This window comes from Streptomyces sp. RLA012, assembly GCF_056270325.1.
This window is the reverse complement of record NZ_JBWDPA010000002.1, coordinates 10022874-10080544: the sequence shown is the minus strand read 5'-3', so window position 1 is coordinate 10080544 and position 57671 is coordinate 10022874. Positions and strand designations below refer to the sequence as shown.

Below are 57671 nucleotides of genomic sequence, written 5' to 3'. Positions count from 1 at the left end.
GCGTGTGGGCACCGCCGTCGGTGAGCAGGTCCACGGCCCGCCGGAACAAGTGCGCCGCGGCCGCGACGCGTTCGCCGTCGAACTGTCCCTCGGCGTACTCCCACAGGCAGTCGAAGCCGTCCTCGCGCTCCACCACGGACAGGGTGAGCGCGCACTTCGCCTCGGCGGCCTCGTACCAGAGGGGCCGCACTCGGCAGCCCGGCAGGGACAGGGCGTCGAAGTCCGTGTTCTCCAGGACGAACATGAAGTCGAAGGGCGGACCGTCGGCATGGAAACGATGGTCGGTCAGTACGTCGGACAGCGCCACGTCCTGCCGGTGGAGGATCTCCTGGACACCGGCGGCCTGCCGGCGGAGCTGCTCGCGCAGTTCCTGGCCCGGATCGAGTTCCATGGGCAGCAGGACCGTGTTGGCGAACATGCCCACCGTGGAGTCGAATTCGGCCGCGGGCCGGCCCGCCACCGGTCCGGCGACCAGCGGCCGGGTCCGGCCGGTCACCCCGTACAGGCTCCAGGCGTAGGCCGCCAGCAGGAGCTGGAAGCGGGTGAGCCCGAGTTCGGCGCCCAGGCGGTCGAGGCGGGAGCGGCGGACGAGGTCGAGCGAGGTGTGCAGCAGCCGGCCGCGGGTCCCGCCCGTGCCGGTCGGCGGCAGCGGCGTGGCGCCCTCTTCCAGTCCGGCGTAGTGGTCGCGCAGCGCGGCACGCCGGTGGCGGTAGGCGGGGCTGAGGTGCCACTCCCGCTGCCACAGGGCGAAGTCGACCGGGGTGGCTCCCGGCGCACCGTCCGGCTGCGCGTTGCGCTCCGCGCAGAGCGCGGAAAGGTCACGGAACAGCGTGCTGAGGGACCAGCCGTCCACGGCGATGTGGTGCAGGTGCAGGAGGAGTACGGGGCCGTCGGCGCGGTGGAGGAGACCGGCCCGGAGCATGCGGCCTGCGGCGAGGTCGAAAAGCGGGGCGAAGAAGCGCTGGGCGGCTTCCTCCCAGTCGGTCTGCCTCCCGGTCTGTCGCTCGGTCTGCCGGTCGGTCTGCCGCTCGGTCTGCCGCTCGGTCTGCCGCTCGACGCCGTCGGGGGTATGGGTGGCCTCGATGACCTCTACGGCCTCTACGGCCTCTACGGCCTCTACGGCCTCGGTCGGCTGCCAGGGGTCGTAGGGCTCCCCGATCACCTGGAGCAGACCGTCCGGAGTGGCGCGGAAGGAGGTCCGCAGCGCGGGGTGCCGCTGTACGAGTCGGCGTAAGGCCTCGCGCAGTACGTCCTCCTCGACGGTACCCTCCAGCCGGAAGACGAGCGGAACGTCGTACGCCCGGCTGTCCGGGACACGTCGGTGCAGCAGCCACAGGCGCTGCTGTTCCACGGTGGCCGACGCGGTGCGCAGCCCGGTCGGGCCGGGCACCGGCGGCGGCAGGAGGTCCGGCTGTTCGCCACCGGCGGCGATCGCGGCGCTCAGGGTGGCGAAGTCGGCCCGCAGGACGAGGGCTTGGGGCAGATCGACGTGCCAGCGGCGGCGGACCTCGAAGCTCAGCCGCAGTGCCTTGAGCGAGTCGCCCCCGTTCGGGATCCACCGGTCGTCGGGCCGCAGGCCCGGTATGTCGAGGAGCCGTCCCGCCAGCTCCAGCAACTCCCGCTCGGCCTCGGTCACTTCGCCTTCGGTGGTGCGGGCGCGCCGCCAGGGCTCGGCCGGGGAGCCCAGCAGCGCGGCCTCGTCGATCTTGCCGTTGGGGTTGCGGGGCAGGGCGTCCAGGAGGTGGGTGCGGTGCGGGCGCATGTACGGCGGCAGGACGGCGGTCAGATGGCGGTCGTACGCCTCGAAGTCCAGCTCCGCGCCGAGGACCAGGTACGCCAGCAGTTCATGGGCGCCGTCGGGGTCACGGCGGGTGCAGACGTGGGCCTGCCGTACGGCGGGGTGGGCGGCGAGCTGCCGTTCCACCTCGCCCGGCTCGATGCGGAAACCGCGCACCTTGACCTGGCGGTCCGTCCGTCCGACGTAGGTGATCAGGTCGGAGTCGTCGCGGCGGGCGAGGTCGCCGGTGCGGTACCAGCGCTCCCGGCCTTCGTCGTGCCAGGGCAGCCGTACGAAGCGGTGTGCGGTCTCCTCGGGCAGGTTGCGGTAGCCGGCCGCCAGTCCCTCACCCGACAGGTACAGTTCGCCGATCTCGCCGGGCTCGGCGGCGCGGGAGCCGTCGGCGACCAGCAGGGCCCCGGTGGCGGGCAGGGGGCGGCCGATCGGGACGACATCGCCGTCGAAGTCGCGTGGGATCGGATGGCAGAGCGCGAAGGTGGCGGACTCGGTGGGACCGTAGACGTTGACGAGTCCGGTCGTGCCACGTGGGTTGTCCCGGTACCAGCGGCGGATACGGTCGGCGTTGAGCTGTTCGCCGCCGACGAGCACCTGACCGACGGAGTCGAAACAGTCGGGCACTTCGTCGACGACGGCGTTGAACAGGGCGGTCGTCACGAAGAGGGCGTCGATACGGGCCTGCCGCAGGGTGTCCGCGAACAGGCGGGGGCTCTGGGTCTGCGCGTCGCTCAGGACGACACAGGTCCCGCCGCTCAGCAACGGCACCCAGACCTCGTAACTGAGCGCGTCGAAGGCGGGGTTGGACACGCTCGCACAGCGCGCCCCCTCCGCCGGGCGGATCGGGCCGGGCCGGGCGAGACGCAGCACGCCGGCGTCCCGTACCTGCACGCCCTTGGGCCGGCCCGTGGTGCCGGAGGTGTAGAAGAGGAACGCCACGGGCGCGTCGGAGCCGGGCGCCATGTCGTCGGCGGGCCCCTCGGTGGACGTGGCGAGAAGGTCCGCGGCGTGCAGGAGGAGGACCGACGCGGGGCCCCGGGCGCCGTCCGCATCCGCGTCGGCAATGACATCGGCATCGGCATCGACATCGACATCAAGGTTGGCATCGACGTCGACATCGGCGTGGGCGCGGCCGTCGTGGACGAGGGCGACCGCGGCCGAGTCGTCGAGGATGTGGCGGCGCCGCCCGGCCGGGCTCTGCGCGTCGAGCGGCACCACGGTGGCGCCGGCCCGGCGGATGCCGAGCATGACGCACACCAGCTGCCAGGACCGGGGCAGGCACACCGCGACGGCGTCGCCCGCGCGGACACCGTGTGCCCGCAGGCCCCGGGCGACGGCCTCGCCGGCGCGCACCAGTTCCGCGTAGTCGAGGACACGGTCACCGTCCACCACGGCGGGAGCCGCGGGGCGGCGACGCGCCTGGGCGAGCACGGCGTCGGCGAGGGTGGCCGGAGGCACGGCGTCACGCGCACTGCTGGACGCCCGGCACTCCTCGTACTCCGTGTCGTACTCCGTGCGCTGCTCGTACTCCGTGTCGTACTCCGTGCGCTGCTCGTACTCCGTGTTCTGCTCCGGCCGGCCCTGCTGCTCCTGGTTCATCACGCCTCCTCGGCCTGGGCCGTGGACACCGGTGCGAGCACGGCGAGTTCCGCCTCGATCCGGCGCGCCACCTGCGAGGCCCCGGCGCTCTCCAGCACCTCCCAGTGGTCGCAGTCCAGCGGCTCGACACGGAAGTCGCCCTCGGCGCGCCGCCGCCAGAAGGCGCGCACGTCGGACACGAACGACGGGTCGGGGTCTCCTCCGACGGCCTGGACCAGGACCAGCCGGGCCGGGGACGCGGCCGGGAGGTGGTCGCGGGCGGTCATCCGGTTGTGGTTGTAGATGCGGAAGTACTGGTCGATCTGCTCGTCGTCGATGCCCGGGTACATGCCGTTGAACTTGACGAGTTTGTCCCTGAACTCGGCGAGGTCCACCGGCGCGACCGCCGCGCGCTCCGCGGGATCGTCGGTGGCCAGGGTGTCGAGCAGCACCACGCTCACGTCCTTACGGCCGGCCCGTGCGAGGCGGCGGCCCATCTCGTGCGCGACGAGGCCGCCGTACGAGAGCCCGGTGAGGACGAGGGGGCCGTCGCCGAGCGGTTCGACGAGCCGGAGATAGGCCTCGGCCATGGCCTCGACACTGGGCAGGAAGTCCTCGCCGGGGTTCACGCCCGGTGACTGGATGCCGTACAGACCGACGTTCTCCGGCAGTGTCTTGGCGAGGGAGAGGTAGCAGAACGCGGTGCCGCCGGCGGGATGGACGCACACGACGCGTGCGTCGCCGGTACCGGACCGGAACGCGATGAGATTGCTCGGCGGCGGGCCCGATCTGCCCTGCCGGACGAGACCGCCGAGGGCCTCGATGGTGGGGTGGAGCATGAGGTCGCGGACGGGGATCGCGGTGCCGAGCCGGTCGCGTACGCGGTGGGCCATCTTGATGGCCGAGAGGCTGGTGCCTCCGATGTCGAAGAAGTTGTCGCTGATGCCGATGTCGGGGTACAGCAGGATCTCGCGCCATATCTGATACAGGGTCAGTTCTATGTGGTCGCGGGGACTTGCCGTATTGACCTGGCCGAGGGCGGTCTCGCCCGCCGTCCGCAGCAGGGCCTCCCGGTCGAGCTTGCCGTTCCGGCTGAGCGGAAGGGCGGGCAGGTCGACGAAAACCGCCGGAATCATGTAGTCCGGCAGCCGGTCCGCCAGCGCCGCGCGCCACTCCTGCGGTGTGCGGGCCGGTGCCTCGCCCCGTCCGACGCCCACCACGAGACGCGGCTCGTCGCCCGCCCGGTCCAGCACCACCGCCGCCTCACGTACCCCGGGCAAGGCCAGCAGCGCGGCTTCGACCTCGGCCGGTTCGATCCGGAAGCCGCGCAGTTTCACCTGGTCGTCGGCGCGCCCCAGGTACACCGCGTTGCCGTCGGGCAGCCGCCGGGCGAGGTCGCCCGTCCGGTAGATGCGTGCCCCGGGGACGAAGGGATCGGGCAGGAAGCGTTCCTCGGTCAGATCGGGCCGGTGCAGATAGCCCGCCGCGAGGCTCGCGCCGCCGATGTACACCTCACCGGCGACTCCGACCGGTACCGGCTGCATCCGGCCGTCGAGAAGGTACAGCCGGGTGCCCGCGAGCGGCCGGCCGATGGGGCACTGCCGGTCGAGCGGCTGCGGGTCGTAGTACGCCGTGCTGTACAGCGTCGCCTCGGTCGGCCCGTAGCCGAAGCAGATCCGCAGGCCCGGAAGATGCTGCCGCATGCGGTACAGCGCCGCCTCGGGCAGGGACTCCACCCCGGTCAGCACCTGCCGCAGTGCGAGTCCATGGAGCCGTTTTCCGGGGTCCTCGTCGATCCACTTGATGTAGGACGGGGGCAGGAAGGCCTGCACGACGCGGTGCTCGCGCATCCAGTGCAGCAGCGCCTCGGGGTCGCCGCGCAGGTCGTCCGGGACGATGTGCAGCTCACCGCCCGTGGTGAGCGGCATCAGCACTTCGTGCACCGAGGCGTCGAAGCCGATGCTCGACCAGGCGGAGGCGGCCTCGCCCGGCGCGGCGCCCATCCGTGCCAGCCAGTTGTCGAACAGGTTGATGACACTGCCGTGGGTCACGGCGACGCCCTTGGGGCGGCCGGTCGAGCCGGAGGTGTAGATCACGTACGCCAACCGTGCGGGGTCCGGCTCCACTCGGGGCGGCGCCGCGTGGTCGTCGCCCTCGGCCTCGACCGCCGCGAGGTCGCACCAGGCGACGGCCCGGCCCGCTGCCGGGGCGGCGCCCCGCTGTGCGGGCAGGTCGGCCGACGGGGAGTCGCCCCGCGCCGCGGGCCTGTCGGCTGCCGGGATGTCGCTGAGGACCAGGGCGGGAGCCGCGTCCTCCACCATCGCGGCGAGCCGTCTGCTCGGCTGCGCCGGGTCGAGCGGCAGATAGGCGGCGCCCGCCTTCAGGATGCCCAGCACTCCTACGACGTAGCAGGCGGAGCGTCCGGTGTGCAGGCCGACGACCTGTCCGGGGCGCACCCCACGGGCGGCCAGCGCCCGGGCGAGGCGGCCCGCCCGGCGGTCCAGGGCCGCGTAGTCGAGGCGCTCGCCCTCGCACACCAGCGCGGTCCGTGCGGGACGCAGGCGGACCTGCTCGTCGAACCGTGCGAGGAGCCCGGCCGACGAAGGCGCCGGCAAAGGCGCCGACGAGGACGACTGCTCTGACGCCGACCGCGACACCGACGGGGACTCTGACCGCGACACCGGCTGGGACACGGACCGGGACGCCGATCGCGACACCGCCTGAGACACCGACAGCGGATCCTCGGTGGCGTCCCAGTCGGCGAGCAGCCGCTGTCGCTCCTGGGCGTCCATCAGCTCCAGTGTGTCGACCGGTGCGTCCGGACGCACCGCCATGTCGGCCAGGAGATGCCGCAACTGACGTACGTACCGCTCCGCGGTCCCCTGGTCGAACAGGGCCCGCGCGTAGTCGAGGTGGCCCACGGTGCGCCCCGCCGACTCGGTCAGCGACAGGGCGAGGTCGAACTTCGCGGGCGCGTGCGGGATGTCGAGCGGTGTCACGTCGATGCCGGGCAGGCTCAGCAGGCCCGTGCGCTCCGGCTGCCAGGCGCACATGGTCTGGAACAGCGGTGTGTGCGCGACGCTGCGCGGCGGGTTGACCAGCTCCACGATGCGTTCGAGGGGCAGGTCCTGGTGGTCCAGGGCGGCGCGGAGGACGCCGCGGACCCGCTTGAGGGCGTCGGCGGTGGTGGGGGTGTCGGTGAGATCGACCCGGAGCGGAAGGGAGTTGACGAAGAAGCCGATGAGTCCCGCCGCGTCCCCGCGCGGGCGGTTCGCCGTGGGTGTGCCCACGACGACGTCGCCGCGACCGCTCAGCCGCGCCATCAGAAGGGTCCAGCCGGTCAGCACGGCGACGAACAGCGTGCCTCCGTGGCGTCGTGCCAGTGCCCGGAGGGCGGCGGTGAGGTCGGCGTCGAGGGTGAACTCGACGCGGCCGCCCCGCAGATCCTGCTCGGCGGGGCGCGGACGGTCCGTGGGCGGACCGGTCAGCGGTGGCGCGCCGCGCAGGCTCTCCCGCCAGTGGTCCGCCTGCGCGGCGAGTTCGCCCCCGAGGACGCGGGCCCGCTGGGCACGGGCGTGATCCGCGTACTGGAGCGTGAGCGCGGGGAGCGGATCGGTCCCGCCGTCGAGTAACGCCGCGTAGACCGTGCCGAGTTCGCGCATCATCACGTTCATGGACTGGCCGTCGAAGATCGTGTGATGCATCGTCAGCAGAAGCACGTGGTGCTCGGGCGCGAGGATGATGAGGCGGCCGCGGCCGAGTGGTCCGCGGGCGAGGTCGAAGGGCGTCGAGGCCTCTTCCAGCCGGAGGGCGTCGAGCCGGGCCCCGGCGTCGGGCGCCCCGGCGAGGCCGTCCGCGGTGAAGTCCTCCGAGGCTAAGTCCTCCGGGCTTGAGTCCTCCCGGGTCAAGTCCCGCGCGGTGAAGTCGTCCACGGCGAGGGCGAATCCCGCGTCGGGCGGGTCGATCCACTGGCGGACCTCGCCGTCGACGGCCAGCAGGCGGGTGCGCAACACCTGGTGGCGGGCGACCAGCGCGTCGAGGGCACGGCCGAGGAGCGTACGGTCCAGCGGTCCGCGCAGGGTGAAGGCGATCGGCTCGTTGTACGCCTCGTTCGCGCCCGGCAGCTGGGAGAGGAACCACAGCCGCTGCTGGGCGAAGGACGCCGGGGCGAGTTCGGGGGTGTATGGAACGTGGGGGCTGTGTTGCACCGACAAAGCTGGCTCTTCCCGTCTGCAGGAGTACTGGTTTCGAGAGTCACGGATGCTGTTCGGTCGATACGCTCGGCGGGGAGGCGTCAAAGCCCGTCAAAGCCGCCCTGCGTACCCGTTCAGGAGACAGCGCCACTCCGGCGCGACAACGTTGCCAGGGCAGGCCGGACCCCCGCGTACACCGCCACCATCAGGCATGCTCCGCACCAGCCTTCTCGCTCACGGCGCCGCGCGAACGCGGACACGCCATCCGACCGTGGTGCCGGGACGGGCCACCTGGACGCACGGCGATAATTGATGACCGGACGAGAGCCTGTCAATGGCTTCGATTCCGAGGCCACCGATTTCCAGAACAGCCACTTATACAACCGAATTGTGGATACGCCAGCCGTGCACCAAATAAGAATTCCCAAGAGCGTGCAACGGTTCGACGCAGCGGCCATCTCCCTGCACAGACACCCGAATTAACAGGTGTGATTCCTCGACGCCACCCCTCTCCGGCGCACCGGCACCACCCGCACCCCGACAGGGTTGCGAATGCGACTCGAAATTCTCCCGGCGTCGCCGCACCTCGAACCGGATCACTCATTATGGACGTCCGAAACCGCACAAAGATTTATGGTTTGAGGGCCATCAGAAAAGGGGAAAGATAGAATTTTCTTCAACTTTCCGATGCACCGCACATAGCGGGAGAAAAGCGGATGTCCGTGATCCGGGCGGACCTCGCCTCCGGGCCCGCGACCTGCACCGACCATACTGGGAGCGCACGCCGCCCCCCAGCCGCAAAGTGACTCATGCCCAAGTCCTCCACCGCCCGTGCCACCGTTCCGGAAACCGTCTGGCTGACCCGCGGACGCCACGCCGGGCCGGCCCCGGAGGAGATCCTCAGAGAGAACCTGCGGACCCTGAAGGCCGACGAGACGATCCAGGACTTCCTGGAGGCCGAGCACCCCTCGGCACCCGACGGCCGTGTCTTCGAGGCCCGCTGGCTCGTCGCCGACGCCGTCACGGTTCGGGCACGGCTCACGACCGACGGCCGCGGGCGGGCCGACGAGGAGCCGAGCTGGACACTGGCGGCCGAGGCGGAGCGGCCCTGGGACCTCGCGTGGCCCTCCCCCGCGACCATGTTCTGGCCCGACGAGGGCGCGATCCCCTGGGACCACGACCTCGTGGCGGGACTCCGGCTGCGGGACATCAACCCGTTGCCGCAGGAGGACAAGACACTGCGCCGCCTGCTCAAGGAGGCCGCGCAGCACAGCTGGAGCATCAACGTCGTCGTCCACGAGGCGATGACCACCGACCACCGCGGCCGCCTCCCGCTGGCCCGCCTGCTCCCGCCCGGGCTGCGGCACCGTGTCGTGGAACACCGAGCGGCGCCCGAGCAGTTCCAGGCGGTCAACTGGGCGCTGTACGACCTGGGCGTGCGGGTGCCGCGCGGCGGCGCGGTGATTCTGCCCGGCTCCTCCGCCCGGCCCGGATACGACGAGCAGGACTTCTCCGTACGCAGTGTGTTCCTCGACGGTTCGGAGCCGACGGAGCTCCTGGAGAAGGTCGTACGGTATGCCGCGCTGCCCTGGCCGCTGCCGGATGAGGCGGAGGCCTTCCTCACCGGTCTGCGGGAGGACTGGCGTCTGCTGACGCTGGAGGAGGCACGCGCGCTGGTGGCCGTCTACGCCGAGGCGCTCGACGCCATGACGAAGTCGCGCGACCAGTACCGTGAGGCGACCGAACTGGCGCATGCGGCGCTGGCCGAGATCAAAGCCCTCCACGGTACGACGGCCGGCTCACAAGAGACGCCCGACAGCCAGGACGGGCGTCGGCTGCCCCAGCTGACGAGGACGTTTCAACGCGTCGCGGACTCCCTGCGCGTACGGCGCCCGGCGTCGCACGACGACGGCTCCGGCCGGGATGCGGACGCACCCGAGAACGGGCCCGGCACGCCCGGGTGACGGCTGCCGGTCACGGCCGACGGCCCGAGGCCGAGCCGCCCGCCCCGACCTCGTCGGCCGGGTCCGCCGGGTCGACCTCGTCGGCCGGGTACGGACTCGTCACGCGCCTCGCCAGAGGTTGGCGAACGCGGAGTTCTCGATGGCCCGCCGCTGGCGTACGGCTTCCAGCTCCATGACCGCCTCGTGCACGGCGGCCAGTACCGTCGTCACCGCGTCGTCGGTCACCGCCAGTGCGTCCGGCGTCTGCTCGGCGTGCATCCCGACGGCCGCCGCGAGGGCGGCGAGGACGGGCTCGTCGGACGCCCAGCGGTTCCTGGCCCGGCTGCGGGCGGGTGAATCGACCACCACCACCCGGGCGGCCCCGAAGGACATCCGGCGAGGGCGCTGCCGCGTCAGCTGGCCGTGCCCCTCGAGGTCGGTCAGATAAGCCGTGTACAGACCGCGGCCCCTGCGCCACAGCCAGTCCTCCACCGACTCGTACGGCACTTGCGGCGCGAGCGAGGCCGCGGCCTCGGCCAGCAGGGGATCTTCCGCGGTCGGCTGCGGGGCCGGCACGATGCGGTCGCCGTCCAGCACGAGGGCCTCGGAACGCAGGAGGTCGATCAGCTCGGCCCCGGCCAGCGCGAGCGACAGGTCGCCCTGTCCCACGGGTCGGCTCGGGTCCAGGTCAAGGGCGATGATCAAGAGGTCCTTGGCCGTGGTCATGAAGAGCTCCCCACAGAGGCGTCGCCGACGACATGTCGCTGAACAGGTGTCCTGCTCGGGACTCTAGCGCCCCTCCGCCGCCGCGAGCCTGCGGCATGGTCGTTCGGCCACCGGTGGCCGCCACCGTGGTCGGGTGAGAGCACGAAGAGAGGGGCCCGTCGCGTGGGCGACGGGCCCCTCTGTCGTTGCTGTCCACCCCTGCTTTCCGCCCCGCGGGCCGCAAGGCGTCAGTGGCGGAAGGTGTCCTTGGCCTTCTCCTTGGCCTCGCGCACGTCACCCTTGGCCTTTTCCGCACGCCCCTCGACGGTCATCCCCTCATTGCCGACGGCACGGCCCGTGGTTTCCTTGATCTTGCCCTTGGCCTGCTCCGCCTTCGCCTTGGCTTTCTGCTCGCGAGCCATGGAACTCACCTCTCAGCGATCTCTCCTGTCACGTGCTCGCCCGTTCTTCGCGTCACGTGCTCTCTGACCGTGTGACCCCCCACAGATCTTGCAAACCTGCCGGACTCGCCAGATATGCCACATATGCCAGATTTACCGGGCCTACCGACCTGCCGACCTGCCGACCTGCCGAGGCTTCCGCGCCCGGGCAGCGGCGGACGGGCAGCGGTGGACGGCGATCAGTGGTGTCCGCCACCCTTGGACAGCCGCTTGAGGACCGCCTGGGCCATGGCCGCCTCACCCTTGGCGTTGGGATGTGCGGGGGCGGCGGGCGAGGCGGGCCGCAGCGGCTCGATCCACCGATCGGCGGGCGCCTTGCACATGTCGTGTCCGATCGTGGGCTTGTACGTGTCCACGTATTCGGCGCGGTTGAACCGGGCCACCGTACGCATCATCAGGTTGAGCCGCTTGCCGACGTCACGCAGGTAGGCGAAGTCCTGTGCGGCGAACGGGACGGACGGATAGCAGCCGCTGCCGTCGTCGGGCAGCAGGTCCGGGTAGCCGACCACGAGGACGCGTGCGTGCGGGGCCCGGTCGTGCACGGCGCGCAGCACACGCGCCAGCTTGGGAGCCGTGTCGAGGATGTTCAGCGTCAGCCGGTCCACACCCGAGGCGTTGTAGTACTGCCGGCACGGGCTTCCCGAGAGATCCTGGGAACTCAGTGCGACGCAGGTGCCGATGATGGAGCTGAAGCCGATGTCGTTACCGCCCATCTGAACGGTCACCAGATCCGTGGAGCGCCCCAGGGCGTCCAGTTGGGGGCCGTTGGTTCCCTGCGGCTTCCACATCTCCTCGGTCGTGGCACCGCCGCAGCTCACGTCCTTGAAGGTGTCGACCGACCGCCGCGCGGCGACGAGCGACGGGTAGTTCTGGTCGGACCGGGCGCAGTTCGCGTCGACCTGACGGGGAATCAGCGGCCCGGAGGTGTACGAGTCACCGAGCGCCACATACTCCGTTCCGCGGTGCGAGTGCGATCCGTTCGCGGCGGCGGGAGACGCGGAGACGGCTCCGAGGAACAGGACGCCGCAGCCGAGGGCGGCTCCCAGTGCGGGAGCGTGTCGCCGTCTCCGGGGGGTGTCGCCCGGGACCACGTGATGGTTCGTCATCGTCTCTCCTCCGTCGCCACTGACGCGGCAAGCGCGACCGCAACCGTCCCCGCACCCGGCCGTGTTCGAGCGCCGCCGCCAGGAGGAGCGCCGCTCTTGCAGGCTCAACATCGCTTGTATACCGGCCGGTAGGTCGCGCGAACAGAGGTCGGTCACGACTGCTTCGTACGTCCTGCCGACCGGCGGCGCGGGAGGAGACCCGAGAGAAGACCCGAGTGGCTGCCTACGAGGACACGGACCCCATGTCCTGCGGGAACTGGTGCTTCAGGAACGAGCCGGACCAGGACATCAGGTCGGAGGGCACGTAGTAGCCGGTCTCGTCGTTGATCGCGTCCCAGTTCTCGGCGACGTCCTCGACCGAGGCCGGGCCGTCCTCGTGCGCGTAGCCCTCGGTCGAGGCGATGAACAGCCGCGCGAAGCGACCGGCTCCGGCCGTGTAGATCTCCCCGTTGACCGGGCAGCTCTCATGGGCGAGGAAGGCGACCATGGGCGCCACCGCCGCCGACGGCATGTACGGCATGCCGGCGGCGCCCTGCGCGTTGTCGTCGTCGGCCGGATCGCCCCCGCCCATCCGCGTCAGGGCCGCCGGCGCGATCAGGTTGACCTTGATCCCGTGCGGCTCGCCGGCCAGTTTCGCGCTGCGGGCCAGCCCGACCACACCCGCCTTCGCCGCCGCGTACGACAGGTTGTTGTCGAGGCCGAACAGTCCGCTCGACGTCGTCAGCACGACGCGGCCGTAGCTCTGCTCGACGAAGTGCGGCCAGGCGGCTCGCATCGTGTTGAACGAACCGACGAGGTGAACGGCGAGGTGGCGCTGGAGGTTCTCCAGATCGACCTCCGGCAGGCCGCCCCACCTGATGATCCCGGCGTTGTTGACGAGGACGTCGACGCGGCCGAAGCGTTCGAGCGCGGAGTCGATGATCGCCTGGCCGCCCGCCGGTGTGGACACGTCGTTGGTATCGGCCACCGCGTCGCCTCCGGCGGCGACGATCTCGTCGGCGACCGACTTCGCGGGCCCGACGTCGACGCCCTCGCCCTCCATCGATCCACCGAGGTCGTTGACGACCACTTTCGCTCCGCGCTCCGCCAGGAGGCGGGCATGGGCGCGGCCGATGCCGCGGCCCGCGCCGGTGACGACCGCGACGCGCCCTTCGAAGCTGAACTCGTTCATGGGTGACTCCTGTCGTACTGCGTTGTCGCTGCGGACCTCAGCCCGCATTACTTTAAACCGACCGGTCGTTACACACAATGGATCGGCCGTGCACTCCCTCAGTGGGCTCAGCACGCTCAGCGGACCCAGCGGGCTCAGCGGGCTCAGCGGGCTCAGCGGGCGGTCCAGCCGCCGTCCACGGTGAGCGTGGTTCCCGTGACGAAACGGGAGGCCTCCGAGGCGAGGAACACCGCGGCGCCGCCGAGCTCCTCGGTGGCGCCCACCCGGCCCATGGGGGTGCTGTCCACGATCCGCTCGCCCCAGCGACTGGCCAGCAGCCCGGAGCTGAGGTCGGTGTGGAAGTAGCCCGGCGCGAGGGCGTTGACGCGCACTCCGCGGTCGGCCCATTCGACGGCGAGCGCCTTGGTGAGCGCTTCGACGCCGCCCTTGCTCGCCGCATAGGCGGCGATCCGCTCGAAGCCGGTCCTCGCGTGCACCGACGAGACATTGACGATCGAGCCGGAGCGCTGCTCCAGCATCACCTTGCCGGCTTCGCGGCAGCAGTAGAACGTGCCCTGCAGGTTGACGTCCAGCACCTGCCGCCAGTCCTCGTCGGTGACCCGCTCGCTGCGGGTGAAGTGGGGGCTGGTGCCCGCGCAGTTGACGACCGCGTCCAGCCGGCCGGTCCACTCGGTGATCCGCCCGACCATGGTCCGGACGGCGGCGGAGTCGGTGACGGATCCGGGCAGTACCAGCACCTTGCCGCCGTGCTCGGCGAGTTCGGATTCGAGCCGTTCGAGGTCCGACGCCGTTCGCGCCGTCACCGCCACGGTCGCGCCGGCCTGGGACAGGGCGACGGCGATCGCCCGGCCGAGGCCCTTTCCGGCGCCCGTCACCCAGGCGGTCCTGCGGTCCAGCCGCAGCTCGCTGTTCACATCGGTCGCCGCGGCGGTCATGGCCGGCCTTCCGTGGGGAGGTCGCGCAGGGTCCGCTTGAGGACCTTGCCCGAGGGTGTACGGGGCAGTTCGTCGACGATCTCGAAGCGGGCCGGCACCTTGAACCTGGCCAGCCGTGCCCGGCAGAAGTCCCGCAGTTCCTCCGCTCCGGCGCTCGCCCCCGGCCGGAACACCACGAACGCCCTCGGGACCTCGCCCCAGCGGGGATGCGCCAGGCCGACGACGGCGGCCTCAAGGACGGCGGGGTGCTCGTACAGGACCCGTTCGACCTCGGGTGTGGCGATGTTCTCGCCGCCCGAGACGATCATGTCCTTCTTGCGGTCGTCGATGAACAGGAAGCCGTCCTCGTCGAGGTGCCCGATGTCGCCGGTGTGGAACCAGCCGTCCTTCAGCGCGGCGGCCGTGGCCTTCTCGTCGCGCCAGTACCCCGCGAAGACCTTCGGGCCGCGCAACGTGATCTCACCGAGCTCGCCCGCGGGAGCCTCCTTGCCCGTGTCGTCGACGATCCTGACCCGGGTGTGCGGAACGGGGCGCCCGACCGAACCCAGTTTGGACAGCGCGTGCTCGCGGTCGAGGAAGGTGTCGCCCGAGACCGTCTCGGTCAGCCCGTACGCGTCGGCGAACCAGGCGTTCGGGAACGCGGTCATGATCCGTCGCAGCACCGGCTCCGGGGTCTTCTCCCCGCCGCCCAGGACGAAACGGACCGACGCGGTGTCGTACGTCTCGCGGTCCGGGACCTCCAGGACCGCGTTGACCATGGCGGGCGCCAGCCACACATTGGTGACGCGGTGCTCCTGGATGGCGCGCAGAGCGTCCGCCGCGTCGAACTTGCGTTGCAGGACCAGCCTTCCGCCCGCGTACAGGACCCCGAGGGCGGGCATGTCGAGGCCGCCGACGTGGTACAGGGGGCCGCAGACCAGGGTGGTGTCCGCGGCGGTCAGACCGAAGTGGACGATGTGGGCCAGGTTCTTGGCCTGCAGGTTTCCATAGGTGATGCACACACCCTTGGGCCGTGAGGTGGTGCCGGAGGTGTACATCAGCCGCTGCAGGTCGTCCGGCGCGACGTCCACGGGCTCCACCAGGGCGCCCGGGTGCCGGGCCAGCAGGTCCTCGTAGCCGGTCCACGGCCGCGCGGGAGTGTCGTCGCCGACGAGGATCCGGTGCTCCAGGTCGGTCAGACAGCCGGCGCTGCGCTCCACCGCGGGGACGAACTCCGGCTCGGTGATGATCGCCCTGGCCTGGGCGTGACCCAGGATGTACTGCCACTCCTCCTCCGACAGCCGGTAGTTCAGCGGCAGGAAGACGGCTCCGAGGCGGTTGATCGCGTAGACCAGTTCCAGGAACTCGGGCCGGTTGTACAGCAGCAGCGCGACGATGTCGCCCCGCCCGATGCCCCGTTCGGCCAGACCGGCGGCCAGCCGATTGACCCGGGCATGGAATTGACGCACCGTCAGCTGCTGCTCGCCCTGCACGACGACGACGGCGTCGGGCCGCTGGGCCAGGTGGTAATCGAGGATGCTCGCGAAGTTGTGCACGGGACTCTCTCGCTGGGTCGTGTTCGACGTCGAACGCTGCCTGCCGCGGCTCACGCGGTCACTGTGCGATATCCGGGATTCATTGTTCCGCCCGGTCGAAAGCAATGGTCGGCCGGAATCCGACCGGTCGGTTGCCCACCCCCAAAATTTAGTGTACCCATTGGTCTATAAAACCTGTGTGCCGCACTTTACGACGCCGTGACCGCATCGACAACCGTCCGCGCGTTCGCGATGTCGCTTCCGCAGACGAGGAGGGCCTCTGTGCCACGCGTCCGGCTCGATCTCGACGGCCCTGTCGTCACGGTCCGTCTCGACAGCCCGCCGTTGAACGCCTTCGACTCCGCCCTGCGGGCGGAGCTCTCCGCCTGTGTGCGCGAGCTGGCCGACGCCCGGGACGTACGGGCCGTGGTGCTCTACGGCGGTGAGCGGCTCTTCGCCGCCGGGGCGGACATCAAGGCCCTGGCCGGGATGGGCCCCGAGGAGGTGCGGGGCTGGAACCGCGCGTTGCAACGGACGTTCGACGAGGTGGCGCGGCTGCCGATGCCGGTCGTCGCCGCGATCACCGGGTACGCGCTCGGCGGCGGTATGGAGCTGGCCCTCGCCGCGGACTACCGGGTGGCGGCCGACGACGCCGTCCTCGGCCAGCCGGAGGTGCAGCTCGGCATCATGCCGGGTTCGGGCGGCACCCAGCGGCTCACCCGGCTGATCGGACCGTCACGGGCCAAGAACCTGCTGATGACCGGCCGCCGGATCGCCGCCGACGAGGCGCTGCGCCTCGGGCTCGTCGACGAGGTCGTCCCCGCGGGGTCGGCGTTCGACGCCGCCCTGAGCTACGCCCGGCGGCTCGCCGAGGGGCCGGCGGCGGCCCTGGAGGCGATCAAGGAGTCGGTGGACCACGGCGCCGACATGGGCATCTCCGCCGGACTCGCCCTGGAACGGTCCCTGTTCACCGGCGTCTTCGGCACGGCGGACGCCACGACCGGCATCCGCTCCTTCCTCGAACACGGCCCCGGACACGCACGCTTCGAGGGCCCCGACCGGGCCCCGTAAGGGGTGCGGGGCTGTGACATACGCGGCTCCGCCGCGTGGGCGCGCCCAGCCACGACGGCACGGCACCCGAGAACGGCGACCACGGCAGACACGGCGAACGGCAAAGGGCGCACGGCGCACGGCGCACGGCGCACGGCGAACAAGAATGGGGTGGAGAACATGGAGGCACTGCGCTGGCACGGCGCACGGGACCTACGCCTGGAGGAGGTCCCCGAGCCGCCCGAGCCAGGTCCCCACGAGGCGGTCGTGGACGTGTCCTGGTGCGGCATCTGCGGCACCGACCTGCACGAGTTCCTCGAAGGCCCGCACATGATCCGCGAGGGCCCGCATCCCCTCACCGGCGCCCGGCCACCACTGGCCCTCGGCCATGAGCTGAGCGGCACGGTGGTCGCGTTGGGCGCGGAGGTGCCCGGGATCGGGATCGGCGACCGGGTCACCGCCGACCCCTGCTGGCGCTGCGGCGTCTGCTACTGGTGCACCCGCGGCGAGTACCACCTGTGCCCGAAGGGCGGCTCGGTGGGCCTTGCCTCACCGGGCGCCTTCGCCGAGCGCGTCACCGTGCCGCTCGCGGGGCTGACGCGCCTTCCGGACAACGTGAGCGACGAGCTGGCGGCCGTGGCCGAGCCCCTGGCCGTCGGTCTGCACGCCGTCACCCGGGCCGGGGTGCGGCCGGGCGACAACGTCCTGGTCGTGGGCGGCGGACCGATCGGCTTCGCCGTGGTCCTCGCGGCCCGTATGGCCGGCGCGGCCGGGCTCTATGTCAGCGAGCCGCTCAAGGAACGCCGGGAGAAGCTCCTCGAACTCGGCGTCACCGAGGCCTTCGACCCGCGCGAGACCGACGTACGCCGTGCGGTGTTCCTGCGGACCCGTCGCATCGGCCCGGACGCCGTCATCGACGCGACCGGCGTGCCACAGCTCGCGGCGCAGGCCGTCTCCACCGTCCGCCGTGGCGGCCGGGTCGTGCTCGCGGGTGTCGGCCACGGCAGCGTCGAGTTCGACATGGGGCAGCTCGTCTTCTACGAGCGCTCGGTGCTCGGCACGCTCGGCTACACCTTCGACATCCCCCGTGTGATCGATCTGATGAGTACCGGGCGCCTGGACGCCTCGGCCCTGATCACCGGGCGTCTTCCGCTCTCGGGAGGAGCCGAGGTCTTCGCGGACCTGGCCGCCGACCGCGCCCGGCACCTCAAGGTGCTGCTGACCCCGAAGGAACTGTGAGATGGATTTCGACCTGCCTGAGGAGACTCGGGCCCTGCAGGACATGGTCCGCGAGTTCGCAGCCAAGGAGATCACCCCGCACGCGGCCGAGTGGTCGGAGAACGAGCACTTCCCGACCCAGGTCTTCACCAAGCTGGGTGAACTCGGCCTGATGGGGATGCTCGTTCCCGAGGAGTACGGGGGCGCCGGCTCCGACACGGTCTCCTACGTCGCGGTGATGGAGGAACTCGGCGCCGCCGACCAGTCGGTCGCCTCCTCCTGGAACGCGCACTCCACCATCGCCTCGCTGCCGTTGCTGGCCTACGGCACCGAGGAACAGAAGCAGCGCTGGCTGGCGCCGTTGGCCCGGGGCGAGGCGATAGGGGCCTTCGGCCTGACCGAGCCGGACGCCGGTTCCGACGCGGCCGGTATCGCCACCACCGCGCGGCGGGCGGACGGCGGCTGGGTGCTCAACGGCACCAAGATGTTCATCACCAACGCGGGCACCGGCATCAGCCAGGGCGTCACCCTGCTGGCCGTGACCGGCCGGAACGAGGACGGGCACAAACGGTACGCGACCTTCTACGTGCCGACCGGCACCCCGGGCTACGCCTGCGGCCACAAGCTCAAGAAGCTCGGCTGGCACGCCATGGACACCCGGGAACTGGTCTTCACCGACTGCTGGATCCCCGACGACCATCTGATCGGCGAGGAGGGCGGCGGACTGCGCCAGTTCCTGTCCGTGCTGGACAAGGGCCGTATCAGCGTCGCCGCCCTCGGCCTCTCCCTCACCAAGGCGGCACTGGCACTGGCCGTCAAACACGCCACGGAACGGCACCAGTTCGGCCGCCCGCTCTCGGACTTCCAGGCCGTCGCGCACAAGCTCGCCGACATCGGCACCGAGTTCGAGGCCGCCCGTTGGATGGTCTACCGCGCCGCCTGGCTCGCCGACCAGGGCCGCCCGCACAGCACGGCGGCCGCCATGGCCAAGCTGTACGCCTCCGAGGTCGCCAACCGCGCGGCCTCTCAGGCGGTACAGATCCACGGCGGCTACGGCTACGTGCGGGAGTCGGAGATCTCCCGTTTCTACGCCGACGCGAAGATCCTCGAAATCGGCGAGGGTACGAACGAGATCCAGCGCAATGTCATCGCCAGAGCGCTGGTGAAGCGGGCATGAGGCGGCATCCCGCGGTACGCCGTGGCGCACCGCGGGTCCGGTCAGCCACCGACAGCCGCCGGCTGCCACTCCGCTTCGGGGTCGAGCGGCAGGTCGGGACGGTCGCGCTTGAACGCCGCGGCCCGTTCCTCGACGTCCGGCAGGGCGTGGTCGGACGCGCCGAAGCCGCGGAACAGGGTCGCGCAGTACTCGCGCGACAGGAACGCGGCGTCCCACTGCCCCTCCGGGCGCACCCATTGGTACGTGTGGTTGTGCAGGTTGAGGAACTGCAGGGTCGCCAGGCGCGGCTGGAACGCACGGAAGACGCCCTGCTCGACGGCCTCCGCGAGCAGGCCGGAGACCAGGTGCTCGAAGTCGGCACGCTGGCCCAGCAGGGTCTGCAGCTCGTCGCCGCTGAGACTGCGGTAGTCGTGCTCGTAGACCCAGATGTGGTCCAGCCTGCGGAAGATGATCGTCAACAGCGACTCGGAGAGCAGGCGCAGCCGCAGCAGGGGGTCCTCGTCGAGCTCCGTGATCTGCCGCGCGCGGGACAGCAGCGGGCGCATCACCCGCGACTGGATCTCTATGAGCAGGTTCTCCTTGGAGCCGATGTAGTAGTACAGGGCTCCCTTGGCGAGCCCGACCGCGCGGCCCAGGTCGTTGATGGAGGTCGCCGCGTAGCCCTGTTCGGCGAACAGGGAGGCCGCGATGTCGATGATCTTCTGGCGTCTGACTTCGAAGCCCGGCCCATGACCCGGTGGTCGTGGCATTGATTCACTCCCCGCCTGATGTGACGACGTGTCTCGGCCGAGACCAAGCCGACGCCCGCTCCGGACGGCCTTCGGCGCATCCGGGGGGAGGCGGACTCCAGGACGCCGCTCCAGTTTACTAGACCAAACGGTACATTAAAGATGGACTCGGGCGGCGCGCAAGCGCGTCGTCTGCGCGAGCATTGCGAGGACGCGCATGACTGAGGCACCGCAGCACATCGGCACCACTCCCGCGCACGCGGAGCAGCTCCTGGAAATGTACCGTCGGATGCGCCGGATCCGACGCTTCGAGGAGCGGGCCTCCGACCTGTACAGGGCGACGGAGATTCCCGGCTTTCTGCATCTGTCGATCGGGCAGGAGGCCAGCGCGGTCGGCGCCTGCTGGCCGCTCGGCGAACGGGACGGCATCACCTCCACCCACCGCGGCCACGGCCACGTGCTGGCCAAGGGGCTGGACTCCGCCTCGATGATGGCCGAGCTGATGGGCAAGGACGCCGGGACCTGCCGCGGCCGGGGCGGTTCGATGCACATCGCCGACCCGGGCCTGGGCATCTACGGCGCCAACGGCATCGTCGGCGCCGGACTGCCGATCGCCACCGGAGTGGCGACCGCGGCCAAGCTGCGCGGCGCGGGCGACGTGGTGGTGGCGTTCTTCGGGGACGGCGCGGTCGCCCAGGGCATGTTCCACGAGGCGGTCAACCTGGCGGCGGTGTGGGACCTTCCGGTCGTCTTCCTCTGCGAGAACAACCACTACTCCGAGTTCTCGCCCGCCGCCGAGCAGCACCGCGCCCCGCTCTCCGCCCGCGCCGCCGGGTACGGCATCGGGTACGAGCACGTCGACGGCAACGACGTCGTCGCGGTGGCGCGGACCGTGGCAGAGGTCGTGGAACGGCTGCGGGCGGGCGACGGCGGACCGGTTCTGGTGGAGGCCGAGACCTACCGTTGGCACGGCCACTACGAGGGCGATCCCGAGCGCTACCGCTCCCCCGAGGAGGTCGCCGCCGCCAAGGAACGCGACCCGCTGCTGGTGGCCCGCCGTCATCTGGCGGCGGCCGGGGTCGCGGCCTCGCTGGCCGACGCCGTGGACGAGGAGATCGACAAGGAGATCGAGTCGGCCGTCGAATGGGCCAGGAGCCTGCCGGAGCCCGCCCCGGAGACCCTGTACGACTTCGTGTCGGCCCCCCGCCCCGCCCTGCCCGAGCCCGCTCCGCTCCCGGCCGAGGCCGAGATCTTCCGGTCCATGGACGCCGTACGCCTCGCGCTGGAGCACGAACTCGCCGCGGATCCCGCCGTGTTCGTCGCCGGGATCGACGTCGGCGCGGGCGGCAACGTCTTCGGCCTCACCCGGGGCCTGGCGGGGGCCTTCCCCGGCCGCGTCCGCGACACCCCCATCAGTGAGAGCGCCATCCTGGGTACGGCGGTGGGTGCGGCCATGGCCGGCATGAAGCCCGTCGTGGAGATCATGTACATGGACTTCATCGGCGTCTGCCTCGACATGCTCCTCAACCAGGCCGCCAAACTGCGCTTCATGACCGGCGGCCGGGCCTCCATGCCCCTCGTCGTACGCACCCAGTTCGGCGCCGGACGCTCCTCCGGCAGCCAGCACTCGCAGAGCCTGGAGGCACTGCTCGCCCACATCCCCGGCCTGACCGTGGTGATGCCCTCCAACCCCGCCGACACCTACGGCCTGTTGCGGGCCGCCATCCAGGACCCCAACCCGGTGGTCTTCGTCGAGAACCGCCTCCAGTACGGCCTCAAGGGCCCCCGCCCGGCGAGCGACCACCTCGTCCCCCTGGGCAGGGCCAAGGTGGTCCGGGAGGGCACCGACATCACCCTGGTCTCCTGGTCGCGGATGGTCCAGGACTGCCTGGCCGCCGCGGAGCTCCTCGCCACCGAGGGCATCAGCGTCGAGGTCGTCGACCTGCGGACGATCGCCCCACTGGACCGGGAGACCGTCCTCGCCTCCCTCGCCAAGACCAACCGTCTGGTCATCGCGCACGAGGCGGTACGGGACTTCGGTGTGGGCGCCGAGCTGTCCGCCCTCGCCGTCGACGAAGGTTTCTGGCACCTCGACGCGCCGGTCACCCGGGTGGCGCCGCCCTCGGTACCGGCCCCGTACGCGCCCTCGCTGGAGCGGGTCTGGCTTCCCTCGCGGGACACGATCGCGGACACCCTGCGCCGGATCGCGGCGGTCTGAGCCCCGCCGACGGACGAAGGCGTCCACGGTCGGCCGAATGCGGCCGGCGTCGACTCATGGGAATGCCCCGGGACTTGGAGTCCCGGGGCATTCCCATGAGGAGTCGGTCGTCAGACGGTCGCGACCGGGGTGAGCGGACTGCCCTGCGTTCCCGGCAGGTTCAGCGGCGGCGCCGTGAGCAGGAACCGGCTGCGGTTGTGCTCCCGCAACCAGGCCGCCAGCTCGTGCAGGTACCACAGCTCACCGAGCGGGACGCCGAGCTTGAAGAGGCAGAGGTGATGGATCGGCAGCAGCGTGTGCGGGCCCTGGGCCTGCGTGACGCCCACGCCTTCGACCGCATAGTTGTCCGCCACCAGCGCCGAGATCCGCGACTCGGCGATCCAGTCGAGCAGCGCCGGGTCGTCCGCGTCGAGGTAGGCGGCCGTCTGGTGGATCGCCACGGGGTCCGGGTTCTTCTCCCAGGCGAGGATCTGGGTGGCGAAGCCGGTGTGCAGGAGGAGCATGTCGCCGGGTTCCACGACCACGTCGTCCGCGGCCATGATCTCCTGAAGCTGCTTGAAGTTGACCGGCTGATAGCCGGTGCCCAGGTGGTGGGCGATGTCGATAAGGACACCGCGCCCCTGGACGCCGTGCTCCGCCATGTGCTCCAGACCGAGGTGGCGGGCGAAGCTGAGGCTCCCGCTGCCGTCCCCCTTGGCGTCCTCCTGCGGTCCGACCAGGTCGGTGCCGGCCCGGTAGCCGTTGTAGTACACCGGCTCGGCGACCCCGTCACCGTCCACGTCGAACTCGGCGCCCTGGTGAGCGAGGGAGTCCCACTGGGTCGAGTACTGCAGCCAGAGGGTCACCACGTCGTCGGACCACACGTCGATCAGCGAAGGGTCGATCTGCTCACGCGCGACGACGTTGTAGAAGACGTCCTGCTTGTGCTCAAGGTCCTCGGTCGGCCGGAGGATCGGCGGGTAGCGCCGCTGGTTCAGGGCCGAACCGCCCGGATGGTCGAGCGGAAGGCTCAGGCTGAAGCTGATCCCGTGCTCGACCTCACGCACCCCTTGCAGAACCTTCTCGGGGGTGAGCAGGTTGATGCGCCCCAGCTCGTCGTCGTCACCGAAGTCGCCCCACGTCGAGCCGGGCGGACGCTGCTTCCAACGCTTGGTCACGATGTTGCCTCCTCGTGCGACGGTCACCATTGACGGCCGTCAGTATGCTATTCAGATTGTACCGATCGGTCAACGAATCTTTGGCGCACCCTTCCGCTTATCTTCGAGGCATCAATAGACCGGGTGGTCGAAACACGCTGCGCACGGCAACCGGGGCGCCGCACCCTTCGACCTCGGAGAAAAAAATGAGCGAATCCACAGCGGCATGGGTCATGGCGTGGGTCGCGGCGGGTGCGCGTGCGGCAATGGGCGCGCACGCCCGGGCCTCGTCGAGACGACAGTTCGTCTCGACGAGGCCCGGGCCGGGCGGGGCCGGGCCGGGCCGTCGGTGCCTAGGCTTCCGCGGTGGCCTTGGAGAAGACGAACGTCGCGTACTCGTTCTGCCGGATGGCGGCGATCATCTCCTGGAGCGCCCACCGCCCCGTCGGGTTCAGCAGCTGCCGCACCGGCTTGCCGGGGATGTTGGCCCCGTAGAAGTAACTGCTCTTCAGGAACGAGGACAGGTCCCCGCTGCTGTTCATCTTGTCCGTCCACTCGTCCTCGGCCGCGGCGGTCACCTCGATGACGTCATGACCGCGGTCACGCGTGTGGACGAGCGCGTCGACGACGAAGTCCACCTGGTCGCCCGAGTAGCGCGGGTTGTTGCCGAGCGCGCCGTGCGGCCCGCCGGGGAAGAAGAAGTTCGGGAAGCCGGCAGTCGCGACCCCGAGGTAGGTGCGCGGGCCGTCCTCCCAGTACTCCTCCAGCGCGAGCCCCCCTCGGCCGCGCACCCCCAGCCGGTTGAGCGCGCCGGTCCCGAAGTCGTAACCGGTCGCCCAGATGATGATGTCGACCTCGTGGACACCTTCGGCCGTCTCGACCCCCGCTTCGGTGATACGGGTGATCGGCGTCTCGTTGAGGTCGACCAGGGCGACGTTCGGCTTGTTGTACGTCTCGTAGTAGCCGGTCCCGAAGGGGGGCCGCCGCCCGCCGTAGCCGTGCCCCTTGGGTATCAGCTTCTCCGCCGTCTCGGGGTCCTTGACGATGCTGCGGATCTTCCCGACGAGGAACTCGCACCACTCCGCGTTCACCGTGGGGTTCGTCGTCATGTCCATGTAGTGCTCGGACAGCTTGGTGAAGCCGGGGCCGTTCCACCTCTGCTCGTAGAACTCCTGCCGCTGCTCCGGGGTGTCGTCGAGTCCGGAGCGCATGGTGATGGTGTGCAGGAACCCGCTCGGCGAGGTGTTCAGCGTCTCGCGGATCGACTCGAAGTTCGCCTTGAGTTCCGCCTGCTCGTCGGGCGTGATCGGCGCGTTGTTGAGCGGGGTGAGCCAGTCGGCGACCTTCTGGTAGACCGTCAGCGAGGCCACCTCGTCCGCGATCGCGGGGACGATCTGCACCCCACTGGATCCGGTGCCGATGAGGGCCACACGCTTGCCCGCGAAATCGACGGGCGTCTTCGGCCAGAGACCGGTGTGGTGCTGCTCGCCACGGAAGTCCCCGCGCCCCGGAATGTCCGGGATGAACGGCACGGAGAGGATGCCGGTCGCCGCGACGACGAAGCGCGCGCGGATCTCGGCGCCGTCGGCGGTCCGCACGGTCCACGTCCCGGACGGCTCGTCGTAGACGGTCGCGGTCACCTTGGCATCGAAGAGGATGTCGCGCCGCAGGTCGAACCGGTCGACCACATGGTTGAAGTAGCGTTCGATCTCCGGCTGGCCGGCGAACCGCTCCGACCACTCCCACTCCTCCCACAGCTCCTTCGAGAACAGATAGCCGTAGGTGTAGCTCTCGGAGTCGAAGCGCGCCTCGGGGTAGCGGTTCCAGAACCAGGTGCCGCCCACACCGGAGCCCGCCTCGACCAGCTTCGCCGTGAAACCGGCCTCGCGGGCCCGATACAGCTGATAGATGCCCGTGACGCCCGCTCCCACAACCAGCACGTCGACTCGGTCCTGGTCAGCCGCACCCGACGCCTTCGTCGATTCGCTCATCTGCCCTCCAACGTGACAGGGGCCGCGACCCCCGCGCGGACCTCATTGATGTTTCGACCGGTCGATCGAATATTCAGCCAGAGCGTAGATGAGGGGAAGGGTCCGACTCAATGGCAAGGGCGCGAGAAGAGTGCCGGTACTCGAAATGACGGGACGCGCCGCAGCCTGCGGGGGTTGCCGGCAGCCATCTTGTGCCGGACCATTGATTGTACCGACCGTTTGATCTAACTTTCGCTGCAACGAACGCGAGCACATGCACCGGGAGTCGCACATGAGGGCCATGGACGCCAAGGGACCCACCGCCGCCGAGTCCGAGGGCGCGGAGTCCGCCCCGACTCCCGTCGGGTCCGAGGCGCTGACCGATCGGTCCGGGACCGGAGCCGGAGCCGGAGCCGGAGCCGGAGCCGGGACCACCGATCTACGGGCCGCGGGTCTCCAGGCCATGCGGGAGGCATTGCCCGGCGTGTTCCCCGAGGGTGACATCGACCTGCGTGACGGTCTGCTCGGAGAGGAGCTGGTCGAGATCGGGCTGACCAGCGTCTGGGGTGCGCTGTGGGCCCGCGAGGGGCTCAGCCGCCGGGACCGCAGCCTGGTGACTCTGGGCATCCTGATCGCACTCGGAGCCGAGACCGAGCTGCGTACCCATGTCCGGATCGCGCGCACCAACGGGCTGACCGAGGACGAGATCGCCGAAGTCATCTACCACGCAACCGGTTACGCCGGTTTCCCCGCCGCGACGGCGGCCCGTAACGCGGCGCGCGAGGCGCTGGCCGACTAGCGGACTCCGGACCGGCCGTCGCCGCCACCGCGAGGACAGCCGTCCCTGCGGACGCTCACCCCGGGGACGGAGCTCCGCTCCGACTCCTGGGTGACCGGGCGCGAGGGCGTTCTTCCGGCCCCGGGTCTGGGGGCGAGGGCACCTTTCGGCCTCCGAGTCTGAGGTCGAGGGCGCTCTTCGGCCTCCGAGTCTGAGGTCGAGGGCGCTCCTCGGCCTCCGAGTCTGAGGTCGAGGGCGCTCCTCGGCCCCCGGGCCTGAGGTCGAGGGGACTCTGCGGCCCCCGGGCCTGAGGTCGAGGGGACTCTTCGGCCCCCGGGCCTAGGGGCGAGGAGCTTCATCCGCCTCCGAGCCTGGGGGCGAGAACCTTCTACCGCCCCCGAACCTGAGGGCAAGAACCGTCAACCGCCCCAGACTCGGGGGACGCAGCTCTCCTCCCACCGCCAGACCCAGGAGACGCAGCCCTCCTCCCACCGCCAGACCCGGGAGACGAGGGGTCTTCTCCACCCCTAAACCCGGGGACGAAGCACCCCTCCCACCCCAGCCCCGGAGGACCAGAGTCTTCCCCCGCCCCCCAAACCCGGGAGCCAGGGTTCCCCTCCCACCCCCTGACCCGAAGGACCAGAGGCTTCCTCCACCCCCAAACCAGGGGAGGAAGCCTCCCCCCTCCCACCTCTAGCCCCGGCCCCCGGCCCCCGGCCCCCGAGAACGAAGTTCGCCTCCGCCCCAAGCCCCCGGAGGCGCCCCCGCCCCCGGAACCCCGGGAACGGAACGCATCCCCGCCCCCGGATCCCACGTATCTGAGACCACGCACAACAAGGAGCACCCCATGTCACTGGACGGAAAGGTCGCCGTCGTCACCGGCGGCGCCCGCGGGATAGGACAGGCGATCGCGACCGTGCTCGCGGCGCAGGGCGCCGCGGTCGCGGTGTGGGACCTGAAACTGGAGGAGGCCGAGAAGACCGTCGCCGCGATCCACGAGGCGGGCGGCACGGCGATCGCGGTGGGCGGCGACGCCGCTGATTCCGACGCCGTGGCCGCGGCGGCCGCCCGGACCCGCGCCGAGCTCGGACCCGTCACCGTCCTCGTCAACAACGCCGGAATCAGCGTCTACGAGTCCTTCACGGACATCACCGAGCAGTCCTGGGACCGCATGATCAGGATCAACCTCAAGGGACCGTTCCTGGTCACGAGGGAGCTGGTCCCCGACATGCTCGCGGCGGGCTGGGGCCGGATCATCAACATCTCCTCGTCGGCGGCCCAGACCGGAGCGCCCGCCGTGGGCCACTACGCGGCGTCCAAGGGCGGCGTCATCGGCCTCACCAGGGCGCTGGCGTTCGAGTACATCGACAAGGGCATCACCGTGAACCACGTCCCGCCCGGTTTCATCGACACCCCCCTGGTGCGGGAGTCCGCCGTCGACGTCGAGGCGGTCGCGGCCTCGATGCCGATGAAGCGGGCCGGCCGGCCGGAGGACGTGGCCTACGCGGTCGCCTACCTCGCCTCCGAGGAGGCCGGCTACGTGACCGGCCAGACGCTCAGCACCAACGGCGGTCGCTACATGGCGTAAGCCCTCCCCCGTATTCCTCCCCATGTATTCCTCCCCCGCATTTTCCTGAGCCATTGATTGTACCGACCGTTAGATCTATTTTTTCCCCTGACGGACACCGCACCCACGCCGCAACGGAGCCACGCATGAAGACCGAGGACGACACGAGGGAGACCGGCGCCGGCGGGGTGTCCGTATGACGCCCCCGGCCCGGGTCCTGGTGGTGGGCGCGTCCGCCTCCGGGCTCTCCACGGTCGAGGCGCTCCGGCGCAAGGGATACGGCGGCGGGATCACCGTGCTCGGTGCCGAGCCGCACGCGCCGTACGACCGGCCCCCGCTGTCCAAGCAGGTGCTCTCCGGTGCGTGGGAACCGGCCCGGTCCGCGCTGCGGACGCAGGAGGTGCTGTCGGCGTTGGACGCCGAGTTCGTCCTCGGGGACGCGGCGGTCGCACTGGACACGGCGACGCGGACCGTGCGTGCGCAGTCCGGGCGTGACCTGCGGGCGGACGCGATCGTGATCGCCACGGGGGTACGGCCACGGGCGCTCCCCGGCCAAGAGGGCCTGACCGGCGTGCATGTACTGCGCACGCTCGACGACGCGCTGACCCTGCGGAAGGACCTGCTGGGCTGCGCACGGCTGGTGGTCGTCGGCGAAGGTGTCCTCGGCTCCGAGATAGCCGCCACCGCGCGGACGTTGGGGCTGGAGGTGACCCTGGTCGGCCCGCTGCGGGCACCGATGGCGCTCCAGGTCGGCCCGCTGGTGTCGGGGCTGCTGGCCGAGCTGCACGGCGAACGCGGGGTGCGGCTGCGGCTGGGCACCGGCGTCGCGGGGTTCGACGGCGAGGACGGGCGGGTCCGCGGTGTGCGCCTGAGCACGGGCGAGGTACTGCCCGCCGACGCGGTGGTGGTCGCCATCGGCGCGTCCCCGGCGACGGAGTGGCTGGCGGACAGCGAACTCCACCTCGACAACGGGGTGGTGTGCGATTCCCGGTGCCGGGCCGCCGAGGGGATCTACGCGGTCGGCGACGTGGCCCGGTGGCATCACGAACGACTCGGCCGTCTGATCCGCCTGGAGAACCGGACGAACGCCACGGAGCAGGCCGCCGCGGTCGCCGGAGTGATCCTCGGGGAGGACCGCCCGTACCTGCCGGTGCCGTACTTCTGGACCGACCAGTTCGACGCGAAGATCCAGGTGCACGGTCTGCTGCCCGTCGAATCCGAGGTGGACGTCGTCGAGGGTGACGTGTCGGCCCGGCGCTTCGTCGCCCGCTTTCGCAGCGACGGTGTGGTCACCGGCGTCCTCGGCTGGAACATGCCCAAACAGGTCCGCCTGCGCCGCCAGGAGATCGTCGACGCTCTCGACGCCCCCGCTTCCCTGCACTGAGCGAACGCCCCACCGGGCAACCGGTCAACCGGTCAACCCGGCGACTGGCCCACCGAGCCATCAGTCCACCGAAGGATCAAAGGATCAGGAGAGATCCCATGAAGGTTGTCGTCGACGAGGAGAAATGCGTCGCTGCCGGACAGTGCGTGGCCGCCGCCATGGACGTGTTCGACCAGCGCGACGAGGACGGCGTCGTCGTACTGCTGAACGAGAACCCGTCGCCGGAACTGGCCGACGACGTGCGCAACGCGGCGGCCGTGTGCCCCGCGCTGGCGATCCACATCGAGGAATGACGGCGTTCTCCCCCACCCGCACCCGCAGGTAGGACCACGGCCGAGACAGAGGCCGAGCTGACGCCGTACGACCACCGCTCCACGAGGGCCCGGCCGAAGTGGACCGGGCCCAAGTGATGGAGCCGAAGCCGTGCGACGACGTCAGTCGCCCCGGACCGCCGCGTAGACACCCCCGTCGACCAGGATGTCGATACCGTTCAGGAACCCGGCTTCGTCCGACAGCATGAAGGCGACGACATTGGCGACGTCCTCGGACCGGCCGGTCCGGCCGAGCGGAGTCCGCTCGATGAGCTGCTGCATGGACGCGTGCCGGGCCGCCTCCTGCTGCCCCTGTGGCGTGTCGATGATGCCCGGCGACAGGGAACAGGCGCGGGCCCCCACCGGTCCGAGCCGCACCGCCTCCTTCCGTGCGAAGCGGTGCACACCGTACTTGGCCCACGGATAGGCCATGCGGGGGTCCTCGACGACCGGTCCGAGGGCGCCCTGGATCCTGTCGAGGAAGTCCTCGGCCAACGGGTCGTCCAGGATCGCGGCGACGTCCGCTTCGGGGGCGACCTTCGCCAGCAGCGGGGACATCGAGGCGAAGTACACCATCGCCGTCCCCTCGGTGGCGAGCGGGCGCAGCGCCTCGGCGAGCAGCGCGGTCCCGATGAGGTCGACCTCGAAGATGCGGCGCCAGTCGGCCATCGTGGGCGAGATCCCGGCGGCGTGGGCGACGGCCCGGAGCGTACCGAGCTCCGCGACCCGGCCGGCGAGCCTGGCCAGGCCCTCCCGGTCGGTGACGTCGAGGCCGAACGGCTCCACGACGGCCCTCCGGCCGGAGTCGGCGAAGTCCTTCGCGACCGCGGCCACGGCCGCCGCGTCCCGGTCGACGAGCAGCAGCACGTCCACCATGTCGGCGAGCCATCGTGCGCACGCCTCTCCCATTCCGCGTCCGGCGCCGGTGGCGATACCTACGGTCGTCATGCACTACTCCTTGGTGGAAAGGTGACCCGCGGACTCGGGCCGGTGGGCCCAGACGCCTTCGAGGGAGGGCTGGGCGTTCCTGGTGACCAGTTCGACCCGGAAGCCGGCCTCGCTGCGGAGGAACGCGAAGAAGGGGGCGCCGTCAGGACCTGTGCGCGTCGCCTCGGTCACGTAGCCGTGGCGTTCGAGCTCGGCGGTGTCCGCCGCGACATCGTCGGACCAGTAGCCGAAGTGATGGATGCCGGAGCCGGGCGTAGGTTCCCAGAGGGTCCCGGGAACGCGCCGGACGATCTCCACCCGGGGTGATGTCGTCGAGTACGTGCATCCGAAGCCGATGACGGTGCCACCGGTCGGCAGCTCCACCTCGATGGAACCGCTCATGTCCTCGCACCACTCATACCCGAACAGCGAGGAGAGCTGTTTCTTCGTCACCTCGAAGTCCTCGGCGACGATCATCCCCACGTGGAACTGGTCCTCGGGCCTCAGCATGCGGCCACCGCTTCCGGGCCGTTCCGGGCGTCCGTCATCATGTTCACTCCTCGCTGGTGGCGGTGTCCGACGGAGCGGAGTCCGCGCACGGGGTCGGGGGGGGGCTGACTGCACGGATGAAAACGGAGCGGGCCGACGTCCTTCGGACACTTTTCAGACAAAAGGCAGACGTGACGCGGGTCACGGGTGGCGGAGCGTCCGTGACGCGGGTCACGGGTGGCGGAGCGGTCGGCGCCGATGCCGGGCGCCCGGGGCCGGGTTCCGCGGGAAACGGGTCAACGACTGGGGCAGCCGAGCCAGTAGCCGAAGCCGCGGCGGGTGTGGATCAGCCTGGTTTCTTCCTGGTCCACCTTGTTGCGGAGGCGGGCGACGAGTTTCTCGATCGCGTGATGGGTTCGGAAGTCGCCCCATACATACCGGCTGATCTGCTCCTTCGACAGCACGCACTCCGCGTTCGCCAGCAGGTGGCGCAAAAGCCGGTACTCGGCGGGGGTGAGGTCGAGCGGTCGCGGGCCGCGCCGGGCCTGGCAGGCGGCGTCGTCCAGCACCAGATCGCCGTAGCGGGGCGTCCTGCCGTACGACTGCGGGCGCCGCTCCCGCAGCAGGGCCTGGGCCCTGGCCAGGACCTCGGCGATCCGGACGGGCTTGATGACGTAGTCCTCGGCCCCGACGCCGAGTTCGGGGGCGAGGGTGGGCAGCCGGTCGCAGGTGGTCAGGAAGAGCAGCGGGGGCCGGTCCGTCGGCGCCATACGACGCCCCCGGGCGAAGCGGGCCAGGTCCGGCAGCGTGGCGTCCCAGACGACCAGGTCGAACCGGTGCTGCGTGAGCCGCGCCATCCCTTCGGTGCCGGTGACCGCCGTTCCGACCTGGTAGCCCGCCAACTTCAGTGTGGTGGTGAGGAGTTCGGCGACACCCGGCTCACCGACGACCAGCAGGACATGCGGTCCGTCACCACGGGGCGGCGACGGCTTCTCGCTGAGACTCGCATACATGACAAGACCATTCGCGGAGGGCGTACGTGCCGCGCCCGAACGACGGGCCGAAGGCTCCGACACCCCCGGCGATCCAGGTCCCGTACGCGACCACCCGGATCACCGAACCGCACCGCACGGCGGCCGCTCTTCTCGGTCACGCTCGTCGGGACGGTTGCCGCTGCGGGTGGCGCGGTGGGCAGGCGACCACCGTAACAGATACTTGCGTAAGTCAAGCAAAATCGCGGTTCGGCCGCACCACCCACCCCTCCCCTCGACCCCCGTCGCGCCGTTACGCAGTTGATGGCCATGGCGCCGATCTCCGCCGCCATCACCAAGTCGAAGGGCCCGAAGATCACCCTCATGCTGGGTGCGGTCATCGTCGCCGGCGGCTACGGGCTGAACATCCTGCTGATGTCCGAGGTCTGGCACCTCATCCCGGTCTCCTGCGTCATCGGCGGTGGCGTCGGCTTCGCCTACGGCGCCATGCCCGCGCTCATCATGGGCGCCGTGCCCACGTCCGAGACGGCCGCCGCGAACAGCCTCAACACCCTGATGCGGTCCATCGGTACGTCGTTCGCCGGCGCGATCGCGGGCGTCGTCCTGGCGCAGATGACCACCGACTTCGGCTCGTCCGCGCTGCCTTCGGAGAACGGCTTCAAGGTGGTCATGGCCATCGGCGCCGGTGCGGCTCTCCTGGCCTTCGCCCTCGCCGCGTGCCTTCCGCGCCGACGCTCCGCCGCCGCGGCGGGCCTCTTGCGGGAGCGCCGGCCGAGCCCGCCGAGGCTTCCGCGGTCTCCGGAGCGGCGTCGTGACGCCGTGACGCCGTGACGCCGTGACGATCCGCGCGTGATGTGAGCCCGGAGCGGGGCCGTACCCGCGACACGAACTTGTATTGCACGAACACGTTCGTTATCGTTATGAATCATGACATCAGAGAAACCGGCCCCGATCAGCCGCCGGGAACGTCCGGCGAAACCCGCCCTGACCAGGCAGGGAATCATCGATGCCGCGCTGACGATCCTTCGCGACGAGGGCCTGGGCAAGGTGACGATGCGTCGCATCGCCGCGGCCCTCGACACCGGGCCCGCGTCGCTCTACGTCTACGTCCGCAACGCCGAGGACCTGCACGCGCAGATCCTCGACTCCCTGCTGGGTCCGGTCGCGGTGCCCGGTCCGGGGACCGGGAGCTGGCGGGACCGGCTGAAGACCCTGCTGACCGGCTACCGGAACGTCCTGTTCCAGCATCCGGAGATGGCCCGGATGGCGCTCTCCACCCACCCGAGCGGCCCGAACTACATGGCGCTGGCCGAAGCGATCCTCGCCCTCCTCGACGAGGGCGGCGTCTCGGGCCGCGCGGCCGCCTGGGGCCTGGACCTCCTGCTGCTGCACCCGACCGCCGTGGCCGTCGAGCACAGCGGCCCCCGATCCCCCACGCGGGAGGCCGAGGAGATGTCCGCCCTCGCCACCAAGATCTCCTCTGCGGACCCGGCCCGCTACCCCCACATCGCCCGGCACGGCGACCAGCTCACGTCCGGAGACGGCCCGGCCCGCTCGGACTGGGCCCTGGACGTCCTCCTCGACGGAATTCTCGCCGCGGGCTCTCGCGCAGCGGCCGAATAGGCGCCGACCGGTCGGCCGACGCCCGGTTCGCACGTCACCAGGGCAGGGTGCCTTCGGCGTCGAAGTAGCCGCCGGTGGGACCGTCGGGGCCGACCTGCGCCATTCGTACGATGATCTCGGCGCCCTGCTCGACGGTCTGGACGCCCGTGTTCCCGTTCAGGTCGGTCCTGGTGAAGCCCGGCTCCACCGCGTTGATCCGCATGTTCGGGAGCGCCTTCGCGTACTGAACGGTGATCATGTTGACCGCGGTCTTCGACGCCGGGTAGGCGACGCCCGGGTAGGCGTACGCCGGGGTGCCCGCGTCGCTGACCCCTGCCAGTGAGGCCAGTCCGCTGCTGAGGTTGACCACCACCGGGGCGGTCGAGCGCTGCAGCAGCGGAAGGAAGGCGTGGGTGACACGCACCATGCCGAAGACGTTCGTCTCGAACGTCTCCCGCATCAGGTCGGCGGTCAGGTCCGCGGCGCCGACCACGGTGTTGCCGGCGCCCCTTGCCTCGATGCCCGCGTTGTTGACCAGTACGTCGAGCCCTCCGTCAGCCTCGATGGTCTTGGCGGCCGCCTGCACCGACGCGTCGTCGGTGACATCGAGCTGGACGGCCCGCGCGCCCAGTTGTTCGGCGGCCCGGCGTCCTCGTTCGGCGTCCCGGCTGCCGACGTAGACGGTGTGGCCCGCGGCGATGAGGCGGCGGGCGGTCTCGAAGCCGAGACCCTTGTTCGCTCCGGTGATCAGTGTCGTCGTCATGCCACCACCCTCCGCCCGAACGGCACGAACAGCCAGGGACCCCGCCTTCCTGGGACTGCCGGTACCAGGCTGCTACTGCCGCCGGGATCCGGACGCGGCACTCGCCGGGGCGAGGAACGGCTCCAGGAGGCCGAGCAGTGTGTCGGGGCGGTGCAGCGGGATGATGTGACCGCAGTCTTCGAGGACATGTCCGTCCAACTGGTCCGCCACCGGCCGTAGTTGCCGTTCGAGCGCCCTGCCCACGGGGTGGGCGCCGATGGCCATGGTGGGCATGGTCAGCCGGCCCGTACGGGCGGCTTCCTGGATCTGCCGGGCGCTCGACGGCAGTGCGCGGTAGTACGAGAAGGCGCAGCGCAGGGCCTCGGTGCCGGTGTACGCGTGGACGAAGGCGTCGCGGACCGCGGGATCCACGCCCTGCCCGAGGGTCCCCGCGTCGAGGAACCAGTCGATGTACTGGGCTTCGTGCCCGGTCAGTACGGACTCCGCGAGGCCGGGTTCCGCGTGGAAGCCGAACCACCACGGTGCCCCATGGGCGAGGAACTCCTCGGCGCCCGGCAGCCCGCCCAGCAGTGACTCCATGACGACGAGTCGCCGGACGAGGCCGGGACGGCGCAGGGCGAGCAGGAAGGCCGGCGGGGTGCCCGCGTCGATGCCGATCACGGCCGCGGAACTCTCTCCGAGGGCGTCGAGGAGGGCTTCGGCGTCGGCCGCGAGCGTGCCGGCGTCGTAGCCACCCGCCGTCCGCTCGCTCGCGCCGCAGCCTCGCAGGTCCGGTGCGATCACTCGGTGTCGCCCGGCGAGCCCGTCCAGGACGTGGGTCCACACCTGCCAGGTGTGCGGGAAGCCGTGCAGCAGCAGGACGGCCGGGCCCTCGCCGGCCAGGGCCACATTGAGTTCGACGCCGCCCGCCGTGACCCGCCGGAGTTCGACGCCGGACCGGTGACGGCCGTGTGTGCGGTGCGGTGCGACGGGCACGGAGATCTCCAGGGAGGCAGGGAGACGGGGATGTGGTTACCAATGGTGACAACAGAACGGTAGGTAACTACGGTGGGGGTGCCAAGACCGCACTTCCGCGACAGGTGGTGAGCTTCAGGTGACCTCGTCACCACGGCGGTCCCCCCAGGGGGAGCGCGGAGATCTCTTCGATCCGCAGTGCCCGACCCGCCGTCTGCTCGACCGGATCGGTACGAAGTGGATGTCGATGGCCGTGAAGGTGCTGGCGGAGGCGGCCCCGGAGGAGGTGCGCTTCGCGGAACTGCAGCGCAGGATGGCCGGGGTCTCGCAGAAGATGCTGTCGGTCACCCTGCAGGGGATGACCCGTGACGGCCTGGTCAGCCGCCGGGTGGAGCCGTCGGTGCCGCCGCGCGTGTACTACCGGCTCACCCCGCTCGGCCTGTCACTGGAAGGACCGCTGGCCATGGTCCGCGCATGGGCCGAGGAACACATGGCCGAGGTCGACCGCGCCAACGAGCGCAGCCGAGAGGAAGGCGAGCGCGGCCGGGAGGAAACCGCCGTCGACTGAGACGTCCGGATGCCGGCGCACCGCCGGACACAACAAGCGAGCCCCGTCCCCGGAACACCGGAGACGGGGCTGTGTGGAGCGCCGGGCAGGCCTTGCACCTGCATCTCCCCGCAGGAAGCGGGGCGTCTTTCCTTGGACGACCAACGCCAGTCGTACCGCCGAGAGTTCCGGCAGAACGCTTGAGATCATCATACCGCAGCGACCAGGGCGGCCGAACCGGCCGGTGCCGCCCCGGCGACACCGGCACTCACGGTGCCGTTGGACAGGCATTTGCCTGACGTATGTTTGCCGTCGACGTCAGCGGTCGAAGGGGTGGGGAATGGCCGGATTCCAGGGCGAGTTGGTGCGTGCGCTGCCCGAGACCTTGAGGGAGCACTCGGCTCGGCTGGGCGGCAAGACCGCCTATCTGGACGGCGGTCGGGCGGTCACCTACGGGGAGTTGGAGGAGCGTACCGGCCGGCTGGCGGGGCACCTGGCACGGCTCGGGGTTCGCCACGGGGACCGGGTCGCGATCCATCTGGGCAACCGGGTGGAAGTGGTGGAGAGCTGTCTCGGCGTGCTGCGCGCCGGGGCGATCGGCGTGCTGCTGAACCCCGGCGCGTCGGAGGAGGAGTTGGCGTACTTCCTCGACGACAGCGGCGCGGTCCTGGTGATCACCGAGGAGCCGCTGGTGCAGCGGGTGTCCCGGGCCTGCCGACCTGAGGCCGGGCGGCCCGGGTTACGGGTGGTGGTGGTCGCCGCCGAGCCGGACGGCCCGCGGGCCGACGCGCTCGTCCACGCCCCGGCCGACGCGCTCGCCTTCGAGGACCTGGCCGGAACGGAGCCGGGGGTACCGCCCCGGGACGACCTGGGTCTCGACGATCCGGCCTGGATCCTCTACACCTCGGGCACGACCGGGGAGAGCAAGGGCGTGGTCTCCACCCAGCGTTCGGCCCTGTGGTCGGTCGCGGCGGCCTACGTACCGGCGTTCGGGCTGTCGGAGCCGGACCGGCTGTTGTGGCCGCTGCCGATGTTCCACTGCTACGCCCACTCGCTGTGCCTGCTGGGAGTGGTCTCGGTCGGTGCGAGCGCGCGCCTCCTCGCCCCGGGCGCGAACCTCGCTCAGGCACTCTCCGCCGAACCGTTCACCGTCCTGGCCGGCGTGCCCGCCACCTACCGTCTCCTGCTGGACTCGCTGCGGGAGACCCGGGAACCGGCCGGCCCCGCTCCCGCTTCGCTGCGGGTGTGCGTCAGCGGGGGCGCGCCCTGTCCTCCCGAACTGCGGGCGGAGGTCGGCCGGGTGCTGGCCGCTCCCCTGCTCGACGGCTACGGCTCCACGGAGACCTGCGGAAAGATCGCGGTCAACCGGCTCGACGGACCACGCGACAACCTCTCCAGCGGCCTTCCGCTGCCGGGACTCTCGGTGCGCGTGGCCGATCCGTCCACCGGGGACGAGCTCGCCGACGGGGACGAGGGAGAGATCTGGGTGCGCGGCCCCGGCCTGATGACCGGCTATCACCGCCGTCCGGAGGCGACCGCGGCGGCGTTCACCGACGGCTGGTACCGCACCGGGGACCTCGGTCGGCGCGCGGCGGACGGCCGTCTCCACGTGAGCGGCCGGGTCAAGGAACTGATCATCCGGGGCGGGGAGAACATCAACCCGACCGAGGTGGAGCAGGTGCTGCTCGCCCGTCCCGACATCTCCGACGCCGCCGTCGTCGGCCGGCCGCACGACGTGCTGGGCGAGGTGCCGGTCGCCTTCGTCGTCCCGGGACCCGACGGGGTCGACACGGCACGGGCGCTCGCCGACTGCCGCGAGCGGCTGTCCGGGTTCAAGGTGCCGGACGAGATCTACGCGACCACGTCCGTCCCCCGTACCCCGTCCGGCAAGATCGTCCGCAGGGCGCTCGCCGAGCAGCTGGTGGAGCGGCTCGCCACGGAACGGAGGGCCGCCTCGGCCGCACTGCGCGAGAGGCTCGCGAAGGTGACCGACGCCGTACTGGACCTGGTGCTGGAAGAGACCGCGCGGACGACCGGGGTCCCCGCGCACACGCTCGACCCCGACCTGCCCTTCACCGCGCACGGGCTCACCTCGCTCGGCGCGGTGCTGCTCCGTGACCGGGTGGGCGCGGCCACCGGTCTCGACCTGCCCGCGACGCTGATGTTCGACCACCCCACACCCGCGGCCGTGGCGGCGCTGGTGCGCGAGGCGCTGCACGGCGACAGCCGATCCGAGCCCGGAGCCGCGCTCCCGGTGACGTCCGGGGGCGGCGGCGGGCCGCGTACGGAGCCCGGGGAGCCGATCGCCGTCGTGGCCATGGCCTGCCGCTACCCGGGCGGCGTGGAGTCCCCGGAGGACTTGTGGCGACTCCTCGCGGACGGCACCGACGCGACCTCGGACTTCCCCGTCGACCGTGGCTGGGACACGGCCGGGCTGTACGACCCCGACCCCGACCGGCTGGGCACCGTCGTCACCCGCAGGGGCGGCTTCCTGCACCGGGCGGCCGACTTCGACGCGGCCTTCTTCGGTATGTCGCCCCGTGAGGCGCTGGCCACCGATCCCCAGCAGCGGCTGCTGCTGGAGACCGGCTGGGAGCTGCTGGAGCGGGCGGGCCTCGACGCGTCGGGACTGCGCGGCAGCGACACCGGTGTCTTCGTCGGTGTGATGCACGCCGACTACGCGGGCCGTCTGATGCACGGCGCCGGGCACGAGCTGGAGGCCCATCTCGCCCTCGGTTCGGCGGGCAGCGTGGCCTCCGGCCGGATCGCCTACACCCTGGGCCTGCGCGGGCCGGCCGTGACGGTGGACACCGCGTGTTCGTCCTCGCTGGTGGCCATGCACACGGCCGCACGGTCCCTGCGCGACGGCGAGTGCTCGCTGGCCGTCGCCGGCGGGGTGACCGTCATGGCATCACTCGCCCCGTTCGTCGCGTTCAGCAGGCTGCGCGGGCTGGCTCCGGACGGCCGGTGCAAACCCTTCTCCGCGGCGGCCGACGGCACCGCCTGGGGCGAGGGCGTCGGCCTGGTCCTGCTGGAGCGGCTCTCCGACGCGCGGCGCCACGGGCATCCGGTGCTGGCCGTGCTGCGCGGTTCGGCCGTCAACTCCGACGGCGCGTCCAACGGGCTGACCGCGCCCAACGGACCGGCCCAGCAGCGGGTGATCCGCTCGGCGCTCGCCGACGCGGGGCTGGCACCGGCCGATGTCGACGTGGTGGAGGCGCACGGCACGGGAACCGCGCTCGGCGACCCGATCGAGGCCCAGGCACTGCTGGCCACGTACGGGCAGGGCCGGCCGGACGGACGCCCGCTGCGGCTGGGCTCGTTGAAGTCCAACCTCGGGCACACCCAGGCCGCGGCCGGGGTCGGCGGCGTCATCAAGGCCGTACTGGCCATGCGGCACGAGCGACTTCCGCGCACCCTGCACTCCGACGAGCCGTCGCCCCGGGTGGACTGGTCGTCGGGCGCCGTGCGGCTGCTGTCCCAGGAGGAGGAGTGGCGGCCCGTGGCCGGGCGTCCACGGCGGGCGGCCGTGTCGGCGTTCGGGATCGGCGGCACCAACGCGCACGTGATCCTTGAGGAAGCGGGCCCGGAGGTGGCGGCGGAGACGAGCACGGTCGTCGAACCGTCCGCCTCCCGTCGTCACGCGGCGGCACCCCCGCTGCTGCTCTCCGGCGCGAGCCCGGCCGCCCTGCGGGCCCAGGCCGCACGGACCGCGGCCGTGGTGCGTGCGCGGCCCGAACTCGACCTGCTGGACGTGGCGTTCACCCATGCCACCGGCCGGGCCGCGCTCCCCCACCGGGCCGCGGTCGCCGCCCACGACCGGGCGGCGACGCTGAGCGCCCTGGACACCCTGGCGGCGTCCGTGCCCACCGCGGCGCAGCACTCACCTACGGCGCGGTCCTCCGCCCGGCAGGCCCTGCTGTTCACCGGTCAGGGTGCCCAACGACCCGGCATGGGGCTGGAGTTGTGCGAAGCCTTCCCGGTCTTCGCGGCCACCTTCGACGCCTTGTGCGAGCGTTTCGACGCGTACTTGGAGCGTCCGTTGCGCTCGGTGCTGCGCGGCGCCGAGGAAAGTTCCGGCGAAGGCTCCGGCGCGGGCGCGCTGCTGAACCGTACGGACTTCGCCCAGGCGGCCCTGTTCGTCTTCGAGGTGTCGGCCTTCCGGCTGCTGGAGTCCTGGGGTGTGCGGCCGGACTTCCTGGCCGGGCACTCCGTCGGCGAGCTGGCGGCGGCCCATGCCGCGGGCATCCTGTCCGAACAGGACGCCGTCGAACTGGTCGCGGCCCGGGGGCGGTTGATGCGGGAGCTGCCGGAGGGCGGTGCCATGGTGGCGCTGGACGCCACCGAGGCGGAGGTGACGCGCGAGCTGGCCGAGGTCACGCCGCCCGACGGAGTGCCGACCGGCGGGCCGCTGACCGACGGGATCTCGATCGCGGCCGTGAACGGCCCGCGGGCGGTCGTCGTCTCCGGGGCGGAGGGCCCCGTCCTCGCGCTCGCGGAGCGATTCGCCGTACGGGGACGCCGTACCGTACGGCTGCGGGTCAGCCACGCCTTCCACTCCCCGCTGATGGAGCCGATGCTCGCCGAATTCGGCCGCGTCGCGGACGGGTTGACGTACGAGGTGCCGCGCGTTCCCGTGGTGTCGGGCCTGACCGGACGCCCGGCCACGGGGGACGAGCTGCGGTCGGCCGCGTACTGGGTACGGCACGCCCGTGAGACCGTGCGGTTCGGGGACGTCGTGCATCGGCTGGCGCACGAGGAGCGGGTGACGGCGTTCACCGAGATCGGTCCGGACGCGCAGCTCACGGCCCAGGCCGTGGCGGCTCTGGCCGGGACCGGCGGCGAGCAACCGCTGTTCACGGCGGTCGCCCGGCGGGGAGCCGCCGAGCCCGAGCCGCGGACACTGCTCGAAGCGCTCGGCCGACTCCATGTCCACGGCGTGCCGGTGGACTGGCGCCGGGTGTACGCGGACAGCGGTGCCCGGCACGTGGACCTGCCGACCTATCCCTTCCAGCGGCAGCGCTACTGGCTGCCCGGCACCACCGCCGAGGCAGGGGCCGGTGCCGGGACCGGGGCCGCTTCCGGCCATCCGCTGGTGACGCAGACGCTCACCGTGCCGGGTACGGAGCGCGTGCTGTGCGGAGGCGTGCTGTCCGGCGCGGCTCAGCCGTGGCTGCGCGACCATGTCGTGGGCGGACACGTGCTGGTGCCCGGCGCCGCGTTCGCCGACCTGGTGCTGCACGCGGGCGACATGTGCTCGCTCGCCGTGCTGGAGGATCTCGCCCTGCTGTCGCCGCTGCTCCTGCCCGCCACCGACGAGGAGCGGATCCAGGTCCAGGTGGTGCTGGGTGAGCCGGACGACACCGGGCGCCGCACCGCGGACGTGTACTCCCGGCCGGAGGAGTCCGGCGCGCTCGGCGCCTGGACCCACCACGCGACCGGGCGGCTCGGCCCGGCCGCTCCGGCCGACCCGCGTGTCGGGGACCGTACGACCCCGTTCACGGCGTGGCCGCCGCCGGACGCGACCCCCGTGGACCTCACCGATGCCTACGAGCGACTGGCCGCCGCCGGTCACGGCTACGGACCGGCGTTCCGGGGCGTGACGGCCCTGTGGCGGCGGGGCGAGGACCTGTTCGCCGAGGTCGGCCCCCTGCCGGTCGCGGACGCCGGGCGCCACACCCTCCACCCGGCGCTGCTCGACGCCGCCCTGCACGCGGGGCTGCTCGCCGAACCGTCCGTCGGCCCGGCCCGGCTCCCGTTCGCGTGGCGGGGCATGACGCTGTACACCGCCGGGGCCACGGCACTGCGCGTCCGCATCAGGACGATCGGCCCTGACTCCGTGGCCCTCGACCTCGCCACCCCCGCGGGTGTGCCCGTGGCCCGGCTGGACTCGCTGACCACGCGTCCGGCCCCGGATGCGGGGGTCGCCCCTGCCGGAGACCTGTACCGGCTGCGCTGGACCGCCGTTCCGGCCGCCGCCGCCGAAGGCCCCGCCGTGGCGGTGGCGGATCCCGACGACCTGCACCTGACTGCGGCCCTGCGGCCCGCCGACGCGCCGGAGGTGGTCTCCGCGTTCCGGTCGGGGGACACGCCGGAGGTGGTCATGGTGTCCCTGGCCGCTCCGTCCACCGAGGGCGACGACCCGGTCGCCGCGGCCCACGCGTTGACCGTACGGGCCCTGGATCTGCTGCGGACGCGGCTCGCCGGTTCCGGACGGCTGGTCGTGGTCACCCGCGGTGCCACCGACGTGGCGCCGGACCTGCCCGCCGCGACGGTCTGGGGGCTGTTGCGGGCCGCGCAGGCCGAGTACCCCGGACGGCTCACGCTCGTGGACGTGGACGGCCGGCCCGAGTCGCTACGGCTGCTGCCCGCCGCCCTCGCCACCGGTGAGCCCCAACTGGCCATCCACGAAGGCCGGCCGGCGGTCCCCCGGCTGGTGCCCACTCCCAGGTCGACGACCGACGGCTCCCTCGGCCGGGGCTCCGTCCTGATCACCGGCGGTACCGGTTCCCTGGGCGCGCTGCTGGCCCGGCATCTGGTCGACCGGCACGGGATCCGGCGTCTGGTGCTCGTCGGCCGGCGCGGCGGGCGGGCACCGGGAGCGCGGGAGCTGCGGGCCGAGCTGGAGCGAGCGGGGGCGCAGGTGGACCTGGTGGCCTGCGACACCGCCGACCGGGACCGACTGGCCGCCGTCCTGAAGGAGTTCGGGCCCGATCTCAGCGCCGTGGTGCACGCGGCCGGGGTACTGGACGACGGCGTGCTGGAGACGATGACGGCGGAGCGGCTGACGGCCGTCCTGCGGCCGAAGGCCGACGCGGCCTGGCATCTGCACGAGCTGACGAGGGATCTGCCGCTCTCGCACTTCGTGCTGTTCTCCTCCGCCGCCGGACTGCTGGGCAACCCCGGGCAGGCCAACTACGCGGCGGCGAACTCCTTCCTGGACGCCCTCGCCCGCCATCGCGCCGCACTCGGCCTGCCCGCGCTGTCCCTGGTCTGGGGGCCGTGGGCCGACGACGCCGGGATGGCGGCACGCACCGGCCGGGTCCACGGCGGCGCGCTGCGCGCGGTCTCTCCGGAGCGGGGACTGGCCCTGTTCGACGCCGCTCTGGGCAGCGACGAGCCGGTCCTGGCACCGCTGCCACTGGACCGCTCGCCCGGGGCCCTGCCCGCCGGGGCACCCGTCCCCCCGCCGTTGCGCGGGCTGCTGCGCCCTACCCGGCCGACGGCCCCGCCCGGAGCCGCTGCCCGGGGCGAGGAACCGGACGGCGCCGCCGGGGCCTGGCGGGAACGGCTCGCGGCACTGCCGCCGCCCGAGCGGGTGCCCGCCCTGGTACGGCTGATCCGCGCCGAGGTCGCCGCGGTGCTCGGGCACACCCAAGTCGACGCCGTCGACCGGGACTTCCCGGAACTGGGCCTGGACTCGCTGATGAGCGTGCTGCTGCGCAACCGGCTGAGCCACCTGACGGGGATACCGCTGGCGGCGAGCGTCGCGTACGACTGCCCGAACGCGGAGCGCCTCGCGGATCACGTGCATGCCGGGCTGAGCGACCTGCTGCCCGGCGAGGCCGCTGCCGCGCCGGACGAGGGCGAGCGGCATCGTGCGGTCGCGCGGCCCGCCCCGACCCGTTCACCGCGGATCGCTGATCCCACGTCACCGGCGGCCGTTGCGCCGGCTCCCTCGCCCGCCACCGCTCCCGGGGCGTCCCCCTCCAGTGGGCGCGGCCGCGGAACCGGCCGAACGCTGCCTGCCCTCTACCGGGGGATCTGCGCCACGGGCGACGTCGTCTCGGCGATGCACTTGCTGGTGGCCGCGTCCGTCGCCGCGCCCGCCTTCGGCCACGAGGACAGCGCCCGGCACACGGTAGCGCCGCTGCGGCTGGCCTCGGGTGCGGGCGGTCCGGCGCTCGTCTGCGTTCCCGGTTTCGCCGGCAACCTCGGGCGGCCCTGGTACGCGGGGCTCGCCTCCTGGTTCGACGGCGAGCAGGACGTCCTCGAGCTGCGCCACCCCGGCGTCGACCAAGGCGACGCCGTGGCACGGGACCTGCGGACGCTGGCCGAACTGCATGCCACGACCGTACGAGACCACGTCGGCGACCGGCCCTATGTCGTCGTGGGCTACTCCATGGGCGGTTCCGCCGCCCAAGCGGTCGCCTCCCTCCTGGCCGCCGACGGCACTCCCCCGGCCGGACTCGTGCTGGTGGACTCGTACCACATCACCCCGGACCGGGAGGCCGAACCATGGCTGCTGGCCCTTCCGGCAATGATCCCGCTGGCCCTCGGCGAGCGGTTCGACACCGCGGTGGACGACCTGACGCTGCTGTCGCTGGGCGCGTACACCCGGATGTTCCGCGGCTGGCAACCGGAACCACCGCATGTCCCCACGCTGTTGGTGCGCGCCACCGAGCCACTGCCGAACATGCCGCAGCGGTGGCGGTCGTCCTGGCCGCACGCCCACGACACGGCGGACGTCCCCGGCAGCCATCTCACCCTGCTCGAAGAAGACGCCCCGACGTCGGCCCGAGCCATCCGCGACTGGATCGAGGCCCTCGACGCGCGGAACCGCTGACATCGACAGCCCGCCCCCGGCAGCCCCGCACTCGACAACGACGGGCGGGGCCAGACCGCTTCAGGGGTTCGGCCCCGCCCCGCGGACCGGGGCCCGGTAGGGCTCCAGCTCCTTGAGCTGCGCACGGGTGAGCCGGGTTCGTCGGAGGCGCTCGGTCAACGGCGTACGGGTGTCGGGCAGTATGCGCTGGGCACGGAACACGGCTTTGAGGAAGAGGCGGACGACGCGCTCGCGGCGGGGGCCGATCCAGCCGATCCGGTGCAGTCGGCAGACCCGCTCTCCGGCGAGGTAGCGGGTCAGATCACGGCCGAAGGCCTGAAGGGGAGTGGGGAACCATCGCTCGGCGAAGAAGTCCATCATCGCGGTCGCGACGCGGTGGCCGGACTCGGTCGGCTCGTAGGGCCGGGCGTCGAATTTCCGGGCGAACTCCGTCATCGCGTCCCAGTCCTCGGGAAAGCACTCTCCGGCCAGGGAGCCGGATTCGCGTTCCAGAAGACGGAAGACGGCCTGCGCCCAGCGGTGCCAGGCGGTCTTCATGTGCTCGGTCGTTCCGGGCAGGCCCAGTGAGGTCTGAAGACGGTGGGCGAACGTGGCCAGCAGGACCAGCGGGTAGACGAAGTCGTCGACGTCGTCGAAATTGCCGGGTAAGTGCGGGGTTCTTCTGGCGACGGACATATGGATGCGGTTCAGCCCGGATCCACCGGCTTGATTCCCGGTTGATCGTTTCGGGGTCGCGCAGGCCGTGTCGGGGCTGAGTTGCGGATTCGGGCATGGGGTGGCCGCTGGTCTACCCAGCTCTTCCACTTTTTCCACAGGTCTCGGGCCCTTTCGGGCAGGTCGGTCAGGGAGTCAGAGGACGGGTGGTGCATGCACCGTGCTGAACAGCTGGGCGAAGTCCTCGCCCCAGGGCCAGCGTTCGGGCAGGTGCAGGGTGAGGCGGCGGGCGGACCGGGCCAGACGGGCGGGCACGTTGATCAGGTGGTCACGGATGGTGGCGGTGGTCGCCCTGGCATGGAATGTTCCGGCCAGGGCGCCGGCGGCGCGGGTCAGATTGTGTGCCAGGGCCGCCAGGGCGAGCCACGCGGCATTGGCCTGGAAATGCCCGGACGGCGCGTGGGCGAAGGCGCTGTTCTTGACATCGGCGATCACCTGCTCGACGACAGCGTGCCGACGGTGATCACGCTCGGCATCCCTCAAGGCGAGCGGGGAGTCGGTGAACGCGGCGTGGTAGCGCCAGGTGTTGAACAGGGTGCCCTGCCCGACGGGGACGGCGTCAGGGTTCAGGCGCTTGACGCGGCGCACGATCAGACGGGCGGTGACCTGCTGCTTCTTCGGCTTGGAAGTGAACGCGGTGTAGGGGACCTCGGCTATCTCTGCGTCGGAGATCCAGCACTGGCCCTCCTCGTCCCAGACAGCCTTGGGGTACTTGATCGGCGTCCAGGCGGTCTCGTCGATGTGGGCGATGGCGGCCTTGACGGAGGCGTTCATCCGCACGGTGACGGAGAAGCGGGCACCCAGAGCGCGGCAGGCGTTGATGACGTCGGCGCCGTAGAACGCGGAGTCCGCCCGCAGTACCAGCAGGCCGCTCGCGCCGCAGGCACGGGCGGTGCGGATGGTCTCGGCCACGAACGCTGCCGCCCCGCGCGCTGAGTTCGAGGGCCCTTTACGCAGCCTGGTGGCGGCGATCACGGGGGCGGACAGGGGTGTGGAGACGATGCCGAGCAACGCGTTCAGGCCCTTGACCTTGCTGTATCCGTAGCCTGCACCCTGTTTGGCGTAGCCGTAGGTGCGGCGGATGGTGTCGTCGATGTCCACGTAGGCGACCTGGTCCGCGCCGGTCAGCAACGGGGTGTGACGGGCCAGTTCGGGCAGGAACCGGCGGGCCACGGCATGCAGTTGCTTCACATGCCCGTGCGTGAAGGAGCGCAGGAACGACCCCAGCGTGGACGGGGCCCGCACCCCGGAGAACAGGCGGCCCATCGCGCCATGCCGCAGCCGGTCCATGTCCTCGATGCTGTCGGCGCCCGCGGCCATGCCGCCCACCAGCGACATCAGCTTCGCGGCGGGGAAGGCGCCGGTGCCGTCCTTCGAGACCGGCAGCCTGATGTGCTCCCCGGCCAACGCCGGCAGACCGCACCGCTCGGCCAGCCGCACCACCGGCTCCAGCCCGCCGTACGCGACCAGGTTCGGATCATCGAACGTGGAAGAGACCGCCGCCGCGGCATGGGAGGATTGCATCTCGGAAGTGCCTTGCCGATCGTGCCTGATGTGGTCCTAGAGAAACCCCATCATCGCAGGTCACAAGGCACTTCTTCGTTTCCGGAGAAACTATCCACAGGCATCAAGCCGGTGGATCCGGGTTCAGTCGCTCGACGGCTTTGCGGCCCACCTCGCTGGACAGGCCGTCCACCATCCAGGCCAGCAGGAAGTCGTTGCCGTCCTGGAACCGCCGGTGCGGTCTCGTCTCCAGCTTTCCCGTGTGGTCCAGCGTGGCGGACCCGATGCCCGGTTGCATCATGTGCATGGTGCCCGGATAGATCATCATCGCCAGGGCGAATTCCGGGACCCGATGGCCGACATAGAGAGAGATCATTCTCTCCCACTCGGTCTCCGGGTCCATCCGGGCCAGCTCACGGTCGACCCATTTGTACCCACGACGCACCGTCAGTTCCCCTAGATTTCGATGATTTCGATGTTTGCACAAGACAAAAGGTGAGGGCCCAAGTGAAGGTGAAGATATTACCGACGGCGGCCACGCGAAGCAGTGGACCGTGCCCGTGACGCCGCGCGACGAGCGGCCGGAGCCCGAACCGCTCGGCCCGTCGTCGCTGGCCTGGCGGTACTTCAGCGACTGGCGGGGCATATTGGTGGGCCTGTGGGCCGGGTCGATGCAGAACATGCATCCCGGCCTCGGCGCCGGGGTGGAGGAGCACTCGCGGTTCTTCGACGAGCGCTGGGAACGGCTGTTCCGCTCGCTCTACCCGATCGCCGGAGTGGTGTACGACGGCCCGCACGCGGCCCGCACCGCCCGCGCGGTGCGCGACCACCACCTCGGCATCAAGGGCACCGACCGCCACGGCCGCCCGTACCACGCGCTCGACCCGGACACCTTCTTCTGGGCCCACGCGACCTTCGTCGTGGTTCCGGTGCTGGTCTGCCGGCACTTCGGCCGCCCGCTGACGGAGGATCAGGAGGAGCAGCTCTATGCCGAGAGCCTGCAGTGGTACCGGCTGTACGGGGTGAGCGACCGCCCGGCCCCGCCCGACTGACCCGGCTTCCGTGCGTACTTCGACCGGATGTGCGCCGAGGTGCTGGAGGACAACTGGGCGACGCGCGCCGTGCTGGACCTCCGGCACATAGGCAAGCCGCCCGCCCTGCCATGGCTGCCGGACACCGTGTGGCGGGTGATCCGCCTCCCGATCACACGGCCCTTCATCTGGCTCACCGTCGGGATGTACCCGCCGGTGATACGGGCCAGGCTGGGCTACCGCTGGTCGCGACGCAGCGCGCTCGCGCTGTGGCTGCTGGGACGTACGGTCGCACTCGGCTGGCGGCTGGTGCCGTTCGAGCGGCGCTACCACCCGCGCGCCCGGGCCGCCTGGCAACGCGCCCGCGGGCTGTCCGTACCACCGGTGGAGACACCTCGGCGGAACCTGCCTCCGGTCGAACACCGCGGCGACCCCAAGCACTATGCGCCCGACGCATGAGGAGTCCCCCGTCGCGTGGGTTGCGCCGGGACGACCACAGAGTGCCGCCATGGGTCTCCGCGCCGCCGCAGGTCTCGATGAGCCGACCCGCGCCGACCCGAGGCGCCCCGACGAACTCACGTCCGCACGCTCAATCGCGGACCGCCCCGTCCGGTTCCAAGGGGCTGACGGAGAACGCCGGCCCCCCGGTGAGCGCACATCTCGTGCCCGGCGGTGCTGCCGAGCGCCGGCAACCGCCCGTACGCACTGACGAAGTAGAGCGCGCGGTACGTGTCCGAGAACACCGGCGCGGACAGGTGCTCCACTCCCGTGTCATGACTCCACCGCACCGTCCCGGTGCGCCTCGACACCGCGGTGACCAGGCCGTCCGCTCGTACCGAGTAGAGGGTTCCGCCGATCAGCCGCACCGCGTCGTCGGCCTGTGTGACACGGCCCTGCTTCGGCAGTGCCACGCGGCGGCTCTTGCCGGTCGCGGTGTTCACACTCAGCACGGAGGCGTACGCGCCCGGCTCCCCCACGGCGTCCACCGGATACTCCAGCAGCACCAGTTCGTCCCCGTCGACGCCGACCGGGTGCGCGTAGTACGGGACGGCGCCCACCTTGCGCGCGGCGCCGTCCGTCGGACCGAAGCGCCACAACGTGCCCTGCGGGGACTGCGCGTCGGCCCCGGCACATACAACGTCGCCATCCACGGACGCTCCGCCTCCGGGCCCGCGTCCACCACCGCCGCCGTGAACGCTCCGCTCACCCTTCGCACCGCCGCGATCTCCTGCCGGAACCGCAGCCGGAACTCGTCGTCCTCGGCCGGCTGCGCGTGCACCAGCTTCACGGCCACGCGTCGTCCGGACACCGAACGGGCCAGGTAGACCATCCCCGTCCCGCCCGAACCGAGCCGGTCGTTCGGCACACCTCGGGGGAGGGAGACGGGCGTCCCGACGCATCGTGAAATCCCTTGCCCTCGCGGCCTCTTGACGCTGCGAAGACTTGCCCTCGCGGCCCACATGCCCGGCGCTCACCCCGACGGCCCGCTCCCGGCTCGCTCCGGGCACCGTGCCGAAGACCGTCAGGGGCCGGCGCCGAGCGGTCGGCCGCTGCCGGGCGGCGATCAGGGGCCCGGACGAAAACCGTCGATGGCGAGTTCCATGATGCGTCGCGCCTGGGCGAGGCCCTCCTCGCCGGGGCCGACCCGCCACAGGAAGCCCATGAGAAGGAGCACGTCGGCGGGGTCGAGGCCGGGTCGCACGCTGCCGTCCCGCTCGCAGGCCTCCAGGAGCTTTGCCACGGCGGACGTGACGGGCGCATAGGTGTCGTTGATGACCTTCTGCGCGGCAGCCGTGTGCAGGGCCTCCCCGAGGCCGTGCTTGAGCCGCACATACGCGGCCAGCTTCTCGAACCAGATCCGGAACGCGTCCAGCGGGGCGTTCTCGGCCAGCACCCGTTCCACTTCCCCGACGAGGCCCTCGACGTCGTGCTGGTAGACCGCCAGGATCAGCGCCTCCCGGGTCGGGAAGTGCCGATACAGCGTGCCGGGTCCCACCCCCGCGCGTTTCGCGATCTCGTTGAGCGAGGTCGCGCCGTCCTCGGCGAAGGCGTCGTGGGCCACCCGCAGAAGGTGCTCCCGGTTCTTGAGCGCGTCAGCACGCTGGGGCGCCTGGCGACGTTCGACCACAGTTCCTCCCCGAGGCACAGTACGGGCCACTTGCCGAGCGGAGAGTTCTCCGATACGGTCCCGACAGCATGCGGAGAACTCTCCGCTACTACATCCAGTCTAGGAGCAGTGGCGCACCGCATCAAGTTCGACGGATCGCAGCCATTCGTTCAGCTTCACTCGGCTCCGTTCAGCCGCGCCACCAACCGGCCGTCGCCGCACCCCTCGTCGGCGCAAGCAACACCTTGCAGGCCGTCTCCGACGACGCCGAACTCGAACGCATCAAGGCCCGGCTCCCCGGCTTCGCCCCCGCGGCGTGAACTCGGCCGAGCCGGAAAGGAGCCGACCCGCATGAGTCAGACAGTCCTGGTCACCGGTGGACGCGGTTACGTTGCCGGGTGGTGCGTCGTCCAACTGCTGGAACGCGGCTACTCCGTACGCACCACCCTGCGCGACCGCTCGAAGGAGCAGGCGCTACGGGCGGCCGTCGGCGCCGTGACCGATCCCGGTGACCGCCTGTCCGTGGTCACCGCCGACCTCACCGCGGACGAGGGCTGGGCCGAGGCGGTCGCCGGCTGCGACCACATCCTGCACATCGCCTCACCCCTCGGCACCGACTCGCCCCGCGACAAGGACGCCCTGCTGGCACCGGCTCGTGACGGCGCCCTGCGCGTCCTTGCCGCGGCCACACGGGCCGGCGTCCGGCGCATCGTCATGACCTCCGCCTGCGCGGCGGCGACCCCGCTGATGTCGGGCCCGGACGGTACGACGGACGAGAGCGTCTGGAGCGACCCCGACGACCCGTCCATGACCGCGTACCGCACCTCGAAGGTGGTCGCCGAGCGGGCCGCCTGGGACTTCATGAGCCGGCAGGAGGGGCGCACCACCCTGACGACGATTCTGCCCGGCGCGGTCTTCGGCCCCCTCCTGTGGACCGACAACCTCGGCAGCGTCCAGATCATCAAACGCATGCTGGAGGGCAAGGTCCCCGGCACGCCCCGCATCGGCCTTGAGGTCGTCGACGTACGCGACCTCGCCGACGCCCACATCCGGGCCATGGAGTCTCCCGCCGCCGCCGGAGAACGGATCATCGCCGCCGGTGACTTCCTGTGGATGTCGGAGATCGCGCAGGCGCTGCGTGCCGGGCTGGGCGATGCCGCCCGCAAGACGCCCACACGCCGTCTGCCGGACATCGCCGTGAAGATCGCCGCTCGCTTCGACCCCGGGCTGCGGGCCGTGCGCCCGGTGCTCGGGCACCGGCATCTGCACTCCTCCGCCAAGGCCGGGCGGCTCCTCGGCTGGGAGGCCCGCCCCGGCATCGAAACCGTCGTCGCCTGCGCTCAGGATCTGATCGCGAAGCAGGTCGTACGGAACTGAGAGCGCCGCGCCGCGATGCCGGAGGACCAACAAGTGCGAACAAGTGCGAAACGACACCGACCAGGACGGCAGCCGACGTACCTGGTCGTCGTCCGTCACCTCGTACAGATCGATCCGCAGCAGCCGCCGTACCCGAGCCGGGACGCGCTCGGCGGCCTTGACCGTCGAGGACGGTACGACCAGCGCGTACCGGGTCTGCGGGGAGTCGCTCGTCATCCGGCGCAGGAGTTGCCCGTACGCGATGTCGGCGGCGACGCCCTTCTCGCTGGTTCGCCCCTTGGCCTCACCGATCAGGCGTTCACTCCCCCGTACCGCCTCGATCTCGGTCCAGCGGTCCGTGGGGGTCACAGGTGTCCATCCGGGCTAGGCGCCGCGACGCACCCGAGCGGCCTTGCGGGCCTCGGCCGTCTGGCGGGCCTCGGCGGACCGGCGGGACTCGCCACCGGCGCGGGTGGGCCGGCCCGGCCGGGTGCCCAGGCCACGGAAGGGAGCGCCACCGCGCTTGGGGCGCTCCGTGGCCGTCGGCCCGCTGCCGGCGATGGGCACACCGGAGGGGGCCTGGGCACCGGTGATGCGGCTCAACTGGGCCTCACCGGAGCGGACCTGGGTGACCTGCGGCCGGATGCCGGCATCGGACATGAGGCGCGCCATGTCACGGCGCTGGTTGGGCAGGACCAGTGTGACGACACGGCCGGACTCCCCGGCGCGGGCGGTACGGCCGCCGCGGTGCAGGTAGTCCTTGTGGTCGCTGGGCGGGTCGACGTTGACGACGAGGTCGAGGTCGTCGACATGGATGCCGCGGGCCGCGACGTTGGTGGCCACCAGCACCGTGGCGTGGCCGGACTTGAACTGCGCCAGGGTGCGGGTGCGCTGCGGCTGCGACTTACCGCCGTGCAGCGCGGCGGCCCGCACACCGCTGCTCAACAGGTGCTTGGTGAACTGGTCGACGGCGTGCTTGGTGTCCAGGAACATGAGCACGCGCCCGTCGCGGGCGGCGATCTCGGTGGCGGTGGCGTACTTGTCGGCGCCGTGCACCTGCAGTACGTGATGCTCCATCGTGGTCACCGCGCCCGCCGAGGGATCGACCGAGTGGACCACCGGGTCGTGGAGATAGCGACGGACCAGGAGGTCGATGTTGCGGTCCAGCGTCGCCGAGAACAGCAGGCGCTGGCCGTCCGGGCGTACCTGGTCGAGCAGTTCGGTGACCTGGGGCATGAAGCCCATGTCGGCCATCTGGTCGGCCTCGTCCAGGACAGTGATGTTCACCCGGTCGAGGCGGCAGTCCTTGCGCTCGATGAGATCCATGAGCCGGCCCGGCGTCGCGACGACGACCTCGGCCCCGGTGCGCAGCGCGCCGGCCTGCCTGCCGATCGACATGCCACCGACCACGGTGGCCAGCCGCAGCTTCAGCAACCGGGCGTACGGGGTGAGCGCGTCGGTGACCTGCTGGGCCAACTCGCGGGTGGGAACGAGGATCAGGGCCAGCGGCTTCTTGGCCTCGGCCCGCTGTCCGGCCGTGCGCACGAGGAGCGCGAGGCCGAAAGCGAGCGTCTTGCCCGATCCGGTGCGCCCGCGGCCCAGGACGTCCCGTCCCGCGAGGGAGTTCGGCAGCGTGGCGGCCTGGATCGGGAACGGCTCCTTCACGCCGAGGCTGGTGAGCATCTCCAGCAGCTCGACGGGGATGTCCAGGTCGGCGAAGGTCGCAGCCGCGGGGAGGGCGGGGGTGATGGTCACCGGCAGCGCGAACTCCCCCTGCGGTGCGGAGGGACGGCGCCCGTTGCCGCCCGAACGGGTGGCGGAGCTCCCCTGGCCGCCCTGCGGGCGGAAGCGGGCGCCGGCGTCGGATCCGGCGAAGCCGTCCTTACCGGCCTTGGAAAAACGATTGCTCGTGCGAGCCGAACGGTTCATGGAGAACCTTCCTCGATATGGCACGTATCGAGGAATTCCCGGCAGGCGTAAGCCGAATGAATTGCAAGAACGAGCCGAATTTAGGCCAAATGAATCCGGCCACATCAGCGCCGCGAATAATGGCGCCGCGCGTCGTGCAAACCCCACAAAAAGCAATAAGCTGGGACCCCATCGCGAGATGGGGTCCCAGCCGCCTCACGCGCTCGGCATCAGGCAGGAGTGATGTTCTCCGCCTGCGGGCCCTTCTGGCCCTGCGTGACGTCGAAGTTCACCTTCTGGCCTTCCTGGAGCTCACGGAAGCCCTGGCCGGCGATGTTCGAGTAGTGGGCGAAGACGTCCGGACCGCCGCCGTCCTGCTCGATGAAGCCGAAGCCCTTTTCCGCGTTGAACCACTTGACGGTGCCAGTAGCCATGTCAGTCTCCTTCGGGGCAGTAATCAGGCGCCCACACCACGTGAACACCCGCGTCACCGTAATGAACCCCGTCCGGAAAGCACCGGAAATACAAAAGCGCCTGACGGAATGGAACCGTCAAAGGCACTTTGATTGTGCGGGAACCACAACTGCAACTACACCAACTTTAGCACGGCACGTACCACCCCACCCGGTCGAGTCCTACTCCCGGTAGGGAAGCTCTTCGCACACGTTCCCGTCCTGATCCCTGGCCACCAGGACGGCCGCGGCGGGGCCGCGCTCGGGCAGGTCGGTGAGGTCGGGCCCGGCGATGAGGAACGTCCCTCCGGCGATGCGCGCCGCCAGGTCGGGCCTGCCCTCGCGGCGCAGGACCACCGAGGTGACGTGCGCGTCGTCCACCAAGCCCACAACGGCGACGCTGCCGCTGCCCCCGTCCGCGAAGTCGTAGTACATCCGTGTGGCCGCGACGCTCCTGCCGACCACGGCGAAGTCCCGAACCGGGCCCTGTTGAGGAGCGAAGTCGAACACGAACGGATCCTCGGCACTCGGCCGGTCACCGGTGATGTGCCACACGAGCAGCTTGCCGTAGCGGGCGAGCCGTACCCGTTCGTGCGGTGCGAGGTCCGCGTGGACACCGGGCCGCCACTGGTCCGGATCGACGATCGGCGGGGTGTCCGCCGCCGCGAGGACCGCGATCAGCCCGGTGGCGGGAGCGGGGACTTCCACGATCGGCGCGGGTCGGTCCACGACGGCGGTGGCACGCGGTGGCAGTGCCGTCACGGGCACGATCCGGCCCTTCGGACTGCCGTTGGTCCGCAGAACGAGGCCTGTGGAGTCGACGAGGAACGCGTGGGGCGCCACGAACACGCCGTCGACGACCAGCGTCCATCCGAGCGGGCGCCGGTCCGCGGGCCGTTCCACGGCCAGGCTGGTGATCTCGGGCGCGGCAACACCCGCGATGGTGCCGAATCCGGTGTGGAACGTCACCGACACCCCCTCGCCGGCTGACGCGGCGACGACGGGCGGGGACAACGTGAGCCTCGTCGGGGTGAGCTCGGCGAACACCACCCCGGCCGGCGAGCCGAACGCGACGACTCCGACTCCGTCGTGCCGCGCCGTGAACAGCGGCTCCCAGTCGGCCGGATCGGGGTGCGCACGCGTCGCGGCCGCGGCGCAGCGACGCACGTCCGCCGCGGAGGCCCACCCGGTACGGAGGCGGTAGAAGTCCTCCACCCTCCGAGTGCCCGTGCGTGGCTGGTCACCGGGGTCCCCGGGATGCGCGGCGAGATACTGGCGCAGGCGCGGCCAGCTCGGGAATCCATGAAGGCGAGCGATGACCGACTGAGCGGTGTCGAGGGTGAAACCGGCCGACCGGGCCCGGCTTTCAGGCGCGTGTCGTGCGACGAGTGCCAGGGCGGTGGGCGACTCGGACCGCACGGCCCGCTGCAAGTCCTTCGCCCGCTTCTTGAGCTGTTCCAGACTGGCACGCTCGGGCAGGGGCACGATCTGGGCTGAGGTCGGCACGAGGCCTCCTTCGGTGAACCGGTGGTCCGCCGAACCGGCCGAAGGACGGTAGGCCGAGCTGACATGCTCGTACAAGCCAGGTGGGCTCTGCCCTTCCCGCGGACCCGGAGGCGCCCCGCGCGCCCGACGGTCACTGTACTGCGTCCCGTCCGGGCCACGCATTTGGCTTCGGCCTGTTCGTGTGCCAGGACCGGCGTCGGGCGAGCGACCGGAGGGGGCCGTCCCTTCGCCGAGGCGCCTACGTCTCCGACGCGGGCCAGCGGACGCGGGAGCCGGTGAGTACGGCCGTGACCACCTCGGTGCGGGACCGCAGCCCGGTGCGGGCGAACAGCCGGGACAGGCGGTTGGCGACCGCGTCCTCGCTGAGCCGCAGCACCGTGGCGATCTGGCGGTTGGTCAGCCCTTCGACGATCAGGGTCGCGAGCAACTGCTCGTTCTCGGTGGTGGCCTGCTTGCGTCCGGGAACGGTGATCCCGGCCTCGCGCATGGCGGCCCTGGTGTGGAAGCGCGGGAGTGCGGCGCCCATCTCCCCGAACAGTTCGTACGCCTCGTGCAGCAGCGCGGGCGGGCCCGCGCCCGCGTCGGCGGCCGCGACGAGAGTCAGCGCCGTCTCGAACGGCTGGCTGCGCGAACGTGCCAGGTCCACCGCTTCCCGCAGGTTCTGCCGGGCGGTGCCGGGAGTGTCCTGCCGCAGGACCCGGGCCGACGCGAGCAGAAACCTCAGCCGGGTCCTTCCGCCGCCCGTCCGGTCGGAGATCCGCTCCAGACGTTCCAGGCAGGTCACGGCCTCACCGGTACGTCCCGCCTCCGCGTGCACCTCGGCCAGGGAGGCCCACAGTTCGTCGATGCCGGCGACCTGTCCATGGGCCTCCGCCGCGTCCAGGCCGCGCCGCAGCGTCTTCTCGGCACCGGTCCAATCGCCGAGGGTCCGGAGCACCTCTGCTTCGCCGGCGTCCAGTGAGTACTCCAGCGGGCCCTCGCCCCGGACGCGCACGCTGTCGATGAGGCGGCGGGCGCTCGTGAGGCGGCCGCGGGCGAGGAGAATGCCCGCGGTCCGCGCGGGAATCGGATAGCTGTCCGACGCGGGCGTATCGATCTGGTTGTTCGCCAGCATCCAGCGGGCCGGCTCCAGTGCCTCGTCCCACCGGCCCTGGAGGTGGCGCCAGAGGAACAGGCTGCGCGGGGCCAGCATGTCGGGTGTCAAGCCCCGTGCGGCCAGCAGGGTTTCCGCCGCGTGCAGGTCCCAGCCGCTGAGCAGCTCGTCGAACATGGTGGTGGCCAACGCGTACACGTGGTCGACACCGAGGTACGACGCCTCCGGAAAGGCCAGTGCGCGTCGGAACCGCTCCGGTCGGCCCAGCGCCAGTTCCGCCACGGCACGGAAGTAGTCGGGCTTCGCACGGGCGTGGACATCGGTGGTCCATACCGGTTCCGACCGTGACAGCAGGTCCACCGCTTCGTGCCATCTTTCCATCAGGCACAGCGCCAGTGCCCGGCCGGTCACGGTGACCAGGGCGGGCAGCCGCAGTTCCTCCCACCACTGTGCCGTGGTGAGCCGGGACAGCGCCCGCCAGTCCGCGTCGTTGGCCGTCGCCGCCGCGAAGAGGTTGGCGTTGTCCTGCAGCACCAGCGGGCTGAGGACGTCCGCCAGGTTGCGCAGAATCGACTCGGCGATGGTCCGCGCGGCCAGGTAGTCCCCCGCGTTGTACGCGGCCTGGGCGTACCGCTGCAGGGCGGGGACACGGTCGACGGGCCGCTCGACGAGGTGGCCTGCCGCCCGGCACCAACGGAGCACTCCCCTGCCCTCGGAGTCGGGACGCAGCCTTTGCGCGGCGGCCGTCAACTCGGTGACCGCGCGCTCGCGGTCGACCAGGGCCCCGGCTTCCGCGATCCGGTCCGCCAGGTAGGCCGCCGCATCCGCCTCGTTGAGCATGGACGCCACCGGTGGTCTTCGCACGGACGTGGTGCCCGCCGCGTCCTTTTCCGCCCACAGCGCCTCCACCGCGGTGGCGGACAGCCGGCTGCGTTCGAGCGGTCCCAGCCGCTCCCGGACACCATGTGCCGTCAGCGGAACGCGCCACACCCAGCCGCGTACCGCGGAACCGTCGGACCCGGGCAGGTCCTCGACGATTTCGCCGGCTTCTCCGACCTCTCCGGTCTCTCCGGTCTCTCCGGTCTCCCCGGTCTCCCCGGTCTCCCCGGTCTCCCCGGTCTCCCCGGTCTCCCCGGTCTCCCCGGTCTCCCCGGGATCTCCGGGATCTCCGGGATCTCCGGGATCTCCGGGATCTCCGGGATCTCCGGCCTCCACGATCTCCACGTCGATCAGGTGGCGGATGCCGTCGGCGACAGCGTCGGCGGACAGTCCGGTCGACGCCGCGATCAGCTCGACGGCCCGTCGGCCGAGCGGCCACAGGATGCTCAGCGCTCCGGCCACCGCGCGACACGGCTCGCTCAGCGCGTCCAGCGCCGTCATGAACCGGTCGCTGTCCGGCAGCACCGGCGTCGCCGTCGTTGCGCCGACAAAGGCGTGGCCGTCGGCCACTCTGATCGCGCCCTGCCGCGTCCACCCGGTGAGCAGGGCGTCGACCGCCCCGGGAACCCCGCGCGTGAGCTCCCACACGCGCCGGGCCAGGCCGGTGTCGGGTGTCGCCCGCAGCCGCCGTGCCACCACGGCGGTGGTCTCGTCCGGCCCGAAGCAGGACAGCACGATCGTACGGGCCCCCTCAAGGCCCGCCAGCTGCTCCACGGTTCCGTCGGCGCCGTGGAACCGTGGCGTCCGGCTCTCCCCCGTGACCTGGCCCTCTTCCGCGGCCCTCCGGGCACGGGAGGTGCCTCCGCTCGTTCCACTCGCGTTCCGCCCGCCGCGCCCCACCGCCGAGGCCATCAGCCGGACACCGGGCGTCAGCCGAGCGAGGTCGATCCCGCGGAGCACGGCCAGCGAGGAGGCGTCTGCATGCTGGATGTCGTCCATCACCACGACCACCTGCGCGGGCTGCACCAGAGCGGCGCGCAGCAGTCCGGCCATCGCCGTCCCGTCGCGCTGCTCGGCCGCGCGCAGCGCCTCCGCGGCCGGCTTCGCCGACCGTTGGGGTGCCGCGGCGGACCGGTGCTCCTCCAGCGCCATGATCAGCCGCAGTGCCAGCAGCAGCGGCCGTGCGCCGTCGCCCGGAACGCAGCCCACCGCGAGTACGGCCGTCCCTTCCGCGCGCAGCCGTTCGGTGACCGTGTGCACGAACGCGGTGCGCCCGGCTCCGCGTTCACCCCGGACGAGCAACAGGCGCGGCCCACCGGGATCCGTCAGACAGCCGTGGACCTGGTC

38 protein-coding genes and 3 pseudogenes (2 of these 41 cut by a window edge) are annotated in these 57671 nt (G+C 71.4%); 15 read left to right on the top strand and 26 right to left on the bottom strand.

Features of this window, described 5'->3' with window-relative positions; genetic code table 11:
- Together RV986_RS45810 and RV986_RS45805 are read right to left on the bottom strand one after the other, a co-directional pair.
- Positions 1 to 3391, bottom strand: the 5' end (the start) of a protein-coding gene (locus RV986_RS45810; protein WP_475923005.1) for an amino acid adenylation domain-containing protein. The gene continues 6359 nt to the left of window position 1, outside the view; only the first 3391 of its 9750 coding nucleotides appear in the window; the start codon lies at positions 3389 to 3391; the stop codon falls past the left edge of the window.
- Positions 3391 to 7578, bottom strand: a complete 4188-nt coding sequence (locus tag RV986_RS45805) for a non-ribosomal peptide synthetase (RefSeq protein WP_475924670.1) — start codon at positions 7576 to 7578, stop codon at positions 3391 to 3393. Before RV986_RS45805 ends, RV986_RS45810 begins: the two co-directional genes overlap by 1 nt.
- Positions 7579 to 8372: 794 nt before the next feature.
- Between RV986_RS45805 and RV986_RS45800 the strand changes: the two genes are divergently transcribed.
- Positions 8373 to 9527 (top strand): hypothetical protein, encoded by a 1155-nt coding sequence (locus tag RV986_RS45800; RefSeq protein WP_475923004.1) that lies wholly within the window; start codon positions 8373 to 8375, stop codon positions 9525 to 9527.
- 99 nt (positions 9528 to 9626) lie between these two features.
- On the opposite strand, the gene RV986_RS45795 is transcribed toward RV986_RS45800, so the two are convergent.
- The 6 genes from RV986_RS45795 to RV986_RS45770 form a co-directional block, all read right to left on the bottom strand.
- On the bottom strand, positions 9627 to 10232 hold the full coding sequence (locus RV986_RS45795; protein WP_475923003.1) for a GOLPH3/VPS74 family protein: 606 nt from the start codon (positions 10230 to 10232) through the stop codon (positions 9627 to 9629).
- Between the two features lie 227 nt (positions 10233 to 10459).
- Positions 10460 to 10633, bottom strand: a complete 174-nt coding sequence (locus RV986_RS45790; RefSeq protein WP_475923002.1) for a CsbD family protein — start codon at positions 10631 to 10633, stop codon at positions 10460 to 10462.
- 218 nt (positions 10634 to 10851) lie between these two features.
- Positions 10852 to 11778, bottom strand: a complete 927-nt coding sequence (locus RV986_RS45785; protein ID WP_475923001.1) for an SGNH/GDSL hydrolase family protein — start codon at positions 11776 to 11778, stop codon at positions 10852 to 10854.
- A 223-nt stretch (positions 11779 to 12001) separates the two neighbouring features.
- Complete coding sequence (locus RV986_RS45780; protein WP_475923000.1) at positions 12002 to 12949, bottom strand: SDR family NAD(P)-dependent oxidoreductase; 948 nt, start codon at positions 12947 to 12949, stop codon at positions 12002 to 12004.
- A 152-nt stretch (positions 12950 to 13101) separates the two neighbouring features.
- On the bottom strand, positions 13102 to 13884 hold the full coding sequence (locus RV986_RS45775) for an SDR family NAD(P)-dependent oxidoreductase (RefSeq protein ID WP_475922999.1): 783 nt from the start codon (positions 13882 to 13884) through the stop codon (positions 13102 to 13104).
- Positions 13881 to 15473 (bottom strand): acyl-CoA synthetase, encoded by a 1593-nt coding sequence (locus RV986_RS45770; protein ID WP_475922998.1) that lies wholly within the window; start codon positions 15471 to 15473, stop codon positions 13881 to 13883. The genes RV986_RS45775 and RV986_RS45770 overlap by 4 nt, the downstream gene beginning before the upstream one ends.
- Positions 15474 to 15650: 177 nt before the next feature.
- Between RV986_RS45770 and RV986_RS45765 the strand changes: the two genes are divergently transcribed.
- The 3 genes from RV986_RS45765 (at position 15651) to RV986_RS45755 (ending at position 18843) form a co-directional block, all read left to right on the top strand.
- On the top strand, positions 15651 to 16469 hold the full coding sequence (locus RV986_RS45765; RefSeq protein WP_475924669.1) for an enoyl-CoA hydratase/isomerase family protein: 819 nt from the start codon (positions 15651 to 15653) through the stop codon (positions 16467 to 16469).
- A 159-nt stretch (positions 16470 to 16628) separates the two neighbouring features.
- A complete protein-coding gene (locus RV986_RS45760; protein WP_475922997.1) occupies positions 16629 to 17687 on the top strand; it encodes an alcohol dehydrogenase catalytic domain-containing protein in 1059 nt (352 codons plus the stop codon).
- A 1-nt stretch (position 17688) separates the two neighbouring features.
- Positions 17689 to 18843 carry an acyl-CoA dehydrogenase family protein gene (locus RV986_RS45755; protein WP_475922996.1) on the top strand — a complete coding sequence of 385 codons (1155 nt, stop codon included), beginning with the start codon at positions 17689 to 17691 and terminating at the stop codon, positions 18841 to 18843.
- A 41-nt stretch (positions 18844 to 18884) separates the two neighbouring features.
- Here the strand turns inward: RV986_RS45755 and RV986_RS45750 are convergent, their stop codons facing one another.
- The gene (locus tag RV986_RS45750) at positions 18885 to 19592 is read right to left on the bottom strand and encodes a TetR/AcrR family transcriptional regulator (protein WP_475922995.1); all 708 of its coding nucleotides are present in this window, start codon (positions 19590 to 19592) and stop codon (positions 18885 to 18887) included.
- Positions 19593 to 19788: 196 nt separating this feature from the next.
- Here RV986_RS45750 and RV986_RS45745 point away from each other — a divergent pair, with 196 nt between their 5' ends.
- Positions 19789 to 21789 (top strand): alpha-ketoacid dehydrogenase subunit alpha/beta, encoded by a 2001-nt coding sequence (locus RV986_RS45745; protein ID WP_475922994.1) that lies wholly within the window; start codon positions 19789 to 19791, stop codon positions 21787 to 21789.
- Positions 21790 to 21899: 110 nt separating this feature from the next.
- On the opposite strand, the gene RV986_RS45740 is transcribed toward RV986_RS45745, so the two are convergent.
- Together RV986_RS45740 and RV986_RS45735 are read right to left on the bottom strand one after the other, a co-directional pair.
- Positions 21900 to 22946 (bottom strand): cyclase family protein, encoded by a 1047-nt coding sequence (locus RV986_RS45740; RefSeq protein WP_475922993.1) that lies wholly within the window; start codon positions 22944 to 22946, stop codon positions 21900 to 21902.
- Between the two features lie 332 nt (positions 22947 to 23278).
- Complete coding sequence (locus RV986_RS45735) at positions 23279 to 24916, bottom strand: flavin-containing monooxygenase (protein WP_475922992.1); 1638 nt, start codon at positions 24914 to 24916, stop codon at positions 23279 to 23281.
- A gap of 271 nt (positions 24917 to 25187) precedes the next feature.
- Between RV986_RS45735 and RV986_RS45730 the strand changes: the two genes are divergently transcribed.
- From RV986_RS45730 to RV986_RS45715, 4 genes are all read left to right on the top strand, one after another.
- On the top strand, positions 25188 to 25694 hold the full coding sequence (locus RV986_RS45730) for a carboxymuconolactone decarboxylase family protein (protein ID WP_475922991.1): 507 nt from the start codon (positions 25188 to 25190) through the stop codon (positions 25692 to 25694).
- Positions 25695 to 26520: 826 nt separating this feature from the next.
- A complete protein-coding gene (locus RV986_RS45725; protein WP_475922990.1) occupies positions 26521 to 27261 on the top strand; it encodes an SDR family NAD(P)-dependent oxidoreductase in 741 nt (246 codons plus the stop codon).
- A 175-nt stretch (positions 27262 to 27436) separates the two neighbouring features.
- On the top strand, positions 27437 to 28624 hold the full coding sequence (locus tag RV986_RS45720; RefSeq protein WP_475922989.1) for an NAD(P)/FAD-dependent oxidoreductase: 1188 nt from the start codon (positions 27437 to 27439) through the stop codon (positions 28622 to 28624).
- A 98-nt stretch (positions 28625 to 28722) separates the two neighbouring features.
- Entirely contained in the window at positions 28723 to 28917 is a 195-nt protein-coding gene (locus RV986_RS45715) for a ferredoxin (protein ID WP_475922988.1), read from the top strand.
- Positions 28918 to 29058: 141 nt separating this feature from the next.
- Here the strand turns inward: RV986_RS45715 and RV986_RS45710 are convergent, their stop codons facing one another.
- The 3 genes from RV986_RS45710 to RV986_RS45700 form a co-directional block, all read right to left on the bottom strand.
- Positions 29059 to 29883, bottom strand: coding sequence for an SDR family oxidoreductase (locus RV986_RS45710; protein ID WP_475922987.1), 825 nt, complete (start codon positions 29881 to 29883; stop codon positions 29059 to 29061).
- A gap of 3 nt (positions 29884 to 29886) precedes the next feature.
- Complete coding sequence (locus RV986_RS45705) at positions 29887 to 30372, bottom strand: VOC family protein (protein WP_475922986.1); 486 nt, start codon at positions 30370 to 30372, stop codon at positions 29887 to 29889.
- A gap of 275 nt (positions 30373 to 30647) precedes the next feature.
- Positions 30648 to 31364, bottom strand: coding sequence for a response regulator transcription factor (locus tag RV986_RS45700; protein ID WP_475922985.1), 717 nt, complete (start codon positions 31362 to 31364; stop codon positions 30648 to 30650).
- A gap of 279 nt (positions 31365 to 31643) precedes the next feature.
- Between RV986_RS45700 and RV986_RS45695 the strand changes: the two are divergent.
- Both RV986_RS45695 and RV986_RS45690 read left to right on the top strand, forming a co-directional pair.
- Positions 31644 to 32158, top strand: a pseudogene (locus RV986_RS45695) (MFS transporter); the annotation flags it as partial.
- Positions 32159 to 32270: 112 nt separating this feature from the next.
- On the top strand, positions 32271 to 32966 hold the full coding sequence (locus RV986_RS45690; protein WP_475922984.1) for a TetR/AcrR family transcriptional regulator: 696 nt from the start codon (positions 32271 to 32273) through the stop codon (positions 32964 to 32966).
- Between the two features lie 34 nt (positions 32967 to 33000).
- On the opposite strand, the gene RV986_RS45685 is transcribed toward RV986_RS45690, so the two are convergent.
- Positions 33001 to 33708, bottom strand: coding sequence for an SDR family NAD(P)-dependent oxidoreductase (locus RV986_RS45685; protein ID WP_475922983.1), 708 nt, complete (start codon positions 33706 to 33708; stop codon positions 33001 to 33003).
- A gap of 72 nt (positions 33709 to 33780) precedes the next feature.
- The gene (locus RV986_RS45680; protein ID WP_475924668.1) at positions 33781 to 34689 is read right to left on the bottom strand and encodes an alpha/beta fold hydrolase; all 909 of its coding nucleotides are present in this window, start codon (positions 34687 to 34689) and stop codon (positions 33781 to 33783) included.
- A 112-nt stretch (positions 34690 to 34801) separates the two neighbouring features.
- Between RV986_RS45680 and RV986_RS45675 the strand changes: the two genes are divergently transcribed.
- Both RV986_RS45675 and RV986_RS45670 read left to right on the top strand, forming a co-directional pair.
- Positions 34802 to 35230 carry a winged helix-turn-helix transcriptional regulator gene (locus tag RV986_RS45675; protein ID WP_475922982.1) on the top strand — a complete coding sequence of 143 codons (429 nt, stop codon included), beginning with the start codon at positions 34802 to 34804 and terminating at the stop codon, positions 35228 to 35230.
- Positions 35231 to 35549: 319 nt separating this feature from the next.
- A complete protein-coding gene (locus RV986_RS45670; protein ID WP_475922981.1) occupies positions 35550 to 43775 on the top strand; it encodes an alpha/beta fold hydrolase in 8226 nt (2741 codons plus the stop codon).
- A gap of 60 nt (positions 43776 to 43835) precedes the next feature.
- On the opposite strand, the gene RV986_RS45665 is transcribed toward RV986_RS45670, so the two are convergent.
- From RV986_RS45665 to RV986_RS45655, 3 genes are all read right to left on the bottom strand, one after another.
- Complete coding sequence (locus RV986_RS45665; protein ID WP_475922980.1) at positions 43836 to 44450, bottom strand: hypothetical protein; 615 nt, start codon at positions 44448 to 44450, stop codon at positions 43836 to 43838.
- A 174-nt stretch (positions 44451 to 44624) separates the two neighbouring features.
- A complete protein-coding gene (locus tag RV986_RS45660; RefSeq protein WP_475916098.1) occupies positions 44625 to 46013 on the bottom strand; it encodes an IS1380 family transposase in 1389 nt (462 codons plus the stop codon).
- A 103-nt stretch (positions 46014 to 46116) separates the two neighbouring features.
- Complete coding sequence (locus RV986_RS45655) at positions 46117 to 46437, bottom strand: hypothetical protein (RefSeq protein ID WP_475922979.1); 321 nt, start codon at positions 46435 to 46437, stop codon at positions 46117 to 46119.
- Between the two features lie 109 nt (positions 46438 to 46546).
- Here RV986_RS45655 and RV986_RS45650 point away from each other — a divergent pair.
- A pseudogene (locus tag RV986_RS45650) lies at positions 46547 to 47482 on the top strand (oxygenase MpaB family protein).
- A 116-nt stretch (positions 47483 to 47598) separates the two neighbouring features.
- Here the strand turns inward: RV986_RS45650 and RV986_RS45645 are convergent.
- The 3 genes and pseudogenes from RV986_RS45645 to RV986_RS45635 form a co-directional block, all read right to left on the bottom strand.
- Positions 47599 to 48174, bottom strand: a complete 576-nt coding sequence (locus tag RV986_RS45645) for a hypothetical protein (RefSeq protein ID WP_475924754.1) — start codon at positions 48172 to 48174, stop codon at positions 47599 to 47601.
- Positions 48135 to 48353 (bottom strand): annotated as a pseudogene (locus RV986_RS45640) (serine/threonine protein kinase); the annotation flags it as partial. The pseudogene RV986_RS45640 and the gene RV986_RS45645, both read right to left, overlap by 40 nt.
- A 234-nt stretch (positions 48354 to 48587) precedes the next feature.
- Positions 48588 to 49151 carry a TetR/AcrR family transcriptional regulator gene (locus tag RV986_RS45635; protein ID WP_475922978.1) on the bottom strand — a complete coding sequence of 188 codons (564 nt, stop codon included), beginning with the start codon at positions 49149 to 49151 and terminating at the stop codon, positions 48588 to 48590.
- 330 nt (positions 49152 to 49481) lie between these two features.
- Between RV986_RS45635 and RV986_RS45630 the strand changes: the two genes are divergently transcribed.
- Positions 49482 to 50507 carry an NAD-dependent epimerase/dehydratase family protein gene (locus tag RV986_RS45630; RefSeq protein ID WP_475922977.1) on the top strand — a complete coding sequence of 342 codons (1026 nt, stop codon included), beginning with the start codon at positions 49482 to 49484 and terminating at the stop codon, positions 50505 to 50507.
- A 363-nt stretch (positions 50508 to 50870) separates the two neighbouring features.
- Here the strand turns inward: RV986_RS45630 and RV986_RS45625 are convergent, their stop codons facing one another.
- The 4 genes from RV986_RS45625 to RV986_RS45610 form a co-directional block, all read right to left on the bottom strand.
- A complete protein-coding gene (locus tag RV986_RS45625) occupies positions 50871 to 52415 on the bottom strand; it encodes a DEAD/DEAH box helicase (RefSeq protein ID WP_475922976.1) in 1545 nt (514 codons plus the stop codon).
- 209 nt (positions 52416 to 52624) lie between these two features.
- The gene (locus RV986_RS45620; protein ID WP_475922975.1) at positions 52625 to 52828 is read right to left on the bottom strand and encodes a cold-shock protein; all 204 of its coding nucleotides are present in this window, start codon (positions 52826 to 52828) and stop codon (positions 52625 to 52627) included.
- Between the two features lie 201 nt (positions 52829 to 53029).
- On the bottom strand, positions 53030 to 54352 hold the full coding sequence (locus RV986_RS45615; RefSeq protein ID WP_475922974.1) for a hypothetical protein: 1323 nt from the start codon (positions 54350 to 54352) through the stop codon (positions 53030 to 53032).
- A 238-nt stretch (positions 54353 to 54590) separates the two neighbouring features.
- Positions 54591 to 57671, bottom strand: the 3' portion of a protein-coding gene (locus RV986_RS45610) for a helix-turn-helix transcriptional regulator (protein WP_475922973.1). The gene runs 57 nt beyond the window's last position; 3081 of the gene's 3138 nt are visible here — the last part of the coding sequence; its start codon lies off the right edge, out of view — the gene reads right to left on this strand; it ends in the stop codon at positions 54591 to 54593.

Excerpts from the sequence above, each read along its gene's own strand:
- RV986_RS45800 (WP_475923004.1), top strand. The coding sequence starts at position 8,373 with ATGCCCAAGTCCTCCACCGCCCGTGCCACCGTTCCGGAAACCGTCTGG.
- RV986_RS45795 (WP_475923003.1), bottom strand. The coding sequence starts at position 10,232 with ATGACCACGGCCAAGGACCTCTTGATCATCGCCCTTGACCTGGACCCG.
- RV986_RS45790 (WP_475923002.1), bottom strand. The coding sequence starts at position 10,633 with ATGGCTCGCGAGCAGAAAGCCAAGGCGAAGGCGGAGCAGGCCAAGGGC.
- RV986_RS45785 (WP_475923001.1), bottom strand. The coding sequence starts at position 11,778 with ATGACGAACCATCACGTGGTCCCGGGCGACACCCCCCGGAGACGGCGA.
- RV986_RS45780 (WP_475923000.1), bottom strand. The coding sequence starts at position 12,949 with ATGAACGAGTTCAGCTTCGAAGGGCGCGTCGCGGTCGTCACCGGCGCG.
- RV986_RS45775 (WP_475922999.1), bottom strand. The coding sequence starts at position 13,884 with ATGACCGCCGCGGCGACCGATGTGAACAGCGAGCTGCGGCTGGACCGC.
- RV986_RS45765 (WP_475924669.1), top strand. The coding sequence starts at position 15,651 with ATGTCGCTTCCGCAGACGAGGAGGGCCTCTGTGCCACGCGTCCGGCTC.
- RV986_RS45760 (WP_475922997.1), top strand. The coding sequence starts at position 16,629 with ATGGAGGCACTGCGCTGGCACGGCGCACGGGACCTACGCCTGGAGGAG.
- RV986_RS45755 (WP_475922996.1), top strand. The coding sequence starts at position 17,689 with ATGGATTTCGACCTGCCTGAGGAGACTCGGGCCCTGCAGGACATGGTC.
- RV986_RS45750 (WP_475922995.1), bottom strand. The coding sequence starts at position 19,592 with ATGCCACGACCACCGGGTCATGGGCCGGGCTTCGAAGTCAGACGCCAG.
- RV986_RS45745 (WP_475922994.1), top strand. The coding sequence starts at position 19,789 with ATGACTGAGGCACCGCAGCACATCGGCACCACTCCCGCGCACGCGGAG.
- RV986_RS45735 (WP_475922992.1), bottom strand. The coding sequence starts at position 24,916 with ATGAGCGAATCGACGAAGGCGTCGGGTGCGGCTGACCAGGACCGAGTC.
- RV986_RS45730 (WP_475922991.1), top strand. The coding sequence starts at position 25,188 with ATGAGGGCCATGGACGCCAAGGGACCCACCGCCGCCGAGTCCGAGGGC.
- RV986_RS45725 (WP_475922990.1), top strand. The coding sequence starts at position 26,521 with ATGTCACTGGACGGAAAGGTCGCCGTCGTCACCGGCGGCGCCCGCGGG.
- RV986_RS45720 (WP_475922989.1), top strand. The coding sequence starts at position 27,437 with ATGACGCCCCCGGCCCGGGTCCTGGTGGTGGGCGCGTCCGCCTCCGGG.
- RV986_RS45715 (WP_475922988.1), top strand. The coding sequence starts at position 28,723 with ATGAAGGTTGTCGTCGACGAGGAGAAATGCGTCGCTGCCGGACAGTGC.
- RV986_RS45710 (WP_475922987.1), bottom strand. The coding sequence starts at position 29,883 with ATGACGACCGTAGGTATCGCCACCGGCGCCGGACGCGGAATGGGAGAG.
- RV986_RS45705 (WP_475922986.1), bottom strand. The coding sequence starts at position 30,372 with ATGCTGAGGCCCGAGGACCAGTTCCACGTGGGGATGATCGTCGCCGAG.
- RV986_RS45700 (WP_475922985.1), bottom strand. The coding sequence starts at position 31,364 with ATGTATGCGAGTCTCAGCGAGAAGCCGTCGCCGCCCCGTGGTGACGGA.
- RV986_RS45690 (WP_475922984.1), top strand. The coding sequence starts at position 32,271 with ATGACATCAGAGAAACCGGCCCCGATCAGCCGCCGGGAACGTCCGGCG.
- RV986_RS45685 (WP_475922983.1), bottom strand. The coding sequence starts at position 33,708 with ATGACGACGACACTGATCACCGGAGCGAACAAGGGTCTCGGCTTCGAG.
- RV986_RS45670 (WP_475922981.1), top strand. The coding sequence starts at position 35,550 with ATGGCCGGATTCCAGGGCGAGTTGGTGCGTGCGCTGCCCGAGACCTTG.
- RV986_RS45665 (WP_475922980.1), bottom strand. The coding sequence starts at position 44,450 with ATGTCCGTCGCCAGAAGAACCCCGCACTTACCCGGCAATTTCGACGAC.
- RV986_RS45660 (WP_475916098.1), bottom strand. The coding sequence starts at position 46,013 with ATGCAATCCTCCCATGCCGCGGCGGCGGTCTCTTCCACGTTCGATGAT.
- RV986_RS45630 (WP_475922977.1), top strand. The coding sequence starts at position 49,482 with ATGAGTCAGACAGTCCTGGTCACCGGTGGACGCGGTTACGTTGCCGGG.
- RV986_RS45625 (WP_475922976.1), bottom strand. The coding sequence starts at position 52,415 with ATGAACCGTTCGGCTCGCACGAGCAATCGTTTTTCCAAGGCCGGTAAG.
- RV986_RS45620 (WP_475922975.1), bottom strand. The coding sequence starts at position 52,828 with ATGGCTACTGGCACCGTCAAGTGGTTCAACGCGGAAAAGGGCTTCGGC.